This is a genomic window from Maribacter sp. PR1, from assembly GCF_028464145.1.
Classification (GTDB): domain Bacteria; phylum Bacteroidota; class Bacteroidia; order Flavobacteriales; family Flavobacteriaceae; genus Maribacter.
This window is the reverse complement of the sequence record NZ_JAQPCG010000010.1, coordinates 57672-115342: the sequence shown is the minus strand read 5'-3', so window position 1 is coordinate 115342 and position 57671 is coordinate 57672. Positions and strand designations below refer to the sequence as shown.

The 57671-nt window shown below is 40.0% G+C and carries 39 protein-coding genes and 2 riboswitches (2 of these 41 cut by a window edge); of the genes, 7 read left to right on the top strand and 32 right to left on the bottom strand.

Features of this window, described 5'->3' with window-relative positions; translation table 11 throughout:
• The 10 genes from metH to PP182_RS18765 all read right to left on the bottom strand — a co-directional run.
• Nucleotides 1–1701 carry the 5' portion of a methionine synthase gene (gene metH / locus PP182_RS18810; RefSeq protein ID WP_272652815.1) on the bottom strand. 996 nt of this gene lie to the left of the window's left edge, so 1701 of the gene's 2697 nt are visible here — the first part of the coding sequence; its start codon is at nucleotides 1699–1701; its stop codon lies off the left edge, out of view.
• A gap of 2 nt (nucleotides 1702–1703) precedes the next feature.
• Entirely contained in the window at nucleotides 1704–2708 is a 1005-nt protein-coding gene (locus tag PP182_RS18805; protein WP_272652814.1) for a homocysteine S-methyltransferase family protein, read from the bottom strand.
• 101 nt (nucleotides 2709–2809) lie between these two features.
• A riboswitch (SAM riboswitch) is annotated at nucleotides 2810–2950 on the bottom strand.
• A 143-nt stretch (nucleotides 2951–3093) separates the two neighbouring features.
• Complete coding sequence (locus PP182_RS18800) at nucleotides 3094–4155, bottom strand: NAD(P)/FAD-dependent oxidoreductase (protein WP_272652813.1); 1062 nt, start codon at nucleotides 4153–4155, stop codon at nucleotides 3094–3096.
• On the bottom strand, nucleotides 4152–4952 hold the full coding sequence (gene cobA, locus PP182_RS18795; RefSeq protein ID WP_272652866.1) for a uroporphyrinogen-III C-methyltransferase: 801 nt from the start codon (nucleotides 4950–4952) through the stop codon (nucleotides 4152–4154). Before cobA ends, PP182_RS18800 begins: the two co-directional genes overlap by 4 nt.
• A gap of 5 nt (nucleotides 4953–4957) precedes the next feature.
• Entirely contained in the window at nucleotides 4958–7048 is a 2091-nt protein-coding gene (locus tag PP182_RS18790) for a HEPN domain-containing protein (RefSeq protein ID WP_272652812.1), read from the bottom strand.
• A 115-nt stretch (nucleotides 7049–7163) separates the two neighbouring features.
• Entirely contained in the window at nucleotides 7164–8411 is a 1248-nt protein-coding gene (locus PP182_RS18785) for a sulfate adenylyltransferase subunit 1 (RefSeq protein ID WP_272652811.1), read from the bottom strand.
• Between the two features lie 11 nt (nucleotides 8412–8422).
• Complete coding sequence (gene cysD, locus PP182_RS18780; protein ID WP_272652810.1) at nucleotides 8423–9361, bottom strand: sulfate adenylyltransferase subunit CysD; 939 nt, start codon at nucleotides 9359–9361, stop codon at nucleotides 8423–8425.
• A gap of 9 nt (nucleotides 9362–9370) precedes the next feature.
• On the bottom strand, nucleotides 9371–9994 hold the full coding sequence (locus PP182_RS18775; protein ID WP_272652809.1) for a phosphoadenosine phosphosulfate reductase domain-containing protein: 624 nt from the start codon (nucleotides 9992–9994) through the stop codon (nucleotides 9371–9373).
• A gap of 10 nt (nucleotides 9995–10004) precedes the next feature.
• Nucleotides 10005–10268 carry a DUF2061 domain-containing protein gene (locus tag PP182_RS18770; protein WP_272652808.1) on the bottom strand — a complete coding sequence of 88 codons (264 nt, stop codon included), beginning with the start codon at nucleotides 10266–10268 and terminating at the stop codon, nucleotides 10005–10007.
• Between the two features lie 183 nt (nucleotides 10269–10451).
• Nucleotides 10452–10880, bottom strand: a complete 429-nt coding sequence (locus PP182_RS18765) for an RrF2 family transcriptional regulator (RefSeq protein WP_272652807.1) — start codon at nucleotides 10878–10880, stop codon at nucleotides 10452–10454.
• 264 nt (nucleotides 10881–11144) lie between these two features.
• Between PP182_RS18765 and PP182_RS18760 the strand changes: the two genes are divergently transcribed.
• The 5 genes from PP182_RS18760 (at nucleotide 11145) to PP182_RS18740 (ending at nucleotide 19085) form a co-directional block, all read left to right on the top strand.
• Nucleotides 11145–11612, top strand: a complete 468-nt coding sequence (locus tag PP182_RS18760) for a (2Fe-2S)-binding protein (protein ID WP_272652806.1) — start codon at nucleotides 11145–11147, stop codon at nucleotides 11610–11612.
• Nucleotides 11613–11642: 30 nt separating this feature from the next.
• Entirely contained in the window at nucleotides 11643–13874 is a 2232-nt protein-coding gene (locus PP182_RS18755) for a xanthine dehydrogenase family protein molybdopterin-binding subunit (protein WP_272652805.1), read from the top strand.
• A gap of 188 nt (nucleotides 13875–14062) precedes the next feature.
• Nucleotides 14063–14530, top strand: a complete 468-nt coding sequence (locus tag PP182_RS18750; RefSeq protein ID WP_272652804.1) for a (2Fe-2S)-binding protein — start codon at nucleotides 14063–14065, stop codon at nucleotides 14528–14530.
• 5 nt (nucleotides 14531–14535) lie between these two features.
• Nucleotides 14536–16806 carry a xanthine dehydrogenase family protein molybdopterin-binding subunit gene (locus PP182_RS18745; RefSeq protein ID WP_272652803.1) on the top strand — a complete coding sequence of 757 codons (2271 nt, stop codon included), beginning with the start codon at nucleotides 14536–14538 and terminating at the stop codon, nucleotides 16804–16806.
• 29 nt (nucleotides 16807–16835) lie between these two features.
• On the top strand, nucleotides 16836–19085 hold the full coding sequence (locus PP182_RS18740; RefSeq protein WP_272652802.1) for a xanthine dehydrogenase family protein molybdopterin-binding subunit: 2250 nt from the start codon (nucleotides 16836–16838) through the stop codon (nucleotides 19083–19085).
• Between the two features lie 15 nt (nucleotides 19086–19100).
• On the opposite strand, the gene PP182_RS18735 is transcribed toward PP182_RS18740, so the two are convergent.
• The 14 genes from PP182_RS18735 to PP182_RS18670 all read right to left on the bottom strand — a co-directional run bounded on the left by PP182_RS18735 (nucleotide 19101) and on the right by PP182_RS18670 (nucleotide 34523).
• Nucleotides 19101–19613, bottom strand: a complete 513-nt coding sequence (locus PP182_RS18735) for a GNAT family N-acetyltransferase (RefSeq protein ID WP_272652801.1) — start codon at nucleotides 19611–19613, stop codon at nucleotides 19101–19103.
• A 92-nt stretch (nucleotides 19614–19705) separates the two neighbouring features.
• On the bottom strand, nucleotides 19706–20152 hold the full coding sequence (locus PP182_RS18730; RefSeq protein ID WP_272652800.1) for a hypothetical protein: 447 nt from the start codon (nucleotides 20150–20152) through the stop codon (nucleotides 19706–19708).
• Between the two features lie 81 nt (nucleotides 20153–20233).
• Nucleotides 20234–20398 (bottom strand): hypothetical protein, encoded by a 165-nt coding sequence (locus PP182_RS18725; protein ID WP_272652799.1) that lies wholly within the window; start codon nucleotides 20396–20398, stop codon nucleotides 20234–20236.
• A 76-nt stretch (nucleotides 20399–20474) separates the two neighbouring features.
• A complete protein-coding gene (locus PP182_RS18720) occupies nucleotides 20475–20897 on the bottom strand; it encodes a VOC family protein (protein ID WP_272652798.1) in 423 nt (140 codons plus the stop codon).
• Nucleotides 20898–20966: 69 nt separating this feature from the next.
• Nucleotides 20967–22463: a S41 family peptidase gene (locus PP182_RS18715; protein ID WP_272652797.1), complete on the bottom strand. Its 1497-nt coding sequence runs from the start codon at nucleotides 22461–22463 to the stop codon at nucleotides 20967–20969.
• A 124-nt stretch (nucleotides 22464–22587) separates the two neighbouring features.
• Entirely contained in the window at nucleotides 22588–24405 is a 1818-nt protein-coding gene (locus PP182_RS18710; protein ID WP_272652796.1) for a beta-lactamase family protein, read from the bottom strand.
• A 95-nt stretch (nucleotides 24406–24500) separates the two neighbouring features.
• Nucleotides 24501–24680, bottom strand: a complete 180-nt coding sequence (locus tag PP182_RS18705) for a hypothetical protein (RefSeq protein WP_272652795.1) — start codon at nucleotides 24678–24680, stop codon at nucleotides 24501–24503.
• A gap of 89 nt (nucleotides 24681–24769) precedes the next feature.
• The gene (locus PP182_RS18700) at nucleotides 24770–25888 is read right to left on the bottom strand and encodes a DUF6920 family protein (protein ID WP_272652794.1); all 1119 of its coding nucleotides are present in this window, start codon (nucleotides 25886–25888) and stop codon (nucleotides 24770–24772) included.
• Between the two features lie 364 nt (nucleotides 25889–26252).
• Nucleotides 26253–27740, bottom strand: coding sequence for an ArnT family glycosyltransferase (locus PP182_RS18695; RefSeq protein ID WP_272652793.1), 1488 nt, complete (start codon nucleotides 27738–27740; stop codon nucleotides 26253–26255).
• A 41-nt stretch (nucleotides 27741–27781) separates the two neighbouring features.
• Nucleotides 27782–28405 carry a class I SAM-dependent methyltransferase gene (locus PP182_RS18690; protein ID WP_272652792.1) on the bottom strand — a complete coding sequence of 208 codons (624 nt, stop codon included), beginning with the start codon at nucleotides 28403–28405 and terminating at the stop codon, nucleotides 27782–27784.
• Nucleotides 28406–28535: 130 nt separating this feature from the next.
• Complete coding sequence (locus PP182_RS18685; RefSeq protein WP_272652791.1) at nucleotides 28536–30380, bottom strand: hypothetical protein; 1845 nt, start codon at nucleotides 30378–30380, stop codon at nucleotides 28536–28538.
• Between the two features lie 272 nt (nucleotides 30381–30652).
• Nucleotides 30653–31222, bottom strand: coding sequence for a cupin domain-containing protein (locus tag PP182_RS18680; protein ID WP_272652790.1), 570 nt, complete (start codon nucleotides 31220–31222; stop codon nucleotides 30653–30655).
• A gap of 78 nt (nucleotides 31223–31300) precedes the next feature.
• On the bottom strand, nucleotides 31301–33070 hold the full coding sequence (locus PP182_RS18675) for a serine hydrolase (RefSeq protein WP_272652789.1): 1770 nt from the start codon (nucleotides 33068–33070) through the stop codon (nucleotides 31301–31303).
• Nucleotides 33071–33248: 178 nt separating this feature from the next.
• Entirely contained in the window at nucleotides 33249–34523 is a 1275-nt protein-coding gene (locus tag PP182_RS18670; protein WP_272652788.1) for a hypothetical protein, read from the bottom strand.
• Nucleotides 34524–34643: 120 nt separating this feature from the next.
• Between PP182_RS18670 and PP182_RS18665 the strand changes: the two genes are divergently transcribed.
• Entirely contained in the window at nucleotides 34644–35849 is a 1206-nt protein-coding gene (locus PP182_RS18665; protein WP_272652787.1) for a hypothetical protein, read from the top strand.
• A gap of 322 nt (nucleotides 35850–36171) precedes the next feature.
• On the opposite strand, the gene PP182_RS18660 is transcribed toward PP182_RS18665, so the two are convergent.
• The 7 genes from PP182_RS18660 to PP182_RS18630 form a co-directional block, all read right to left on the bottom strand.
• Entirely contained in the window at nucleotides 36172–37956 is a 1785-nt protein-coding gene (locus tag PP182_RS18660) for a hypothetical protein (RefSeq protein WP_272652786.1), read from the bottom strand.
• Nucleotides 37957–38453: 497 nt separating this feature from the next.
• Complete coding sequence (locus PP182_RS18655; protein WP_272652785.1) at nucleotides 38454–39005, bottom strand: hypothetical protein; 552 nt, start codon at nucleotides 39003–39005, stop codon at nucleotides 38454–38456.
• Between the two features lie 320 nt (nucleotides 39006–39325).
• The gene (locus PP182_RS18650) at nucleotides 39326–43894 is read right to left on the bottom strand and encodes an ATP-binding protein (RefSeq protein ID WP_272652784.1); all 4569 of its coding nucleotides are present in this window, start codon (nucleotides 43892–43894) and stop codon (nucleotides 39326–39328) included.
• A gap of 442 nt (nucleotides 43895–44336) precedes the next feature.
• Nucleotides 44337–45503 (bottom strand): trans-sulfuration enzyme family protein, encoded by a 1167-nt coding sequence (locus PP182_RS18645; RefSeq protein ID WP_272652865.1) that lies wholly within the window; start codon nucleotides 45501–45503, stop codon nucleotides 44337–44339.
• Nucleotides 45504–45736: 233 nt separating this feature from the next.
• The gene (gene thrA / locus PP182_RS18640) at nucleotides 45737–49123 is read right to left on the bottom strand and encodes a bifunctional aspartate kinase/homoserine dehydrogenase I (RefSeq protein ID WP_272652783.1); all 3387 of its coding nucleotides are present in this window, start codon (nucleotides 49121–49123) and stop codon (nucleotides 45737–45739) included.
• Between the two features lie 63 nt (nucleotides 49124–49186).
• A complete protein-coding gene (locus PP182_RS18635) occupies nucleotides 49187–50464 on the bottom strand; it encodes an O-acetylhomoserine aminocarboxypropyltransferase/cysteine synthase family protein (RefSeq protein ID WP_272652782.1) in 1278 nt (425 codons plus the stop codon).
• 143 nt (nucleotides 50465–50607) lie between these two features.
• A riboswitch (SAM riboswitch) is annotated at nucleotides 50608–50724 on the bottom strand.
• A gap of 128 nt (nucleotides 50725–50852) precedes the next feature.
• Nucleotides 50853–52472 carry a sulfatase family protein gene (locus PP182_RS18630; RefSeq protein ID WP_272652781.1) on the bottom strand — a complete coding sequence of 540 codons (1620 nt, stop codon included), beginning with the start codon at nucleotides 52470–52472 and terminating at the stop codon, nucleotides 50853–50855.
• 932 nt (nucleotides 52473–53404) lie between these two features.
• Here PP182_RS18630 and PP182_RS18625 point away from each other — a divergent pair.
• Entirely contained in the window at nucleotides 53405–56650 is a 3246-nt protein-coding gene (locus PP182_RS18625) for a ligand-binding sensor domain-containing protein (RefSeq protein WP_272652780.1), read from the top strand.
• A gap of 56 nt (nucleotides 56651–56706) precedes the next feature.
• Here PP182_RS18625 and PP182_RS18620 read toward each other — a convergent pair whose 3' ends face one another.
• Nucleotides 56707–57671, bottom strand: partial view of a CocE/NonD family hydrolase gene (locus tag PP182_RS18620; protein ID WP_272652779.1) — the end only. It continues 979 nt past the right edge of the window; 965 of the gene's 1944 nt are visible here — the last part of the coding sequence; its start codon lies off the right edge, out of view — the gene reads right to left on this strand; its stop codon occupies nucleotides 56707–56709.

The window sequence follows — 57671 nt, the reverse complement described above, 5'->3', positions numbered from 1 at the left end:
TAAAAACTTATCCCTAAAATCATCATAGTCCTCCTTAATGGATTTTTTATATGCAGCGGAAGTTCCTTTTTGCAATAAATCGCCAACAACGGTAACCGCTCTGGATGCATCGTTTACATGGACTACAGCTTCCTTATATTGTGGGTCTATTTTAACCGCGGTATGCGCTTTACTGGTTGTCGCCCCTCCAATTAATAAAGGAATACTAAAATTATTGCGCTGCATCTCCTTGGCCAGATGTACCATTTCATCTAAGGAAGGTGTAATCAGCCCGCTTAGACCAATAATGTCCACTCTTTGGGAAATAGCCTCGGAAATGATTTTCTCCGGCGGTACCATAACCCCCAGGTCAATTATTTCATAATTGTTACAGGCCAATACAACACTTACAATATTCTTTCCTATATCATGAACATCCCCCTTTACGGTCGCCATTAGAATTTTCCCGGCACCTTCTGAATCCCCTTCTTGTGGGTTTGCCAACTTCTCCTCTTCAATATAAGGTAATAGATAAGCTACTGCCCTTTTCATTACCCGTGCAGATTTCACCACTTGTGGCAAGAACATTTTTCCACTACCGAACAAATCCCCAACCACGTTCATCCCGGTCATTAAATGACCTTCAATTACTTGTATGGGTTTGTCCGATGCTTGCCGGGCCTCTTCTACATCTTCTACAATAAATTGATCGATACCTTTGACCAGAGCTCTGGTAATACGTTCCTGTAATGGCTCCTCTCGCCAAGAATTATCCACCTTGCTTTCCTTTGCTTTACCAACTACGGATTCTGCAAATTCCAATAGACGCTCCGTTGCATCGTCTCGACGATTTAACATCACATCCTCCACATGCTCCAAAAGGTCTTTGGGGATATCATCATAAACCTCTAACATATTTGGGTTAACGATACCCATATTCATTCCTGCCTTAATAGCATGGAATAAGAACACAGAATGCATGGCCTCTCGGACTGGATTATTACCACGAAATGAAAAAGACACATTACTTACACCACCACTGACGCTACAATATGGTAAATTTTCCCTTACCCACTTTGTTGCTTTTATAAAGTCAAGCGCATTGAGTTTATGTTCCTCCATTCCCGTAGCGACAGGGAAAATATTAAGATCAAAAATGATATCCTCCGGCGGAAAACCTACCTTGTCCACTAAAATATCATAGGAACGCTGTGCAATTTCTATACGCCGGTCGTAATTGTCTGCCTGACCAACTTCATCAAAAGCCATAACGATTACGGCTGCCCCATATCGCTTTATCAATTTGGCATGATGAATAAATTCTTCCTCCCCTTCTTTGAGGCTTATGGAATTAACCACACATTTACCCTGAACTACCTGTAGGCCGGCTTCTATAATTTCCCATTTGGAACTATCGATCATAATGGGAACCCTTGAGATATCAGGTTCGGCAATTACTAGATTAAGGAATTTCACCATGGCTTCCTTACCATCTATTAACCCATCATCCATATTAATATCGATGATTTGAGCTCCTCCCTCTACCTGATCTCTTGCAATATCCAGAGCTTCCTCAAATTTCTCTTCTTTTATAAGCCTTAAGAATTTCCTTGACCCCGCGACGTTGGTTCGTTCTCCAACATTTATAAAATTACTCTCCGGCGTCACTACCAAAGGTTCCAGACCGCTAAGTTTAAGGTATTTTGATTGTTTGCTTTCCATATCTATACCTGCTCTACCATTAATGGCCTTGGCTTGTAATCCTTAACCAAATCAGCAATTGCTTTAATATGGGCGGGAGTGGTTCCACAACAACCTCCAATAATATTAATCAACCCTTTATCCAGATACTCCTTAATTTGACTCGCCATTTGTTCAGGACTTTGGTCGTATTCCCCAAAAGCATTGGGAAGTCCGGCATTGGGATGTGCGGAAATTCCAAATTCACTTTTTTGGGAAAGTACTTCCAAGTGGGGAACTAAATCCTTCGCGCCTAAGGCACAATTAAAACCTACGGATAACAGTGGAATATGTGAAACCGAAATCAAAAATGCCTCAGCTGTTTGACCAGTCAAAGTTCTACCTGAAGCATCGGTGATGGTACCACTAACCATCACGGGAATATCAATATTTCGTTCTTCCTTCGCTTCTTCTATGGCAAACAACGCCGCCTTGCAGTTTAAGGTATCCGTTATGGTTTCAATCAACAATAAATCTACTCCTCCATCCATCAGTGCTTCTACCTGCTGCTTGTAGGCTACACGTAATTCGTCAAAGCTAATGGCCCTGAATCCAGAATCGTTCACATCTGGGGACATACTTGCGGTTTTGTTGGTTGGTCCCATACTACCCGCCACGAATCTTGGTTTCTCAGGGGTTTTTAAAGTGAATTCTTCCGCAACCTTTTTAGCGATAATGGCCGATTCGTAGTTTAAATCGTAAACAAATTTCTCCATTTCGTAATCTGCCATGGCTATGGTAGTACTGGAAAATGTGTTGGTCTCAATAATATCGGCTCCTGCTTCCAAATATTTTCGATGGACATCCGCCAAGGCTTCGGGTTGGGTCAATGCCAACATATCGTTATTTCCCTTAACATCGATATGCCAGTTTTTAAAACGCTCTCCTCGGAAATCGGCCTCCGTAAATTTATATTGTTGCAACATCGTACCCATGGCACCATCCAACACTAAAATTCTTTTCTGAAGCTCTTGTTTTATATTACTCATTTCATTTACATAAATACACCTACGGGCAGTTGCCAGAATTAAACGTCATTTTAAAACATAATAAGAAAATCAAGTAGGAAGAATGAAGACCAAAGCCTTTTTTGTTATCTGCCATGATACTTGATAAACAATCAACCAAGCAATGGTAGAATTTAGCACCTTCTTAGACCTTAATAACAAAGGTAGACCAAGGGTTGCCAAGGCTTCTATGGGTCTATTCCCTCCACCTTTCTTGATAACTTTTCAGTGTTTAAATGAACGTGGGCAAAGTAACGGCTCTACCTGATTAAAAGCAAATATTCATGTTATTTTTTGATTCATTTAAATAACAGAAAAACCCTTCAATTATTACACTTGAAGGGTTACTTTTTCATAGAAACAGAAGTTAGGCTATACTTTGAACCACTTCTTTTTTTGCTTCTTTCTTGGAACCATCAAAGCCTTGCACCCCGCCAACGGTTGTATATTTCATTACATATCGCTTCCCTGGATTTATAATTTGGTAGGCAAACTGACACATAACCGCAGCTTCATGAAATCCTGAAAGGATAAGTTTCAACTTTCCTTCATAGGTGTTTACATCACCAATAGCAAAAACACCAGGAATATTGGTTTGATAATCCTTTGCATTGTTCACTTTAATGGCATTTTTTTCAATCTCCAATCCCCAATTGCCAATAGGTCCTAGTTTAGGAGATAAGCCAAATAATGGAATAAAATTATCCACTTCTAGATAAGTTTCACCCTTATCCTCGTTATTGTGCTTTATAACCACTGCCTCTAATTTTTCATCGCCGTAAAGTTTCTTTACCTCAGCTTCCGTAAACAATTTAATCTTACCCAACTTGGCAAGTGCCGATGCTTTTTCCACAGAATCCAAGGCACCTCGGAATTCATTTCGGCGATGCACTAACGAAACTTCCGCTGCTACATCGGCCAAGAAAATAGCCCAATCCAAAGCCGAATCACCACCTCCGGCAATGACCACTTTCTTGTTCCGGTATACTTCCGGATCCTTTACCATATAGGCGACCCCCTTATCTTCAAAATCTACGATATTTGAAATAGGTGGCTTCCTAGGTTCAAAAGAGCCCAAACCACCTGCAATTACTACTACTGGAGCATGGTGTAGTGTGCCTTTGTTCGTAGTAACGATAAAAGAACCGTCTTCCTGTTTATCCAAGGTTTCCGCTCGTTCTCCCAAAGTAAATCCAGCCTCAAAAGGTTTTATTTGTTCCATAAGATTATCCACCAAGGTGCCCGCCAAAATTTCCGGAAAGGCAGGAATATCATAAATGGGCTTTTTAGGGTAAATTTCCGAACACTGCCCCCCTGGTTGGGCCAAGGCATCAATTAAATGGCATTTCAATTTTAATAATCCCGCTTCAAAAACCGTAAATAAACCTGTTGGCCCAGCGCCAATGATAACTATATCTGTTTTAATCATACTTCCTGACTTAATTGCATTTGTGCTTCAACTATCTGATTCATTCTTGTCCTGTGGTTCACCACTTCCCCAATTATAATAATCGCCGGATTGGACAGTTTGTTTTTTTCTACTTCCTTTTCAATGTTAGATATGGTGCCTACACCAATTTTTTCATCACTCCTTGTTCCATTTTGGATGATGGCAATTGGCGTATTACCTTTTTCCTCTTGTTTAAAAAGTGACACAATTTGAGATAATTTGGACATTCCCATGAGGATGACCACAGTGGCGTTACTTTTAGCCGCCAGAGCAACATCATTGGACAATTTGTGATGTTTCGTTGTTCCCGTAATTACCCAAAAACTCTCCGAAGCCCCTCTTTTGGTGACCGGAATATTTTGATATGCCGGAACACTAAGACTTGATGATATACCAGGAACCATAGCCGTTTCCAGTCCATGGCAAGCGGCAAATTCCATTTCCTCTGCGCCGCGACCAAAAACGAATGGATCACCTCCTTTTAATCGTACCACGTGACCATGGGATTGTGCTCTTGAAATAATAAGATCGTTTATTTGATTCTGTTGATACGTATAGCAGCCCTTACGTTTTCCAACAAAAATTTTTTCCGCATTCGATGCATATTTCAACAATTCATCGTTGACCAGTGCATCGTATAGAACCACATCCGCAACTTCCAAAGCCTTAATCGCTTTGAGTGTAATCAGTTCTGGGTCACCAGGACCGGCTCCAATCACCGTTAATCGACCGCGGCTTTGGCTTCCTATGTTATATTTTTTATGTTGAACTCTCATCTTCACTACACCTCAGCTAACTCTTGTTCCCTGTACTTCTCTACGGAAACTAAGAAGGCCTTTGCATCCTTTAAATATCTTGCCGCAAATTCCTTAGTAGGTTCGTTTTTGTTTATGCTTAAGACCCTATTCCCAAAACCTCCATCGACCTCAATTCTACCATCGGCTACAAATTTTTCATCGAAATCCTTTATAATGCTCGCGTGTGTATTTACTTTGGTTTTTTCGGATGTCAACATCGCCTTGGCCGAATTTACCATTGAGGCATAAGCATGATAAATGCTTGCTGCCCATTTTCCTTCTTCGAATTTTTCTTGGGCATTTTGAATTTTTTCCTCGCTCTCAAAAAGTAAGGTTGCTATCAAATCAATGACTACACCTGCACATTCTCCGACACCTATTGCCTTCTCATATCTTTCAGAATTCCCCCAATCAACAAAGTCATCTGCAGTTAAATCATCCACACTAGATAAATGGGTCAAGAAATCGTAGAAATACATTTGTCCCTTTTCAGCATAATAATCGGGAAATGATCTTCCATTGCCGTTTGCATCAAAATCATTTAAGATTAAACGTAAAGCCTCGGGTCCTCGCTTACTTGGCACCTTTACTACCTTATCCGCAAACCGTCCATTTCCATTTCCATCATTTCCGCCTCCCAATAATACCTGTAAAGCAGGAGCCACCAATTTATCCTTGGTTCTAACGGACATTCCCTGAAAACCTATATTGGCCATATTATGTTGACCACAAGCATTCATACATCCACTGATTTTAATAACCACATCCGGATTATCAATATATTGAGGATATTCGGCCTTAATTACTCGTTCCAGTTCTTCGGCGATACCGGTGCTACTCGCTATACCTAGGTTACAGGTATCAGTACCAGGACAAGCTGTAATATCCAAAGCCTTATTATAACCCGCCTCGGCAAATCCCATTTTTTTTAGTTCCCTATAGAAAAATGGTATGGCCTCCTCTTTTACAAAGGGAATTAATATATTTTGCCGTAAGGACAATCGAATTTCCCCTGCAGCATATTTTTGAACCAAATCTGCTAGTGACCGCGCCTTATCCGTATAAAAATCACCTAATAAGACCTTAATACCTATCGCAACAAAACCTGACTGTTTTTGAGGCACAATGTTGGTAGATTTCCATTTTTCAAATTCGTTTTTATTCTCAATTTCTACCTCTGGCGCATCTACTTCGGAAAGTTTTATTTTAGGATAGGCCAAGGCATCAATTGGGAATATTTTATGTGGAATTGCCTTCCGCTCTTCCTCCAATAGTTTTTTAAAACCATCCAAGCCAACATCCTTCAACAAGAACTTCATTCTGGCTTTTGCCCTGCTTTTTCGTTCTCCATAGCGGTCAAAAACTCGAACCACTGTTTCCATCAAGGGGATAATCTTTTCCGAAGGCAAAAATTCATATAACACATCCGCATGTCTAGGCTGGGATCCCAATCCTCCACCGAGCATTACTTTAAAACCTTTGACACCATCCTCAATTTTAGCGATAAACCCAAGGTCATGCATATAGGAAAGTCCAGTGTCCTTATCTGATGCTGAAAAGGAAACCTTAAACTTTCTACCCATTTCCTGACTCACCGGGTTTCTTAGAAAGTATTGAAAAAGAGCATGGGCATAAGGCGAAACATCAAAAGGTTCTTCCACATCAATCCCGGCTGTTTCACTGGCCGTCACATTTCTTACCGTATTACCGCAGGCCTCCCGTAAGGTAATATCATCTTTTTCCAGTTCAGCCCAAAGTTCCGGTGTCCTATTTAAATCCACATAATGGATTTGAATATCCTGCCTCGTGGTAATATGTAGTCTTCCTCTAGAATATTCGTCCGAAACATCACAAATACGATGCAGTTGTTTAGAAGTAACCTTTCCATAGGGTAACTTGATTCGAATCATTTGAACCCCCTGTTGACGCTGTCCGTAAACTCCCCTGGCCAACCGCAGACTTCGGAATTTCTCCTCATCCAACTTTCCGCCGTGAAATTCGTGAATTTTACGTTCCAACTCTAGGATATCCTTTTCTACAATCGGATTTTCTATTTCTGTTCTAAAACTCTGCATCTATTATTCGTATTTAATTTGAATAGACTTTTCTATTTTATTCTATTTATCCTATAGATTTCATATATTAAATAGCAAAGTATTCCACCGTTCTACATTTAGCCTACTCTATATTTTAACTTATAAATCCAGCACCCACCGTGCTATTGGATTGTGTATCGATCAATATAAAAGAACCGTTGGTTCTATGATTCTTGAACTTGTCATAAAAAATAGGCTTATTCAATCTGAAGCTTACCTCGGCAATATCATTCATACCTAAGTTCTCAGCTTCCTTGTCCACTCCCGAATAGTCCGGGGCTATTTTATGATGAACTTGATTCACTTTCGCCAATACCTTGTTAACACCATGCTGCACAACATATTTATTACCAGCTGACAATGGTTTTGAGTCCATCCAAGAAATGGTAGCGGTAAATTGCTTTTCGATTGTGGGTAGGTCATTTGCTTTAACCAACATATCCCCCCTGCTCAGATTAATTTCGTCTTCTAAGGTGATGGTAACAGAAGACCTCCTTGAAGCTGTTTTGTATTTTTTATCGTACACATAAATTTCCTTGATTTTGGAACGGGTCTGGGAAGGCAGGGCAATTACCTCATCCCCTACACTAAGTTCGCCACCATATACCTTACCGGCAAAACCTCGAAAATCATGATGTTCTTCTGTTTTTGGCCGTATCACATATTGTACCGGAAAACGAGGTGTACCTACATTGGAAACCGCAGCAAGATCTAGTCCTTCCAAATGTTCCAATAAGGTTTCACCTTTATACCATGGTGTATTTTCGGATTTATTTACCACATTATCTCCCTTCAGTGCACTAACCGGAACAAACGTAATTTTCTGATCTGCATAATCCCGTTTATCCATTAACTTTTCAAAATCCGCTTTAATTTCATTATATCGTTCTTCGGAAAAATCAACCAAGTCCATTTTATTTATAGCCACGACTACCTCTTTAATTCGCAATAAATTATTGATGAAAAAGTGTCGATTGGTCTGTTCTATAACACCTTTACGGGCATCAATCAGTATAATGGCCGCTTGGGAAGTCGAGGCTCCCGTAACCATATTACGCGTATACTCCACATGACCTGGAGTATCTGCTATGATATAGCTTTTCTTTGCCGTAGAAAAGTAAATGTGCGCCACATCAATGGTGATTCCCTGCTCTCGCTCCGCAACTAAACCATCCGTAGCCAAGGAAAAATCCAAATAATCGTATCCTTTCTGTTTACTTGTTTTCTCAATGGCCTCCAACTTATCCGAAGTCAAGGATTTTGTATCGTAAAGTATTCTTCCAATCAAGGTACTCTTACCATCATCCACACTACCTGCTGTTGCTATTTTTAGTACTTCCATTTTTCTGTTTATTAAAAGTATCCTTGTTGTTTTCTTTTTTCCATAGCCGCTTCGGACCGCTTATCATCAATTCTTGCTCCACGTTCAGAAATGGACGAATCCCTAATTTCCGCTACTACTTTATCAATACTAGTTGCATCGGAAAGTACGGCAGCTGTACAGGACATATCCCCTACAGTTCTAAATCGGACCAGACGTTCCTCAACAACCTCTTCTTCCTCCCTAAAAACGATTCCGTCCTCGGCCGACCATATCATTCCATCTCTCAAGAACGTTTTACGTTTATGGGCAAAGTATATGGAGGGAATCTCAATTTCCTCTTCCTTGATGTAGGACCAAACGTCAAGCTCTGTCCAATTGGAAATAGGAAATACACGAACATTCTGTCCCAATTCAATCTGTCCGTTCAACATATCGAACAACTCAGGGCGCTGGTTACGCTCATCCCACTGTCCAAAGTCATCCCGTACGGAAAAGATACGCTCTTTGGCACGGGCTTTTTCCTCATCCCTGCGCGCTCCACCAATACAGGCATCAAACTTAAATTCCTCTATGGCATCCAATAGCGTAGTTGTTTGTAAACTATTCCTACTGGAATACCTTCCCGACTCCTCCTTTACTTTTCCTTGGTCTATGGAATCCTGTACGTTGCGCACAATCAATTCCAATCCTAATTCTTTTACCAACCTATCCCTAAATGCTATAGTTTCCGGAAAATTATGCCCGGTATCTATGTGCATTAGCGGAAAAGGAATCTTTGCAGGCCAAAAAGCCTTCTGAGCTAACCTAACCAAGGTAATAGAATCCTTTCCTCCTGAAAATAGCAATACTGGCTTTTCAAACTGTGCAGCAACCTCCCGGATAATATAAATCGCCTCATTTTCCAAGGCATTGATGTGGGCAGTGCTTTCACCCAGTTTTGTTGGTACTTCTAATTCTTTTAATTCCATGCGTAATTTTTATGTATGTAATCCGCACTCCCGGTTAGCCAAAACCTTGGTGGGATCAAAATAGTTGTACTCATTGGGAAGTTCAAACTTCCTTAAATAGGTATCTAATTGGGTATCACTGTAATGATAGAAAGGACTTACTTTTAAGACTCCATCCTTGCTTAAACTTAAAATATCCAAACTGTCACGCAATGCCGTCTGACCTTTACGAAGGTTCGTAAACCACACATCGGGCTTAAACTCATTCATTGCTCTGGAAAAAGGCTCTAATTTTACCTGCTTGGTAAATTCCTCATGACGGGGATCATCGATTTGAGGAATTCCCATTACCGCATCCCTATGGGCGGAGGTCTGTTTTGGAACATATAGTTTAATGTTCAACTTTAACCTTTCTATAAGCTCCTCCGCATGCTTGTACGTTTTTGGGGTGTTATATCCCGTATCACACCAAATTACCGGAATGTCTTGGCTTACTTGGGAAACCGCATGCAAAATAGCCACTTCATAAGGCCTAAAGTTCGTCGTTACTACGGGGGTATTTCCATGCTTAACGGCCCACGAAATAATTTCCGCTGGTGGAATCCCCTTAAATTGGGAATTTAATTGCTGTACTTGTGACGCTGATAATGCCATATTTAAAAATTTATCTTCCCCATTTTATTAAATTCCAAAACCTTTCATGAAAAAAATAGAGTATCATTTTCGTTACAAAATCGATGGAGGCTATGGAGGCTGCTATTGAAATCTTTCCTGTAAGCAAATAGGATATTAACAAGGTATCCAGCGTACCGATAACCCTCCAACTGAATGCTTTTGCCACACTTCTAATTGGTCTTTCAGACTTCCTGTCCTCCGAATAACTAGCCTTTTTGGTTTTCTTATCTAAAATAAGTTGATCTGCTATCATCCTTTATTCCTATATTTAATACCCTACTTATTTAGTAGAGTTTTCAAAAATAGAATATAATTTTATTCTTAGACTAACGAAACACCAAAAAAATAGAATTACCCTATAGATTTAGTAGATTATTAACAAATAGAGGGTCAAAATGAGAATTTATCAACAGCGGAATCCCAAAGACAGGTTTCTTTATTTCTTTAATTCTTTATCACAAAGAATATCCTGAAGGGTATTATTACGGTAAACTTCCAAAGCACTATCCCTAACCTGTAACATGAGTTTATGTACGGAACAACTTTTCTCGTCGGGACAGTCTTCACAGCTTTCGTAGAAATTGAGACTTACGCAGGGAACCATGGCAATGGGACCTTCCAAAACACGCATGACATCGGTCATGTATATTTCGTTTGGTTCTTTTAGAAGATAGTATCCCCCACCCTTTCCTTTTTTGGAGCTCAAAAAACCGGATTTACGCAAACTCAATAATATACTTTCCAAAAACTTTTGGGAAATATTTTCATGTTCGGCAATCTCCGAAATCTGAACAGGCTTCCTGTCCTTCTGATATCCAAGATATGCCAGTGCCTTTAACCCATATTTTGTCTTTTTAGAAAGCATACTGCTAAGATAATTAAAAATAAGGGGTTCCTAAACGAAACTCTTTCCTGTAATTTGATTGTAAAAATCAAAAAAACCTTTGCATTTAACCGTCCAATTTAAAAACTGGATTGGCTAAATATCCCTATACAAAACCACATTAAGGATTTACAACTTTTGAACGGATAACGTTAAATTGATAAATAATGTTAATATTTCTAAACGCTATTCCATTACATCCCTTTATTTCTTAACTTGAAGCATCCGATTCTAAACAAACTAATTATGTCAAAATTCAGCTTAAAAATAAATGGAAATACCCAAGTGGTAGATGTGGACGATAACACACCTATGCTTTGGGTGCTTAGAGACCACCTCAAACTTGTTGGTACTAAATATGGTTGTGGTATTGCACAATGCGGAGCCTGTACGGTCCACCTTGGAGACAATGCCGTTCGTTCTTGCCAAATACCGGTATCTTCCGTAGGTGATCAAGAAATAACGACCATTGAAGGCCTTTCGGAAAATGGGGAGCATCCCGTACAACAAGCTTGGCTAGAAGTGGATGTACCTCAATGTGGCTATTGCCAAGCCGGTCAAATCATGAGTGCCAGCGCACTTTTAAAACGCAATCCTTCCCCTTCAGATGCCGAAATAGAAGCTGCAATGAATGGCAATATTTGTAGATGTGGCACATACACTCGTATAAAAAAGGCTATAAAAACAGCTGCTACTGCAACTGAAAACGCATAAAACTTACCAAGCACCTTAAAATTCAAAGAAATGACACTTGTAAAAACAAAAATAGGAAGACGCTCTTTTATTAGAACTTCGGCACTCGCCGGAGGTGGAATGATGGTTGGTTTTAGCTGGCTCGCTTCCTGTAAAATGACACCTGAGGAAGTAAACAGCCTTCCCAAGGAATGGTTCGACATTAATGGATTCTTAAAAATCGGAGATAATGGGATGGTCACTATTATGTCACCAAATCCGGAAATAGGGCAGAACGTAAAAACTGCCATGCCCATGATCGTAGCGGATGAATTAGATGTGGATTGGAAAAATGTCATCGTTGAACAGGCGCCGCTAAATTTAGATGTATTCCAACGCCAGCTGGCTGGTGGTAGCCAATCCATTAGAGCGGGTTGGGAAGGATTGAGAATGGCAGGTGCAACTGCGAGAAAAATGCTGAAACAAGCTGCGGCTAAAGCATGGGAAGTCCCAGAAGAAGAAATTACTACATCAAACGGAATGCTGTACCACGAAGCCAGCAACAAGTCCGCCGGTTATGGAGAATTGGCATCCGCTGCGGTCGGTGTTTCGTCACCAGACGACCCACCAGAAAATATTGAAGTTCCCGAAGAGGTAGAATTGAAAGGTATCAAGGATTTTACCATTATAGGTACCGATAGACTCAACGTGGATGGTCCAAAAATTGTGACCGGTAAGCCCCTATTTGGCATAGATGTCCAAGAGGAGGGAATGCTAACCGCCATGATAGTTCATCCACCCGCATTCGGACTTTCCTATAAATCTATGGATGCGGAATCCGTTAAGTCCATGCCTGGAATAAAAGATGTTTTCCCTGTAGATGTCTACCCAGAAGGAGTTGAAAAACAATGGTCGGATGGTGGCGGAATTGCTCAATTAGTGGCTATTGTTGGCGAAAGCACATGGCAATGTATGCAAGCTAAAAAAGCTTTGAAAGTGGAATGGGAAGGTCCATCGGATTTAGAAAGTACCTCCTCCTATGAAGATGATTTGGCCAAACTTTTAGATGCACCGGTCGAAGCACCTGCGCGAAGTGATGGTGATTTCAACCAAGCTTTTAAGAGTGCCGCTAAAGTTATTGAGCGTACTTACAGTGCACCGTTCCTAGCACATAATACGATGGAACCGATGAACTTTTATGCCCATGTAACCGCAGATAAGGCCGAAGTAAAAGGACCTATTCAGACACCGGAATTTTTGGAAAAGACACTATCCTCTGTATTGGATATGTCCATTGATAACATTGATGTTGGAATGACCCGTATGGGAGGTGGCTTTGGTCGTAGGCTATATGGACATTTTGGTGTTGAGGCCGCCGTTATTTCTAAAAAAGCACAAGCTCCAATTAAATTGGTGTATTCCCGGGAGGACGATATGACACAAGGCACTTATCGGCCAGCCTATAAAGTGAAGTTCAAAGCTGGTTTGGATAAGGATAACAATCTCATAGCCTGGTCTGTAAAAGGAGCTGGAACAAATGATGACTTGGTTTTTGAAAATAGGTTCCCTGCCGGTGCGGTAGATAATTATTTGGCTGAAAAAACAAGTTTACAAACCAAAATTACTACAGGAGCATGGAGAGCGCCGAGGTCTAACTTTATGGCCGGTGCAGAACAGTCCTTTATGGACGAGGTAGCCGAATTGGCCGGTAAAGATCCTATAGATTTCCGTTTGGAATTATTCGATAGAGCCATAAACGACCCTGTAGGGAATCCAGAGCAAAACGATTATGATCCAGAACGTTATGCGGGAGTACTGAAATTGGTCAAGGAAAAAGCAAAATGGGATGGTTCCGGAAATGGTAAAGCAAGGGGAGTTTCTGCATACTATTGCCATAACTCCTATGTAGCCCAGGTTTTAGATTTGAGCATGGAAGGAAACAAACCCATGGTGGACAAAGTGGTCTGTGCCGTTGACTGTGGAATCGTTATAAATCCGATCAGTGCCAAAAATCAAATAGAAGGTGGAATCATAGACGGGATAGGACATGCCACGTACTCGCAAATGACCTTTGAAGATGGAGTTCCCCAACAACAGAACTTTGATTCCTATCATTTGATACGAAACATTGAGGCACCCAAACAGATAGAATCCTATTTTGTAGATAACGGAATTGACCCGACAGGGTTGGGGGAGCCTTCCTTACCCCCTGTAATCGGGGCATTGGCAAACGCTATGTACAAGGCCACCGGAAAACGTGTTTACAATCAACCGTTTATTCTTGAAAAAGAAATTGTGGGATAATATTGTCCCGTAGCTATAATTAAAAAAAGTGTTACCGAGTATTTTTCGGTAACACTTTTTTATTTCCCTGTCCCATACCATGGGCTTTAAAGTTAATAAACATCAATTATTTTATACTTCTCCATTTTACTTTTCTTTTGCATAGCAATATTTTGTAATTTCAACAAGGACAACAACTTATAAAAATTATGGCAGCATTCTCTTTAAAAATCAATGGGTCCCAACATGAAATCGATGTTGATCCCACGACACCAATGCTTTGGGTCCTTAGGGACCATTTACAAATGGTTGGAACAAAATACGGTTGCGGAATAGCTCAATGCGGTGCCTGCACGGTACACTTGGGCGACAACGCCGTCCGATCGTGTCAATTACCGGTATCATCAGTGGGTGATCAAGAAATTACCACCATCGAGGGGCTATCAGAAAACGGGGACCATCCGGTTCAAGAAGCTTGGTTAGAGGTAGACGTTCCACAATGCGGCTATTGCCAGGCGGGACAAATTATGACGGCCTCCGCTTTGCTGAAGAAAAACCCGAATCCATCGGATGAGGACATTGAAAAAGCCATGAACGGAAATATTTGCCGTTGCGGGACCTATACCCGAATTAAAAAAGCCGTAAAAATGGCAGCCAATACTAACCAAAACTCGTAGAACAGATGACCCATATCAAAACAAAACTAGGAAGACGTGCATTTATAAAAAACACCAGTCTTGCAGGAGGTGGTCTGGTTCTTGGATTTAGCTGGCTGAATTCCTGTAAACCAAAAGGGGCGGAAGCCGTAGCCATGGAACTGGAAATGCCCAAGGAATGGTATGAAATCAATGGATATTTAAAAATTGGGGATAACGGGGTGGTTACCATCATGTCCCCCAATCCCGAAATTGGTCAGAACGTTAGGACTTCCATGCCCATGATCGTGGCCGACGAACTGGAGGTGGATTGGAAAAATGTGGTCGTTGAGCAAGCTCCATTAAATACAAATCTGTACAGTTGGCAGGTAGCTGGTGGCAGTAGATCAATTAGCAGCTCTTGGCAAAACCTTCGTATGGCAGGGGCAACTGCACGGCAAATGCTCAAAGAGGCGGCTGCCAGGACCTGGCAAGTACCCGTCGGGGAAATTACCGCAATTGCCGGTGTTCTTTCGCACGAGGCAAGTGGCAATTCCGCTGGATATGGCGAAATGGCGTCGGCGGCGGCCAGTTTGGAAGTACCCGAAGAAATAGAATTAAAGGAAATTGCGGATTTTTCAATTATTGGAACATCACGTAAAAATGTGGATGGCAAAAAAATAATAACAGGCCAACCCTTATTTGGATTGGACGTACAGCGAGAAGACATGTTGATCGCATCCTTAGTACATCCGCCCGCTTTTGGCATGAAACTAAAATCCTTTGATGCCGAGTCCGTCAAAAAAATGCCAGGAATTCACGACGTTTTTTCCATTAAACTATATGATGAAGATTACAAAAAGAATACCTTCCATTTTACAGCCTTTAACGAGTTGGTCGCTGTGGTAGGGGAAAGCACCTGGCAGGTATTTCAAGCCAAGAAAGCCCTGAACGTCGAATGGGAAAACACATCAGATATTACGGAAACCGTAACCATGTTCGGTAATGAGATGGAAGTTACCTTCCCCGCAGGTATGGAAGATTCCGAAACCCACACCACTAAACTAAAGGATCTAATCAGTACTAAAGGAAAGGTTGCACGTAAAGATGGCGACCCTGAAACCGCCTTCAAAAATGCCGCAAAAATAATCGAGCGAAGTTATAGTTGTCCCTTCTTGGCGCACAATACCATGGAACCCATGAACTTCTTTGCCCATGTTACGGAAGACCATGCCGAATTATTAGGTCCTACACAAACACCGGAATGGATGGAACCCGCCGTTGCCGAAGTTTTGGGATTACCATTGGAGAGCATTGATATTCAGATGACACGACAAGGAGGTGGTTTTGGGAGAAGGTTGTACGGCCATTTTATGGTGGAGACCGCTTTGATATCTAAAAAGATGAAAGCTCCTGTAAAACTGGTCTATAGCCGAGAAGATGATATGACTCAAGGGATTTATCGCCCCGCCTATTATGCCACTTACCGGGCAGCCCTGGATGCAGATAATAATTTGACAGCATTTCATGTAAAGGGAGGGGGAATTCCGGAAAGCCCCATTTTTGCCAATCGATTCCCTGCTGGAGCCATTGACAATTATTTAGCCGAGGACTTTACCATGAACTCCAATATTACAACTGGTGCATTTAGAGCCCCACGCTCCAATTTTATCGCTGGGGCGGAACAGTCCTTTTTGGATGAATTGGCCGAGGAAATGGGCAAGGACCCAATTGATTTCAGATTGGAACTATTGAAACGTGCCCAAGAGAACCCAGTCGGGGAAAAGGAAACCAACGATTATGATGCCGTCCGATATGCAGGTGTGCTGGAATTAGTAAAGGAAAAAGCGAATTGGGGCCAAGCCGAAGCTGGCGTACACAGAGGGGTATCTGCATACTTCTGCCACCAGAGTTATGTAGCCCAAGTATTGGATATGGTCATGGAAAATAACAAACCCATTGTACAAAAAGTTACTGCTGCCATTGATTGTGGTATTGTTGTAAATCCGGATGCGGCATCTAACCTATCCGAAGGAGGAGCTATTGACGGAATTGGCCATGCCATGTATAGTGGCCTTACCTTTAAGGATGGCGCCCCAGAACAGAACAACTTTGACCGATATAGATTGATTCGGCATAGCGAAGCGCCAAAATCCATTGAAACACATTTTGTGCAAAATGACATAGACCCTACAGGTATGGGCGAACCGCCATTTCCCCCTATTATGGGTGCTTTGGCGAATGCGCTGTATAAGGCTACAGGAAGAAGACATTATCATCAACCCTTCATAACGGACAAACCACCGTTGGTCGGTTAATAGTCAAACGAACCTTAATGCCCTAATAAATGACTACCGCTAAAACCAAAATTGGACGCCGATCTTTTATAAAAAGAAGTTCTTTGGCCGGTGGTGGAATAATGCTAAGTTTTAACTGGCTGGCTTCCTGCAAAATGTCACCGGAAGAAGTGAGCCAGCTACCCGAGGAGTGGTTCAAAATCAACGGATATTTAAAGATTGCCGATAATGGACAGGTGACCATTTTGTCACCGAACCCAGAAGGGGGACAAAATATAAAGACCTCCATGCCCATGATTGTGGCCGATGAGCTCGATGTAGATTGGAAGAATGTTATCGTTGAACAAGCACCGTTGGACACGAATGCCTTTTCCTTTCAATTTCTCGGTGGAAGTCAATCCATACGAAGGGGGTGGGAAGGCCTAAGAATGGCCGGTGCTTCTGCCAAAGCCATGCTCATTGCCGCTGCGGCCAAGGAGTGGCGAGTACCTTCAGATGAAATCAGTACCTCGGCAGGTATCTTGCAGCATAAAGCCAGCGACAGGAGTGCTACCTATGGCGAAATGGCATCAGCTGCAGCAACAATGAAAGTACCGGAAGAAATTCAATTAAAGGACATTAAGGATTTTACTATCATTGGTACTTCCCAAAAAAATGTGGATGGCCATAAGATAGTCACCGGTCAACCGTTGTTTGGAGTGGATACCTTTAGAGAAGGAATGTTGACCGCCATGATTGTACATCCCCCTGCTTTCGGATTAAAATTAAAATCCATCGATGACAGCGAAGCCAAAAAAATGCCCGGTATCAAGGATGTCTTTACCATTAAGGTATTTAACGACGGTTATGAGAAGGCCTTTTTTGATACGAGAACCTTTAACGAAGTGGCTGTTATTGTTGGAAATTCCACTTGGGAAGTGATGCAAGCCAAAAAAGCATTGAAAATTGAATGTGAACCCATAGAAAGTAGCACGGAAAGTCGGGACCGATTTGGCAGAAAATGGGAGGAACACACTCCTTCAGGACTGGAAAGTACCACAAACCATTATGCACAAATGGAGGCTTTGGCTTCCAATACTGCAACGGTAAAACGTAAGGACGGAAATCCAGAAGCTGCTTTTAAAAATGCGGAAAGGGTTATCGAAGCAACCTATACGGCTCCTTTTTTAGCCCATAACTGTATGGAACCCATGAACTTTTTTGCCGATGTAACCGATGAAAAAGCGGAACTTATTGGACCCTTGCAGAAACCGGAACTTACAGAGCAGACATTATCTGCGCGTTTAGGAATGCCCATAGAAAATATCGATATTCAAATGACCCGCCTGGGTGGGGGCTATGGACGTAGGTCCTATGCCCATTGGCTGGTTGAGGCGGCATTGATTTCCCAAAAGATGAAGGCCCCCGTAAAATTGGTCTATTCGCGGGAAGATGATATGACGGACGGTATTTATCGACCCTCCTACAGGGCAACTTATAGGGCAGGTGTGGACAAGGACAACAAACTGGTTGCCTTCCATGTAAGGACTGGTGGTATTCCTCAGAGTCCCTTGCATCAAAACCGCTTTCCTGCTGGAACTGTAGAAAATTATTTGGCCGAGGATTGGACCATAGATAGCAACCTCACCGTTGGATCCTTTAGGGCACCTAGTTCTAACTTTATAGCCTGTGCGGAGCAATCCTTTTTGGACGAAGTTGCCGAAGCTGTTGGCAAAGACCCCATCGATTTCCGGTTGGAGTTATTGGAACGCGCAAAAAACAACCCTGTCGGAGAAGAGAACGACTATGATCCCGAACGTTATGCCGGGGTCCTAAAACTGGTCAAGGAGAAATCCGGATGGGAGAATAAGGAAGACGGAGTGTCCCGAGGGGTAGCTGCTTATTTTTGTCATAATTCCTATGCCGCTCAGGTGTTGGACTTAAAATGGGAAAACAATAAACCCATTATAGATAAAGTGACCTGTGCTGTAGATTGTGGAATTGTTGTTAATCCAGATGCTGCCACCAACCTTGCCGAGGGTGGTATCGTGGACGGAATTGGAAACGCACTTTACGGAGAAATCACTTTTAGGGATGGGGTTCCAGACCAAAACAATTTTGATACCTATCGCATGATCCGTATGCGCGAAGCTCCCAAAAAAATTGATGTTCATTTTGTAGAAAGCGATGTGAGTCCTACAGGTTTAGGGGAACCCACTTTCCCTCCTATTTTTGCGGCTATCGCAAATGCGATGTACAAAGCCACCGGAAAACGTCATTACAGACAACCCTTTTTAAAGGACAGGGAACTTTTAGGGTAAACACAATTGTTCCTTTTATTGGGGTTGATTTGAAAACAGTAAAAACGGAACACCCTTTTCATTAGCATTAACCGTACCCACTGGAGCAAGGTTTAATTTCCTTAATAATTTCTTGGATCGCTCGTTACTTTCCGTAGTAACCGCAAGGATTTTGGTAAAGCCCAAGGTATTCTTTCCATATTGCATCATTTCCGAGGCTGCTTCCAACATATAACCTAATCCTTTATATTCTGGTAACACGGCAAAGCCGATATCAGGAGCATCCAAGTAATCCCGTTTTAAAAACCCACAAACACCTATGGGCGTGTTAGTTTCCTTTATGGACACTTTATAGAGTCCGAATCCATTTTCAAGGTAAGATTTCATTAAACTTCCTTCAATATAACCAACGGCATCCTTTTTGTTTTTTATCCCTCGGTCCCCAATATGCTTTAGCCAGGATGAACTGTTTAACAGGGTGTAAAAGAAATCGGCATCAGCATTTTTGGCCTCTGAGATAACAAGTCTATTGGTTTCGCCTATTTTCATCGATTTTAACTACTAAAACGCTCAAAGGTAGCCTTTTCCAAATCTTGTCTATGGTCTGGGAGAAGCTATATCAAATTATTGAAGAGAAAATCTCAATAGCGCTCAAACACAATGGCGTCTGTCCTATCGTTATAAAAGATAAAAAGTTCATCGCCCTTGACTTCATATTCTTGGGCGGCACTTATGTTATATAAAGAAGTCCATTCCGGTTCATTGGCAAGTGTAGAAGCAATAAACCCTATGGACATTTCACCATTTTCTTTTGCACGATAACTACCGGTGTAAGAATTGCTTACGGATAATCCAGAAAGTATTCCCTCTCCCCCATCATCTGGCTCGCCAAATGTTGCCGTGATTTCACCCCCGTTAACTTCCGGCCAGGTGGGACTGTTTTGTTTGGTTATCCTGAGATCACCTGCCGTAATATAGTACGTTACTTTCCAGCTCCCTACCAAATCATAGGAGACATCGTCATCATTTTTGGAACAGCTTAAAAAGACTAACAGCGATAATATAAAAAATTTAAAAAGTGGTTTCATCCCTATAAAAATAGTTTGTTATACAAAAGACGTTTTAAAAGAAAAAAGGTTGCTTTTCAGTAGCAAATCTCTTCATAGTGTTTAGTTCTTTTTTCTTTCTTGATACGTACCCGAAATGAAAAACGTTAATCCCAACACCAAGAAAACCGTACTCGCACCGTCCTGGTTAAAACCTTCGTCATGGTACAAATGGAATAAGTACATACCCAACCAAGTAAACAAAAAAATGGCGCCTAATCTTTTCATTTTTTTTGGCTTCGTCATATTTGTATTCTTTTGGGTTGATACTAATTTATTAATTGCAATATTGAACCTACCATAATTATTTATAAAAGTCGGTCTCATTAACCTTTATAGAAGTAAGTTCCACCGTATGCCCGTCCGGGTCTTGGGTATAAATGGAATCAAAATAATGGTGGTCCTGAATGGAAAATTCTAGGTTTAATTCCTTATACCGTTTTATTGCCTTTTTAAAATTTTCCTGATTAACGTTGAAAGCGAAGTGGTCAATTTTCACATTTCTTGAACCCAAATCTAGTTTAGGGTCATCAGAATTTGCCGGAAACAGAGCTATACCCGCTTTGCCCGCCAACAAAAAAATGGGGAAATCCCCCCATTTGGACAGCTTATATTTCTTAAGCCCCAAGATTTTTTGGTACCATTGGGCAGAGGCCTCCATATCCTTGACGCGAATAGCCACATGGTCTAAAAAATCAATTTGTATTTCAGAATTTTTTTTTGACACAGGTCACTTATTTTTATTTCGTATAAAATTTACTTTCTCCCAAATTACCCAAAATGTGTTAAACTATATTTATTTATCCGTTATCACCTCTTTCAATTGGCTCAATTGATAATCGTCCGTAAAGAAGGCTTGGTCTAAGTTCCTTTCGATGACGATATCGGGTTCCGTTCCAATTCCGTCCAAAATTTTCCCGTTCTTTTGATAGGAAACCATGGTACTTATTTTTCCACGTACCCCGGAATTCGGTAGTTCAAAGCGTTCGCTGTTGCCACTTGAGCCATCCGTGGTCACGCCTACTACTTTAATATTCGGCAAGTCTTTAAGTACCGAAACAAAGAGCGAGGCCGCACTAAAGGTTCGCTCATTGGCCATAATATAAATCGGTTTCTGGTAGTGGTATTTATTTTGGGACAATTTTTGTCCATTAAGAATGTAATAATGGTAGTCGCTATATTTTGTATCATCCAAATCGTACATGGGTACAAAAGAGGCCATAAAAGCATCTACCTTATTTTGTTCCCTTTTAGTAAGTTCGTCTCTCGAAAATAAATAGCGTAGGTTCAATCGCTCTTTTAGTTCCACATTCAGTGGTAGCTCTCCTCGTTGTCGTGTGGCATTGACCACATAAACAGAATCGGGGTGTACAAAATAACCGGCCAATTCCTGTACCAAATCACGAGTTCCCCCGCCATTGTTTCTTACATCGACAATTAAGGCCTTACTATTTTTGGCCTCTTCCATAAATTCACGAAGCAATTGAAAAAATGGGGGGCTATCCTCTCTGCTGAACATATCCACAATTTGTATGTACCCTATATTTTCATCCAACGAAAAATAGGATTTTAAAATATCCGGGTCATTCCGCTTGGCCTCGTTCAAAAAGAAATTTTTATAACCAAAACGTTCGTCCCACAGATAGGCCTTTTCGTCATCGGAAACTAAGGTAACGTTCACTTCCTTCTCATCACCATTTTTAGTGGTAAGGGTTATAGAAATAGGGTTGGGCAGCTCCAAGTCCAAAATGGCGAAGACCGTTTCAATATCTCTTAAATCCCGGACAGCCCTGAGCGTATAGGACTTTTCTGGTGCCATAGCGTCCTCCGGACGGATTTTAGGAAGTATTTCAGCTATGGGAATGTCATTGATTGCTTTTAGATACGGGAAATCCTTGTTCCAGTACCCGAATTGCTTTTTACTACGATTATATTGTACCACGACAATCTTGTCTTCTAGAGGGGCAAACGTAAACGGAAAATAAAGGCTTTCCGGTAAATCATAGCCCTTCACATTAGCGTGCCTATCGCCTATTTTCCCGATAGTTCTGGTCAGGAATAATCCAAATTCACTTTGGGTAATCGGGTTGTTATCGACCCGCTCCAGCAGACTCTTAAAATCCTTTTGATAATCATATCCGTTAAGACCTTGGTAGGAGGATTTATTTTGAAGGAGTTCGTCCAAGATTTTTAAATCCTCTTGGACCTCTTCTTTATTTAAAAATACTTCTTCATTTTGTGGAAAACAGGTTGTTGCTAGTAACGATACTAGAAGAAAAATATAAATTTTCAAGGGTAAAGGTTTTTTGATGATGATGAATGGTAAGTTACGAGTTTTATATGGCACTGTCTTTTAATCATTTAAAGAAATACGTCGGTGAAATTAAATACTTAAATAAAACACGCGTACATAAGTGCTATTGCCTCTCTTCCAACTTATCCAATTGATCCTTGGCGTTTTGGTTTTGAGGGTTTAGACTCAGTGATTTTTTATAATTTTCAATCGCCAAATCGGTCTGCCCCATTTTCATACACGCCTCCGCATAACTATCGTACACATTGAAGCTGTCTGGATATAGGATGGTATTGACCTTAAAAATATCTCGGGCCACTTCGTTCTTGTCTTTCTCCAAAAATCGATATCCTAACCGATTTAAATTATCCTCACTAACCGCAGGGTCATTTTTGTCCTTTTTCATCAAGGCTTGGTACGCCCCTAATGCCCTTTCAAAATCACCTTCCATAAGCATAAGTAATGGAAGTTTTGAATCTTCAGCGAGCTTGCCATAAACTGCCCGTGGCTCCATGGTACCCGAATCGATGATATGAATATCACTATTTTCCGTTTCGGGGTTTTCCTTGAATTGAAAAAGAACATCAAAATCGCGCACCACATAGGAACTGTCCGAAACCTTGATCAGTTCCGTTAGGTCTTCTTCGGCACCGTTTCTATACATCAGTTGGTCGTTTTCCTCCACCACTTCGATAAAATCATATCCCCGAACCAGATATTTACCTGTAATATCGGTCATCCCTTCTGGATCCGTCGGTAATTTTTGATACTTCGGGAAATAATCGTCCCATTCGTAGGTCAAGGCCACGGACCGAATAAGTTCTGAAATAAAATTGGGATGATTGGAATTGATCATAATCACCACGCCATAGCCTTTATCCTTATGGGCTATCAATTCACTGGAAAAACCTTCGTTCCAGCCACCATGTCCAAAATACACTTCGTCCTTCTTTGTATTAAGAAAAATGCCTAGCCCTACATTATCTTCCACGAAGGGCGTCAACATTTTTGTCGTCATCTCCTGGGACAATCCCAAGGTACTTTCTCCTTTCAACGTCTTTTGAATGTTTATGGCAAACTTGGCCAGATCTTCCGAAGTCGTCCATAGCCCTGCCGGCGCCATTTCGGGATAGGTATGTCGTTTTCCCTTCGTCATACTTCCATCCGGTAAATAGCCCGTTGCCGCCAAGTCTAACCGCGGTGGTGTCAAAGGCTGATCAAAACTACTGTGTTGCATATCCAAGGGCTGCAACACCTGCTCCTTTATAATTTCGGGAAAGGACTTGCCTTCCACATCGATCATTAATTGTTGTACCACATTGTACCCACCACCGGAGTATCTAAAACTTTCCTCCGGAACCTTGTCTACGATAACCGCGGGTGAATTCGCAGGCGGTTCACCGTTTAAAGCCTGTATCAAAGTAGGAACAGGGAGGTCGGGACTGTAGCCCAAAAACCCATGTACGGTAGTCCCAGCAGAATGGTTGAGCAGGTTTTTAAGGGTAACCTTCTTCTCCGTTGTAAATTCGCTCTCCGGCAATTGCCAAGACTGTAATTGGGTATTGATATCCGCATCCAAATCTATTTTTCCCTGCTCCACCAAACGTAAGGCCGCATAGGCCGAAACCGGTTTACTGATGGAGGCCGCTTGGAACAAGGTGTTTTCGGTCACGGGGGCCGGGCTTTCCTTATCCATAACACCATAGGTTTTCACCCATGCAATCTCGCCCTCGTGGATTACCGTAATACTTACCCCGGGCACCCCATAATGTTCCATACGTTCCTCAAGGGTAAAGGTATTATCGCCTTCTATATAAACGGGTAGCGTAAGATTGCTTTCTACAGCCGTGATTTTGTCATTGGCCGGCTCCGGCGTTTTGTCTTTCTCTGCGCAGGATAGCACTAGAGTCAAGGCTACTAAGGCGATGAATTTTGATTTCATTTTTTGATTGATTTTAGCCATATGCATCGCGATTGATGAATGGTTGTCCCGTTATATACTTTACCTTAAATGTACCGCTTTAGGCCGAAACTAAGCTATTTGTCTTCGTTAGATTGATTTTTCTTCTTTACGGTAGTCCCTAAGGCGACACCAATGGCCACCCCAACAGCGAGCCATAAGCCTATATTTCCAGTGGCCACGCCCACCGCTGTTCCAATGGCAATACCAATGGCGATCCCCTTGCCCATGTTTTTCTTGTTCATTTGTTTTCCCATGTCTCGTTTATTTATTTCAAGGGGCATAAACGATAGTGTAGCCCCAAGTTACAGGTCTTGGTCCGTAAAGGCATAAAGGCGTGAAGAAACTAATCATGGCCCTTACCATCCCTTGGAAATTTGTTTAGGTTGTAATCAATTTCTTTAATCGTTAGTTTAAGCCATGTCCATTTTCCATCGTCCAATTGCCAATCCGCCTGTAATTCAACCGGAATTTTAATCCCATTAATTTCTTCGGTTTTTAACGCGGATACCGTCCATAATGTTGGGGCTTCGTCTTTTTCGTCTTTGTATCTATTGGCCGTAAATTTTAAAAAATTCCCTGTGTCGTCGAAATGAAAAATCCCATGGCCTTTGGTACCATTGACCTCCATAGTAGCTTTTGCGGAATTCTCATCCACTGGCTCCCAGGTAATGTAGTTACTTAAGGAAGCCGTTGGAAACCAAACCATTTCTGCCAAAAATCGCTGTAAAGTGGCTTGGTTGACCTTTTCGCTTTTATTAGCATTGGCAACGGTAATCAGCGACAGCAGTTTAATGGTCATTGCTCCTTGGCCATTTACGAATTTATCCCGCCCAACGACGCTCAAGGCCGAGTTCATTTCCGTATTTATGTTCCAAACAAAAGCCGGCGGATGTACGGTAAAGTATTGTTCCGCGCTTCCATCATTCCAGGTCTTTTGGTCCCGTTTCAATTTTAGTTGTAATTCCTGTACTACATGTACGTTGGAAATTGGTTTCTTACCTACTACCCCACTATGTATCAGCCATTTTTGGACGATAGCCGGTAACCCATCGATAGACGCTTCAGTTACCACTTTCCCGCCAAGCCGTGAAGCTTCAAATAGGGCAATTTGCTCTTGGGTCACTTTCTTTTGAAAACCAATGGTTGCAAAAGCAATAACAACTGCTGCAAGAATGATCAGGTTTGCTATGGTTCCAAATTTAGCATCGGACCAATAGTTAAATATCAAAAATTGAGAAATAATAACCGCCAAAAACCCGCTAATCCACCAATAATATGATTGAAGAATCAATAGAAAAACGGTAATTCCAAAAAGGAAAGCGGTCAATAGCCAAATAGCTCCCGAAGTTTTAGAAATAGGTGAGCTGATTGCATTGAATTCCGAAAACCCAAACGCTTTAAGAAATCCAAATAAATGGATTATGCCATGTATTCCCATGAGTACTATCAGCGCTATTCGCATTGTTACTGTTTGATTCGGAATTGCGGTTTATGCAAAACCAAAAATTAAATTAAAGTTAGTGATTTTCGCCAATAGACCTGTTTAAGCAAAGGAGTATTAGCGAGGAAGCGTAAAAAGGTAATTCGGAATATTTGGTGTTTCAATCCATGAGGCTTCCCTTGATTTTGGATCAAGTTCCTGTATTAGGATTAATATATTCATAGCAAGGCTCCACTGCGTTTGTTCTACTTATTTTCAACGGGTTTGTTAGAATTGAATACCGTCACGGTAGAGCGGTATTGTATATAAAAAGAAGCGTATCAATAGGCGCCAACTTTTCGGTTTTGAACGTACCAGTTATTTTAAATGCACTTACTATACATTTTTAGTCAAAGATATGTTCTTCGTAATCTTGCCACCATTTTTGAATATCCACCTTGGGTTTTCGACAGATAAAGAGGGGTATGCCATTCTCTTCCCCAATAGCATATTTATGCGTTATCATTTTGACGAGCTCAACTTCTTCGAATACATATTCGACGGACGGCTTTTCGTTACCCAGACTTATCCAAACCTCAGCCTCTTTATTTCCATACCCCCAGGTCCAAAAACTACCATGTCGGCTTATCGGGTTTGGAAGATTGTATTTCTTGCCCAATATTTTAAGGGCCCCAGCCTCTCCATAGTTCTCGGCCCATAAAACACACTTGTTCTTTTCTTCGGTACTCAGGGATCGATAAACACTATCTACTAATTTCACTTGTTCTTCCCACCCGAACATATCGGCATAATCACCGGTTAGTTCTATTCTTCCATTTTCTTCTTTTAAATCGGCATATTCGACATAGGTCTCCATGGGAAGAATGGGTGTTAGTTTAGGAATAAAATAGATGGAAGGAGCCAAGGTAACTATAGCTATAACATAGATCCAAATTGGTTTTTTAATCAGTAAGGATTCAATCTTGACCGCCCCAGCTGCAAAAAGAACGGGATAGAGGGCAAATACATAATACGCCTTGGAATTAAGCAGCCACAGGGTACCAAAAATAACGACCGATGCTATTCCTACGGTCCTGTAATTTTTTAGGTTTTTATCTAGGAGTAAAGCGAATAGTCCAAAAAGGCTGATAATCAGTGTAAAGGGATACTCTAATTGCGATAGACCAAATTCCATGGGGTCTATATCGTCCAATTGACTGGCGTTAAGCGCCTGTAAATGCTGCAGAATGGGGAAATTATTTTGCGCCTGCCAAATTATATTAGGTAAGAATATCAGTATTGAAATCGATACCGAAATGTAAAGCCACTTATTTTTAAATAGGTTTCCTTTTTGATGGAAAAACAGACCCATACATAATCCAAAGGCCCAAACCAATATGATGTACTTGTTCATTAATCCTAAACCCAAAGTAATGCCCAAAAGAATCAGGAACTTTTTGTTCTGCGTGTTTGTAAACTTAATAACAAGGTAAAACCCAAATGTCCAGAATAATTGGTCGAACGCAACGGGCTGGAACAAGGTATGATTGCGGTAAAAAGGTAGAAAAGCCAAAATGCATATTCCTGCCAAGAAAACAGCCTTTGATTTACCACCAAGTTCCTTTGCCATTAAGCAACATAGGATTAAAATGCCAACACCGGCCAGTGTTGGAAAAAGCCGTACTCCTAAAAGGGAATAATCAAAAAGCCAATATGAAATTCTACCTATAAAACCTATAAACGGTGGAAACTCCATAAAGCCCCAATCCAAATGTTCACTGACCGAAAGGTGAAGTAATTCATCCCGATGAAAGCCATAATTCCTGTTGCCAAACCCTTGAATGCTTAGTTTGATAATCGCTAAAATTAGAATAATCGGGAAATACTTTTTCATGGATGGATGATGTCAAACGCAAAGTAACTGTTTATAAGCTATTATGGGGCGTTTTTCTTACATACGATCATCCAATGTTTTTCATTTGGACTTTCTAGAGGTTCATTAATCTCTTTCGCCTCCATCATGTTATACTTGCCAAACTCTTCGTTAACGGACGCTTCATCATAAAAATAAAGGTTTAGGCCGTTGGGTGAGTGAAAGGTGTTTTTTTCGAGCTCTTGGCCTACCCCAAAGCGTTTATCCTTTATGGACAAGGCCACAAAAACCATGATGCCATTAGGCTTTAAATGTTCATAACAATCAGCAATTAGTTTTTTTCTGCCGGCTGTACTTAACAGATGAATAAGGGAGTAACAGTAGATGGATGGATATTTTTTTTCATCAAAGGGCATATTCGCAACAGCACCCTGGTGTATGGTTACGTCACTTCCAAAGTACTTGCGAGCCCGTTCAATGGCGGTCTTGGAAATTTCAATACCGGTGACCTCAAATCCATTGTCGTAAAATACCTTTGCATTTCTCCCATAGCCGAAACCTGGAATTAATACGCTATTGATATGATGTTTTTGAAATAATTTAAGGACTGTGCCTGCATTGTCGGTAGGGTGCTCCCCCCACATTCTTGTATTACTTTTAAAGGCAGTTTCCCAAAATTCGGTCATAGTTCTTACGTCTCTTCCTTTTGAGATCAAATATCCAGCATTTTATGAACCAAATTATGGTTCCAAAAAAGCAATATTGCTCTTAATGTATTTGCCATTATTATAACCTAAGAATTAATCAAAAAATATATTATTTACTTAAAGCCTTTAAAATACGCTCTTCGTTTATAACAATATCCCTAAATAAAACATAAGGAAATTCCGCATAATTAGATTTTTTAAATGCTTCGTATATATTTGAGAGTGTTGAAGCTGATATCAGTGATAGGTTCATTTCAGTATCCATTTCGCAATCGGTTACAAAATCATCACTAAACTCAGGTGCAATAAGTAATATTTTAACAATTCTTAAATTGTTTTTGAGAGCCAGATTCTGATAAGACTTTAACTGTCTTGAAACCGTACTAAATTTATTATAACCCCTTTCCTTACTTGTCTTACATTCAACAATAATAATTTCATCGTTACCCAGATTCAAAAGGATATCCATCATATCCTTTCTAGTATTCAGATTGTTTTTAAAAGTATCGTCAACATTAAAACCCATACCCTTAAAAATAACTTTAGTTAAATCTTCAAATTTTTGACCCAACTCGCTTTCTCTAACTGTTATTCCATTCTCTTTTAGCTTATTGAGGTTTCTAAAGGCCACATGTTCGAAGTTTTCCAAATATAAATTCTCTACATCCTTATAATGATCAAGAATGTTCAGAATATCATCACCACGTTGTTTTATTCCATTTTCCTTGATAAATTTTGTTAAATCAGGTTTAACTATTAAATCAAGTATATCTCTAGGCTTAATATTATAGTCAAGTAAAAATTCTGCCTTTAGCACGAATTCATCTTGAAATTCAAATTGTGATTTTATTTCTTTATTCAGTTTTGGGAGGGAATTATTCAACTCCATTAAAAGTTTATCAAAACCATCAAGAGAAATACCAACGGTTTCATCGCGTTCAACATTTTCAAAGTGTTTAATAAGACTCTCAATTTTATCATCCAATGTACTTCCTTTCAGATTGGATATATTTAAACCTTTTTCACATAATTCATTTAGAGTTTTTTTCTTTTCCGTCAAAGTACTTTCCAGTCTATAGATATCATTTAATAGTAAATTCGTAAAAGAAATACCTTCTTTTATAATCTCTTCAATTTTCTGTGAGTATGACAATTTTCGGTCTATGTTGTGGTCTCTTGCTATATAATTTATTGTAGGTTCCCTTAATAATTTTAAGGTCCTTCTATAAAACTTCTCTGCTACCTCCTTTTTCCTTATTTTACGTAGCATTCTAACCATCTCATCTGCAACATATACTGTGTTATCTTTATTAGAATAGAATATTACACCTATGTTCTTAAGGCTTTTAATTACTTCTTGAATATCAGCCTTTTTAATTGGTACAATTGAATAGTTTATCAATTTTACTTCTTCTTGTGAAAGCCCAAGTTCTTTTGAAAGTGTTAGGATTATTGACAATTCATCAGAGGTAATTTTTGCATCCCGATTATTCTCAATATCATTTTGATAAGCAGTATACAAACAAGATTTATAAATTTTATAGTCTCGTTTTCTAGAGTCAGTTAAATCTGATTTATCATTTTCAAAATCTGCATTGAGGTTTTTTATTCTAGCTTTTAAATTTTTTATTTCTGTATCGTACAATCTTGAGAACCAATCCTGTTTCATGATACAATTTCCGTCACGTATTACAATATCAATTAGAATATCAAGTTGTGAAGAAATTTCCTGAAATTCACAAGCGATATGTTTTTGAAACTCATCGGATGTTAATGCAAAGATTCGAGAAATATTTTGACTATCAACCGATTTCAATCCCTTATCTGAGGAACTTAAAATTTTATTTATCTCTTTGAGGTTTTTAGGGTCTTTAGAAATTATCCCGTCGATTATTTTAATAAATGAATTTTTTTCAATCGATCCAAGTTTATCTAAAATTCTTTCTAATTTCATTAAGTCAATTATTATTTATTTGATTTTTAACCACTTGTAATAACGTATGGGATTCTTACTTTATAAATCTCAAATAAGCCTAAACAATTTATAGTTTTAAGTCAGGGGATTCTCAAATATAAGATTTTTCCTATGGGAATAAAATACGGTTTACCGTAAGCGTTATTATTTGGAGGGTACCAGTGCAGCGTTCCCTGTTTGGAGATGAAGGCACCTTATGGGAACTTTAGATAAAGTCACTTCGACTACGCTCAGTGAACCTAATTCTAATTTTAGTCTTTGTAGATTACGCCATACTTTTTATTGGTGGTTATCCAATCCTCGGCGGTAAAGCCAAGATCTTGGTTGATCTCGGTAGTTCCAATTTTTCGAAAATAATCTTCCATCCCAGCGGGAGAATAGCCAAAAAATAGGACCACATCGGCATCACTTGTATTCAGGAATCCGTGCCAAGTTCCTTTGGGTACATAAATCAGGTCTCCCATTTCGCCCAATTGGGTGTGGTCCCCCAACCTAATTTCAACTTGGCCTTGCTGTACCATTAAAAACTCATCCTCGTTCGCATGTTTGTGTACCGGAATTCCGTCCCCAGGAGTAATTAATTCGGAAAGTAAGGACATCTCCGGGGTATATTCTTCCGTCTTCGCTACCTTAATAATGACTTTGGCCTTTCGCGTATTTCCAATGTAACGCACTTCGCCCTCGTCCGCTTTTATAATCAATCCCGTGGCCTTATTTGGGCCCATAGTGCGGGCCAAGCTTTCATGCATTCCTGTGAGACATAGCATAGAAAAAAGGCCCAGTTTCTTAAGTATGTCCCTGCGGTTTTCAGTGCTTTCCATATCGTTTTATAACGGTTGGCAATTCTAAATCAACTTAACTTACTAGGTAAAAGGTACTATTTTTTCAGATTCCAATCCTTATTCCGATAGTTTGGAACCTGTGGTCTCCTGCCCTCCTTGTTTCAAGGTCAAACTCTCTATTTCTCCATTCTCACCGGAGTTAAAGGTCAATTGAGCCTCCACCACTTTGAGATAGAACACATTGTTCGATTTTGGGAAAATATCAAACATGGGTTGCCCGGTAGCCTGAGCTTTCATTTGATTTCCCTCTTTTGAAATCGTAATAATGAACTGTGGGGACAGGGCATATTTACCAATATAAGTTTCTAAAATTTCATCGGGCACCTCAATCTCCTTGACCAAGTCGGTCGTATCCACGCCCAGTTCTTTCAACATATCAATTCCATTTTGATTTGCAGGATTCATCTCCACGGATTTTTTATAATTTTTTATGGCCTCTTCCTTATTTCCCAACTTCATCAAGGCCTCGGCGTAACTATCATATACATTGGCCGAATTGGGATAGGTATTCTTATTTAACTCAAAAATCTTGGCCGCTTCCTGGATTTTATCCATCTCCAAGAGTTGATACCCTACTTGGTTCATCTCGTTCTCCCGTAGGTCAAAACTATCGGAATCCTTGTTTTTGTTGAAATGGTCCAAGCCTGCCTCGATACCCTCGGATTTTATGATGCTTAAAACATCATAGGCCAAAGATTTCTTGGGCAAATCATAGCTTTTCCCATAAACTATACCCCAGATGGCCCTGGTCATATCATTTAAAGGTGCGCCACCGGTATTATTCAAAAGTACCACCAAGGATTTATCTGCAGTTGACCTCGCAATGTTCGTATTAAAACCATTGATACCACCTCCATGTGAAATAATGGCTATACTATCCTTGGTATTCCCGAGGGGCGATTTTCCAACACTCCAGCCGTATGCGTAATGATAATTTCCACCTACAGGGATGTGTGGTTTAAAGTAAAGTTCCATGTACTCCTTAGATAGCAAGGTATTTGTATATAAGGCCTGATCCCAGGTGTAAAGATCTTCCACAGTAGCGTATAACGAACCTGCGGCGTAAGGGATGGACATGTCCAAATAATTGGAATTGATGAAAGCGTTTCCGTTTTTTTCATAGCCCGTGGCCCTATTTTTTAGAATATCCTCATGATGATCAAAACCGGTGTCATTCATTCCCAAAGGTGTTAATATGTTATCATGTAACATTTCTTCATAGGACTTACCCGAAAGTTTTTCAATAAGAACCCCCAAAAGAAAATAGCCTGAATTGCTGTAGCTATATTGTGACCCCGGTGCAAAATCCAATTCCTTATCCTGAAACTTTTTTACGAATTCCTCCGGAGTGTAGGGGTTCCTACTTTCCTCCTCAAAAAAACCTGGAAACGAGGTATAGTTTGGAATACCGGAACTATGCGTCAATAAATGATGGGTGGTTATTTTAGCTCCCTTCTCCTTAGGGTAATCTGGCAGATACGTGGATATAGGGGCCTGTAAATCCAATTTACCCTCGGCGGCAAGCTGTAATATGAGCATTGCCGTAAATTGTTTTGTAATAGAACCTAAACGATGTTTGGTATTTGGTGCATTGGGAATGTCCCACTCCATATTGGCCCATCCATAGCCTTTTTTCAATAATACCTCCCCTTCATGGGCGACCAGTACCGAACCATTGAACTTACCATATTCCAAATATTGGTTGATCAGGTCATCCAACTTTTCAACTTTGGATTGACCATAAGAAGTTTGAAACGAAATGAACATCATTATCATTCCGACGATTGTTGTAAGTGCAATTCTTGGTGTTCTATTCCTGTTTTTCATCATATTTGATTTTAGTATTCATAGATTAAAGACCTGAACTAGTGGACAACCCTACTTTCATACGAAACAAAAGAAACATTATCCTAAGTGCCTATTTTTAAGCTAGTAACAAAAATGGGGGAGTCCTTAAATATAGGCTTTTTCCTAAGTCAATATTACATTTCTAACTAAAAAGAAATTACTGTAGTACTTGGTGCAGTCCGTGCGAATTGCTCAAGGAGACCTCTTTCATCAATCCAGTACCTTCAAAATGAACGACCACTCCCACAAGCTTATTAGCGGCTATGGGCACTTTAGCGGTATAGGCGGTTTGGCCGTTGACCAAAATTTCCAGTATACCATCTTTGGAATTGCATTGCAAGGTCGCCGCTTCGGTAAAATCCACGCCCAAACTGGAAAGGTCGGTTGTTTTACCGCTGATATAGTCCCCAAAGAGCATCAAATCCAACTGGGCCGCACAACCCTTTTTGGCGAGGGGAATGCCTATGGCGCCACCATCGTACAGTACAAACATCCTGACCCATTGGCAGCCCGTACGGCCTTGGGGAAAAGTGTTCTGCAGCTGAAGCGAAAGTTGAAAATCGTCCGTGTAGAGCTCGCCATAATCGGCCACATGGTACAGGCTGGTGACCACTTCGGTGGTACGTGGGTCCAATCCGTATTTGGCGACTGTTTCCGGGGTAATGGCAAGATAATCGTCTTTTTGAATCTCCCTAGTTTCCAAATAAATGGGCATGGAATCATTTTCCACCATACCCGACCACCCTTGGGTGGGAATAAAGACATCAGCCTCCCGTACCACGGTGTCGCCCACTACCAACTTGGATTTAAAAAATCCTGGGCGGTAATAGATACTGGTGGCAATGCTATCGGTCGCGGAAACGGTCATGCGTTTGTTGTTGTCCCAGCTCTGTTGTATCTCAATGGTAGCTCCATCGGGGGCTGCAGTGGCATCATAGGCGAACACCACGGAGTTGGGCAGGCCCTCGCTCACCGTGCGCCGGCTAAATTGGAAGTCGGTCTTCTCCAACCGTTTCTTTGGCATGGAGGGCTGTTCCGTATCGGATGCATAAAAGGCCAGCAAAAGGGCAATCAACAACACAAACCCAAGCGCCAAGGGAATTTTCCAAGGAAAGGGTGTTTTGGGTTCAATCTGTGGTGCCTCCGTTGACTCCAGGGATTCCTGTGCCTGCACGAACATCCGCCAGTTGTCATAACCCACAAACTCCGAAAGGATGTTCAAGGTACTGGAACTGGGATTCGCCACCCGCTCCGCACGACCCCAAATACGCTTTAAGGTAGTAACGCTTAGCCGTTTTTTGGTTTCGGCGAAGATGCGCTCGCTGAGTTCTTCAAAATCGCCATTGTTCCAATTTTTTCCATCGCCCCACCCCAGTTGGCCCTCGATAGCCGCTACCAAATAATCCACCATATAGAATTTCGATTTGTCCATAAAACTACATCGTGCCTTGCAAACGGGGATTTTTGAATAGGATTAAACAGGATTGAACAGCTTGAACAGGCAAAAAAATAAAACGCCCACTACTTTTAGTCCAATCAAAAATAACTTTTAATGATAAATACCACAAGCATGAACATCACATCAAAAACGAACATGGCCCTCGCAGCGGCATTATGCCTTACCCTTTTTTCCTATGGACAGCGCAAAAGCAAATCCCAAACCAAGACTATTGATTTTCCCATGACGGAAACCCACTGGGCCAAACTCACGGACAACACCGAATTTGTTTCTTATAAAGGCACCCAAGCCGTACGAAGCACTGACGACAGACCCTTTACCATATGGTTACAGGATTTTGAATTTTCGGACGGTACCATAGAGTACGATATGGAACTGAAGGGACAGGGTTTTCCCAGTATCTATTACCGCATCAGCCCCGACACCCTGAATTTTGAGACTTTTTACGTCCGTTATTTTGGTACCCCCGACCCCAAGTTGCGCTTTGCTACACAGTATACGGCGGTGGTGGACAAAGTTAACCTTTGGGACATGACAGACGATTACCAGGCGGCGGTAAACCTTAACGAAACGGGTTGGAACCACATTAAAATGGTAATCCATGGCAAGCAAATGCGGGTGTATGTAAACGATATGAAAAAGCCTGCCCTTTGGGTGCCTGCTATGGAAGGTATTACCGAAAATGGTGCAATAGGTCTGGAAGGCGATGTTATCTACGCCAATGTAAAAATCACCCCTAATGCTACCGAAGATTTGCCCGCAATTGCCGGGTATGACCCAACCTATAACGACCCCCGATACCTCCGCGAGTGGCAGGTGACCGAGCCTGTGGACTACCCTTTTGGCAAAGATCTTTTGGAAGGGATTCCAGTGAATCCCGGGGTACAAATCGATTCCATTTATTTGGATGAAAATGCCACTTGGAAAACCGTATGGGCAGGCAGAAGGGCCATGGTAAACTTGACCCAGGTGTTTGGTGGTCCGAAGAATGGCAACCGACGTTTGGTATGGCTCAAAACCGCCATCAAAGCTGAAAAGGATATCGAAAAATTGTTGCGTTTGGGCTTTAGCGATGAAGTATGGGTGTTCATTAACGGTAAACCGTTGTATCAGGACCGAAACTTTTATGGTTCTCCCGGAATGAAATTTCCCAAGGGACGTACCAGTATTGAAAACTCCGCCTTCACCCTACCCTTGCAGGAGGGGGACAACGAACTTTTAATCGGCCTATCCAATTATTTCTACGGTTGGGGCATCATCGCCCGAATGGAAGATACGGATGGGGTATGGTTTAAGTAGTCAAATAACTGGGCAAAAATTAATTTTGTCACTTCGAGTGAAATGCCAAACGGCATTTTGTATCGAGAAGCAGTTGATACTTCTAATCAATTTGTTTTCGACCGGCTCAAACTGAGCGTGATTATAATAACTGGAAATTTATCCAAAGGCCTATGTGATAAGCTTAAAGTTATCGTCAAAATACACCTTTTGTAATTCGAGCGAAATATATGCAGCAGATTTTTTGGTTTATGTCCCGAAAAAATAACAATAAAAAAGCCCAGTCATGACTGGGCTTTGTATCCTTAGATAGGAAATAATAGCTAATACAAATTTGATTTATTTATTCTTTGGTAACACGGTAAATAACATTTCCTCCACCCCCAGTAACATATATATCTCCAGATGGGCTAACGGTAACGCTATCAAAGAAAAAAGTAGGAGGTGTGCCCTCCAGACCAGGACCACCAAACTCAAGTCCCTCGGCAATTACCGTCTTCTCGCCAGTTATTATATCAATGCGCGAAAGACGAGACGCGCCCGTTTCTGCGACAAGCAACCCTCCATCCAAATCAAGAGCCAGGCCTTCTGGATTGACTAAATCCATTGCAACGGCAACAGGTGTCATTGGGGTTTTGCCTTCAAAATCTATCTGCCATACAACACCTGTGCCCCAGTCAGCAACCCAAAGGGTTTCCCCATCGGTGGTCAAACCGCCAGGAGCAAAAACGGTTGCATTATCAATAGGAAGTATCATGGCATTATCACTTGCCCACACCACACCACCAAGGCCAACATCCGAAACGGCAATATCCTCTTGTACCCTTACCGCATCTACAGGGGCAACCATAGGATAATTTTCTACTATTTGTTCTGTTTGGGGATTATAAACCTGTACCCTTGCATCAAACCATGAAGTAACAATTAGGTTGGTGCCATCTGCAGAAAGATTCATAGACACTACCAAGGCTGGCTGAGGAGGATTTGGCGGTATCAAATAGCCTTTAAAATTATTTTCTTGGTCCCCATTGGTAGCGTTGAGCTGTCTAACATAATAATGATCCGCCACATATAATTTATCGACATTGTCGGCTCCGTCTAAAAAAGCTAAACCTTGCGGAGAAATGATTCCACCTGGGCTAATAGTACGTAGTTCTCCATTGGGAAGCAATTCGCCCACCCAGCCTTGGTCATTATTGGTCATGTATAGGCTTCCATCCGTATCATAGACCATATTGTCGAGACCAGGATCTAGAGTAGTGAACATTGTTGAGGCTCCGGTCATGGGATCTAACTTAAATACCTCTCCGGTTTGATCTAGTACAGTAAGCATCCCCTCTGGATCAAATTTTACAGCTGCAGGATTTACAAATCCTGTGGCAAGTACCTGAGCTGACCCATCGGAAAAAGGGTCCGATGTTGGATCACTTGTTCTATCCACATCTACGCTTATCACAAGCCCACCCGCAAACGAGGGACCGTACAAGCGCCCGTCAGGACCGAAGTCAAATGAATTAAAGAACCCCAGTGGAAATGGATTCGCCTCTGTGGCTACGATAATAGGTCGTGGAAGTTCCACAAGATTTGGGTCTAGTTCATATAAGCCATCCCCTAAAAAACATAATCCTACAAATAGACGCCCATCATCCGAGAACGCAATAGGATTAACCCCTGGGGCTACAAATTGTTTGGTAATCGTACCGTCTGGTTCCCTACGACCTACTTCACCTACCAGAATATCGGTCCAATAAAGCGATCCGTCGGGTCCAAAAACAAGGTCATCTGCCCCAATGACCTGCATTTCCGGTCCAAATCGCTCACTTATAGTTCCGTTTTCCTTATCCATCACAGCAATCTCCAAACCAAGAACACTACCTATATAAAGATTACCATCTGGCCCAATATCTACACCGTTGGCTCCTTTAAGTGCTGCACCCTTGGTTAGTTCGCTTACTGTATAGGTTATTGGAGGGTCTACGGTTTCCTCAGGAATTTCCTCAGGAATCTCAGTTTCTTCTTCAGGAACCTCTATCGTATCATCATCGCTACAGGAAAAAGTAAGGAATAGCATGGCCAAAATGAAGGTTTTTAAAATTAACTTTACTGGTTTTTCATTAATTGTTTTCATTGGTTCTTAGTTATTAGATTTATACTGATCAAAATTCATTTTAAGAAATACCTTAACGTTTCAACTGTGTTGGACTAAGGATGGGGAAAACCCGAGTGGTATAAAATTCAGCTATTCTGCTAAAAAATTGTTGGACTTAGATTGCATGAACTGGACTTAGGTTGCGCCCAATGGACTTAGAGTCCATAGTATGCAAAGAGTCAACGAATTGTATTGGCTTTGGCAGTCTTTCTTTTGTACTTAAGTTTTAATAAGAGTGCTGCCTATTATCGCACCTTTTTCTGTCAGGGCAATGAAACCCTTTTGAAGTTCTTAGGCTAAGAATTCCTTAGCTTCAATATCATCACTTATGATTAGTCAACTAATTACATATCATTTTATGCTAATTCATGAACTGCGGGGCTATATCTTCAGATCAGCCTCCCTATATCTGAAGGAACTCCCCAATAAAAAAACCAGCGCTCTAACGCTGGTTTTTAATCAAGCAAAAAAAATAATCAATAAGTAATAGTGCCTTCGGCATTATGTTTGGCGATCCCTCCACCGAACACACCATTGTCTAGATCCATTCTTCCCGTAGCACCCTCAAAACGACCTGTGCCGCCTACTATATCAAAACCACCAGTATAGGTTCCTGCAGAAAAGGTTTGATCCCCACCAGCTCCAGTTTCAGGTGAAAATGTAATTACCGTCACTGACTTGGTGTAGATTAAATCTCCGTTCGCAGCCACTACAGTATCGTCACTGGTCTGGATACCCCCCGTGAAATCCGCATTAAATTCAAAAGAGGTGGTAATGGTCTGACCGGTATATTTACCTACATGTGACATGTTGCCCGAGAAATCGGATCCAGAACCATCTGCTCTATCAACACCTACATAATTGTTTTTAATTGGTCTTGGTTTTTTAGCTTTGGCAGTAATAGCGGTTAAACCGGTTGTTTCATACTCACTTATGGATTCCGTTGAGCAGGAAACCGCCATTAAAATTGTTGTTAGCAGTGCCAATCTTAAGATGGACATCATACCCTTTTTACAGGTTGTTTTCATACGTTTAAATTTTAGTTGGGTTATACAATTAATTCAATTTGAACTTTTATCAAATGTTGTTCGAACTGATGAATTAAAGGTGCAGTATTTTCTTAAAAATCTCTTGGACAGAGCTTGCGTAAATAGGACTAAGAGTGTATAATTAGGCTAGAGGTTACATGATTACGCATTTCTAGTGTAGTAGTAATGGTCGTGGTTTCATCTTTTGGTTCCCTGTAATTTTCTTGCTGTGTGAAAATGGTTTTATTCAATAGAATTGATTCAGAATTTGATGCAGAAAACTTTAACTCCAAATCTATTATTTACCTGTCAAGATTTCATTAATCCTTTAATACAGAATTTTGATTTCGCCACTTTTGTGGTGTTAACCCAAATTCCTTTTTGAATACTCGACTAAAATAGGCTGGATCATTAAAACCACAATCAATTGCAATCGCTGCAATTTTAAATCTTGAGTCTATCATCAACTCTTTTGCCTTTATCAATCTAACATAACGAATAAAATGAGTAGCCGAAAGCCCCGTTAAGGCAGATAATTTGCGATGTACTTGTGAGTTGCTTAATGCCAATAACCTACAGAGTTTTTCAACATTAAAATCAGCTTCAGACAAGTGCATTTCAATTTCATTCTTAGCTTTTATCACGAAAGCATTTTCTAAATTAATATCATGGAGAATACTTGGCTTATGGTCATCACCTTGATCGGTAATTAATTTCAATTTGGGGCTTGCTGTATTTGAAATGGTCAAATCATTTTCTTGTTCAGATTTTATCCCTGCAGAAAGATGGTGCTCTAATGAAGATCGGTAGTACTTTTGTAATTGTAGCCTTAATGAAAGAAGATTAGCAATACGGGTCAACAACTCTTTCTTATGAAAGGGTTTTGTCAGATAATCATCAGCTCCTTTGTCCAATCCTTCCAACCTGCTATCCATATCCGCTTTCGCTGTTAGCATAATAATTGGAATATGGCTCGTTCGCTCATCGGCTTTTAATAACTTACAAACCTCAAAACCATCTTTAAAGGGCATCATCACATCAAGTAAGATAAGGTCTGGCGTCATTTCATAGGCCAACTCTTCACATTCTTGTCCGTTTTGGGCTATCGCAATGTTATAAACGTTTTTTAAGCAAGAAGCAATGTAAATGCGCACATCTTCATTATCATCCGCGATAAGAACAAGAGGTTTGTGTGGATTATTTTCATGCGATATTGATTCCTTTGCCGTCAACAAATGATTAGAGGCCTGATTATTTGAACTAATGAAATCTCCATTTAACCTTTCGTTGTTCAAAACAACTTGTTTTGTCGATTCTTTCAATTCTGAAACGTTGCTTATAGGCAAGCCTATTGTAAATTCACTCCCTTTTTTCAACTTACTTTTCACCGAAATGCTACCTCCCAAAAGCTTTACCAATTCTCGGGTCAGTGCTAGACCTATACCCGTACCTTCCCCTTTTCGGGTATGGGAACCATCTGCTTGATAGAAACGTTCAAAAATATGGGGAAGGTCGGCTTCTGAGATTCCAACTCCCGTGTTCTTGACGCTAAGAATAAATAAATTTTCTTCGACCTTATTTGATATGTAAATATGCCCTCCGTTTGGCGTAAATTTAATAGCGTTGGATATTAGATTGGAGACGATTTGCTGAAATCTAATTTCGTCATAGTCCATAACCAATTCATCAACTTCACTAAGGTTGTGAATCTTAATACCTTTATCTGCAGCAAGCGAGTGGAAACTTTCTGCAATATAGTTTAAGAAGGAAACAATATCTGCCTGTTGATAGTGCAAGTTTAATTTACCCCCTTCCAATTTGCTGAGGTCCAAAATTTGATTGATCAGCAAGAGCAAATTGCGCCCGTTGCGGATAATCATATCCAATCCTTGTTGAAGATGGGCTTTTGGATTATCCAATACCTGATGTGCCATACCCAATATTACCGTTAACGGGGTACGAAATTCGTGTGTGATGTTGGTATACAGACGGGTTTTAACTGCATCTAATTCTTTTAGGCGTAAAGCTTCCGCTTTTTGTAATTTTCGATTTAGCTTAAAACGATAAAATGCAAAAAGGAGTGAGCTGATTAAAAGGACATAACTTAAATAGGCCCACCACTTGCCCCACCAAGGGGCCGCTATGGTAATTGCCATACTTGCCCCTTCTTCATTCCAGATACCATCAGCATTTGATCCTTTAACCCTTAACAAGTAAGTACCTGGCGAGAGGTTTGTGTACTTTACTTTACGCTCCTTTGAGGCAGGCGTCCATTCTTTATCATAATTTTCTAATTTCCATGAATATAGATTGTCCTCTGAACGAAGATAGTGCAGTGCTACAAACTCAAAACCAAGATCTTTTTGATTATAATTAAGCCTAATTTCATCGGTAAAAGCTACCGAATTTTTAAAAATTTTACCATCTGGCGCATTATAGCTACTATCGTTAATTGTCATTGCCGTGATTACAACAGATGGAGGAATGCTATCTTTTTTTACCAATTCTTTTGGGCTAATTCTGTTGAGACCATTACCCTCTCGACTACCTAGCCAGATATTACCGTCATGGGTTTTTAAACCTGTCATATATGTTTCAGGATATTTCTGAAAGCCGTCTTGGCTGGTATAGTTTTTAAAGGATTTTTTCTTTGTGTCAAAAACTGAAAGTCCTCTTGCTGTTGGTAGCCATAACTGACCAAAATCATCACGTGTCAGTTCACTGCCGACCAGAATATCATTATGTAAAAGTCCTTTTGATTCTCCAAAAAACTCAACATCATTTATTTCCGGCCCCACTAATGCTAAACCTCCCCCACTGTAGGTAGTAATCCATAATTTTCCATTAGTTGCCTTGGCATAAGAATTAGTAGATGGAATGTTGAAATTGGTATTACGATAAAATATATCTTTTTGATGATCGTAGCGGTTTAATCCACCATCCGTACCTACCCACATGCGACCTAAATCATCTTCTGTTATAAATCGAATCTCATTACTGCTTATTGAGAGTGAATCTTCACGATCAGATGCATAGTGTTTAAAGTTTTTTTCCTTTTTTTGATATTTAAAAAGTCCAAAAGAATTATCCTCAAAATCACCAAGCCAAACAACACCTCTCGCATCAAGAAATAAAATAGGAATCCAATCGCTAAACAAACCATGTTCTTCTTTGTGGGCAAACTCATATTTTTCTCTTATCTCACCCGTACTCTTATCCAAAAGGTAAACCCCGCGATTATCAACGGATACCCATAGATAGCCATCTACATCTTCCTGTATAGCATTAATTTCAATTCTTTCGTTTTTAGGGTCAATACCCGTAATAAAATCTACTTTCTCAAATTTTTGTTGTGTTTCTTGATATCGATAAAGGCCTTGCCCAAAAGTGCCTGCCCATAGGTTTCCTTGTGAATCTTCATAAAATTTATTAAGACTTAAGGGTGCAGCATCATTACTTATGCCAATCTGTTGAAAACTACCATTTGGTTTTTTCCTGGCGATACCAGATCGCGTTCCTATCCATAACCTTTTCTTACTATCTTCAAATAATCTTATGATGGTATTAGAGGGAATACTTGATGGGTTTTTAGGCTCATTTTTCAATAGCGCTAGTTGTCTGGTCTTGGGGGATTCTTTGTAAAATCCTGGACGATAAAATAGCCAAGAAAGCCCCGAGTTATCTCTAAAAGACCCTAGTTCTAAGGTAGGTGTATTTGGATTATTTTGGTCATTGAATTTTGAATCATAATATGTAAAAGATTTTGTACTGAACTCATAATCCATAAAGTGAATAGGGTCTGGATTAACACTAAAAAAATTTGATACTAAGGCAAACACTATCCCCTCTTTATTTTGTTCGCCAGGAACGATGAAGTCTATGTTTTTATAGCCCTTTTGAAAATTTAGGGGGCCTTGACCAAATACAAAATGGTTGTAACTGTTGTTTTTGGAATCTATGACGGTTATTTCATTATTCACATGTATTACCCAATAACTACCATTTAAATCAGCAAAAGCAAACTGTACATCAGCATTGGGTAAAAAATTATTGCTTTCTTCATTATTCGTATACTGCTGTATGCTTTGTCGTGTAACCGGATCAAAAACATACAGACCGTGTTTCCCTATCAATAAAATATCATCACTATTCAATGTATTTAGTGCCATAAGTGTATCATTGATTTCCGTGCCCGGTATTTTATCGCCATGTGCGACAACCAATTCAAAATTATCGCTTTTTGGCGTCCATACTTTAAGGTTACCGGAACGTTCTATATACCATATATTTCCGTCTTTTCTGGACTGCAAAAGATTCTGAAAGCCGAGGATGGTATTTCCAAATGTTTTTTCATACGGATAAACCTTTGAAATTTCTGTCTTTGAATTGACCCGTCCAAGTACTAAGGAGTCTTTTAAGTGGTTTATGAACCAAATATTATTTTGGGCATCCTCAAACAATACTTCCACATATACGGTATGAATCTCAGGCGAGTCTTTAAACTGTGGCTTAAAACTGTGACCTCTTTCAGTACTAGGGTCAAAATAAAAAATCTCGCCATTGTTAAAATGCCCCATCCAAAATTTACCCTCTTTTGTTTTTATAATACCTTTATTAAGGTTCCCCAATTGAATAGTACTAGAATCAATCTCGCTTTTAACATCTTTATAGACCTTAAAATCATAGCCATTGTATTTAACCAAGCCATTTTGGGTCGTAAGCCAAATGAAGCCTTGGTCATCTTGTAACATGCCTCCTACATATTCTTCTGGTAGACCTTCGGCTACCCCATATTTTTCATAGACTCTTTTTTTTTCTTGCGCAACCACAGATTGAAAGAGCACTGCAATTAGTAGCAAATGAAGTATTGAAAAGTCCTTTTTGGTCATTCTCACCCTGTTATATTAAATCTATAATTAGGTATTAGAGGTGCTGTCTTATGGCACGATGAAACCTTTACCTGGTCAATTGCTAGCACATATTCACTTGTACACTGATAGTTTTTTTACATGAAGTTGGAAACAAACCCAAAAACATAACTAGTGCAAAGCAATACAATTTGGTTTTGAAATACATTAGCCTAAAAAGTTGACGGGTTTACCACGTGCGGCAAAGAATACAAACTAGGCAATAACGCAAAAATTGAAAACTAAAAAATAGCCATTTTCGTAAGACAAATCTTCACCACAATCGAATTGCTACTTAGAGGGAATTAAGTATTATTTAAACTTATGACAATAATACTAGATGCAAAAATATATTTCGAAAATAGGCAGATTATTATTCATTAATTATTAAAATTAAAAAAGAAGAAAACCAAAATTCATAACTCTATCCGAGAGCTTGCTGTATATCGCCAATAATATCATCAATATGTTCCAAGCCCACCGAGATACGGACCATGCCTTCACTGATACCACTTGCGGCCCTTTCCTCGACGGAGAGCTTGCTATGCGTCGTAGACGCAGGATGGGTTACGATACTCCTGGAATCCCCTAAATTGGCGGAAAGGGACAATAGTTTGATAGCATCAAAGAATTTACGCCCAGCTTCCAAGCCACCTTTAACTTCAAAAGCTACAACGCAACCCCCAGCCTTCATTTGCTTTTTGGCTACTTCGTATTTGGGGTGTGATTTTAAAAAGGGATATTTTACCCAATTGACTTTTTCATGACCTTCCAGATACTCTGCCAATTTTAAGGCATTCTCACAATGGCGGTCTACCCTTATGGCCAAAGTTTCCAAACTCTTGCTCAGTACCCACGCATTGAAGGGGGACAAGGCAGGGCCTGTAATTCTTGAGAATCGATATACCTTGTCCATCAATTCACTACTGCCCACCGTAATTCCTGCCAAAACACGACCTTGACCGTCCATCAACTTAGTGCCGGAATGGATGACCAAATCGGCCCCAAATTTGATAGGCTGTTGCAAATACGGTGAGGCAAAACAATTATCGATGACCAATAATACATTATGCTTTTTTGCTATCTGACCCAGCACTTCCAAGTCCAACACATCTACCCCTGGGTTGGTCGGAGTTTCGGCATAGATCAGTTTGGTATTGGGCTGAACGAGGGCATCAATGGAATCTAAATTATGGATATCGAAATAACTGTGTGAAATGTTCCATTTGGGAAAAAAGTTATTGAACAAGGAATGGGTCGAACCAAAAATGCTTTGCGCGGAAACCACATGGTCACCACTATCCAATAAAGCAGCCAAAGTGGAAAATACCGCTGCCATCCCCGAAGCAAAGGCAAAGCCTTGCTCCGCTCCTTCCATCTGGCAGACCTTCTCGACAAATTCGTTCGTATTGGGGTTGGAATATCTAGAATAGATATTACGCTCCTTTTCCTCTGCAAAAGATGCCCGCATATCCTCCGCATCTTCAAAGACAAAACTAGAAGTCAGATACAGGGGAACGGAATGTTCCAGATTCTCCGTTCGTTTTAACTGTGTTCGTATGGCGTTCGTTTCGAATTTTTTGCTGCTCATTGCTTGTTCGTTCCTCGTTTTTCGTTCTTTGTTGTTGGTTGTTGGCAAAAGAAAAAATCACTTTTAACCTTTATCAAAAATCGTTACCAAATGTCTCCTCGAGCGCAGTCGAGAGGTCTTATTAATTAAATATTTAAATTAGGTCTCGTATCTCGTCTGCGCTCGATATGACAGCTCGACCTGACAAATTAAAATCATGGATACAAAAATCATCAAATCCTAACTTCTAAAAATCAGCTTTTCTCCGCAATCCGTAATATATCTCCAAATACTCCTCTTGCAGTAACCGCAGCTCCAGCTCCGGCACCCTGTATCACTAACGGATTCTCTCCATAGGATTCCGTGTAGATCTCTATAATAGAATCTGATCCCTTTACCTGACCCAGCGCACTCTCCTTGGGAACGGATACCAGCTTTACATCCAAAATGCCTTTTTCCTTTTGCAAATCTCCATGCAAATCTCCCACATAACGCAATACATGGTTCGCTTTTTGGTTCTTTTTTATCTCATTGAATTTATCGTCCAAGACCTCCATATGTTCCATAAAGAAATCCACATCCCCTTTTTCCAAGGTCGAAGGAATCAGGTTTTCAATGTTGATGTCCGAAAATTCATTGCTTAAATCCAACTCCCTAGCCAATATCAATAACTTACGTCCCACATCGTTTCCAGAAAGGTCCTCCCGTGGATCCGGTTCTGTAAAACCTTGCAATTTAGCATCCTTTAAAATGGATGAAAAAGAGGTGTCTACCTCCGAAAAGGTATTAAAAATATAACTCAAGGAACCTGAAAAGACCCCTTTGATACGGGTTATATTCTCGCCGGACAAGTGCAACAACTTAATGGTATCTATCAGCGGTAAACCGGCGCCCACATTCGTCTCATATAAATATTGCTTTTGATGTTTATCCAGCTCCTCACGTAGCAATTGATAATAATCGAACCCAAGGGTGTTGGCTATTTTATTCGAGGAAACCACATCAAAACCGTTTTCCACAAAATCGAAATAATGGGCCACAAAATCTTGACTTGCCGTATTATCGATGACAATCAGGTTTTCCAAATGGTTACTCTTCGCAAACTCAATAACATCCTGTACCTCATAGGATTTTCCCTTGCTCTTTATATTGGTCTTCCACTTTCCGGTTACTCCTTTGGCATTTAGCAAGACTTTTCTAGAGTTGGCAATAGCAAAAACCTTTAAATCGATACCCTTACGATCTTCAATGCTTTTTCCGGACTTTAGAATTTGGTCAATTAGGGTGCCACCGACATTTCCATGACCAAATACCGCCAGATTTACCTTTTTACTAACCCCGAAAATCTGACCGTGCATTACGTTCACCGCCTTGGTCAGATCTGATTTTTTGACCACCAAACTCACATTTTTACCGGAAACTGTATTGTTGAACAATAGCGGTACAATCTGATTTTTGATCAACGCATTGAAAGGTTTATGAAAAGTACTTAAGTCCTGACCCACCACCGAAATCACGGAAACATCGGATACGACTTTAATCATATTGATATCCTGGGCCTGGAAATCGCTCGAAAATTCATTCTCCAATGCCTTTTTAGCACGGTCCGCCTTGTCCCGCTTCACCACCAAACCAATTCCCCTTTCCGAAGAACCTTGGGAAATAATGCTTACACTAATATTGATGGCTTCCAGGGTTTTGAAAATACGGGCATCTATCCCCACTTTTCCGAGAAGTCCCCTACCCTCCAAATTTATTAAGGCCACATCCTCGATTAGCGATATGGAACGTATTCCTTCCTTACTGGATTTGGCACTGATCAGCGTACCTTCATTATCATCATTATAGGTATTGAGAATCCTTAAGGGAATATTCTTTTCTATTAATGGGATTATGGTCTTGGCGTGCAGGATGGTCGCCCCAAAATTGGCCATTTCATTGGCTTCCGCATAACTTAAATGGGAAATGCGCCGAGCTTCCTTCACATAATCTGGATTGGCCGTAAAAATACCATCTACATGGGTATAATTTTGTAGTTCTTCGGCATCCAAGAAATTAGCAAGTAGAGCCGCACTATAGTTACTACCATTTCTACCCAGCGTTGTGGTTTCCCCATCTTCCGTAGCTGCGATAAATCCGGTAATAACCGGAACAGTATCATGTGGCAATTCCGAAAACTTCAACAATACCTTTTCTTTAGAAACATGCTCCAGCACTTTGGCATCGCCAAAATTGGCGTCGGTGGTAATCAATTCCCTAGAATCCAAAAATCGGGCATTAATTCCTTTTCCAATCAGTAGTTTGGTCACCAATTTGGCAGAAATCAACTCACCGTGTGCCAGTACCTCATCTTTGATCTTGGCACTATAATCTCCTAACAATGAAACACCCTCGAATAACTTTGCCAAGTTTTTAAATTCCTTGGATAGATTTACATTCCCATAAGTATGTTGCTGATAGCTTTCCAAGGCTTCAAAACCCTCCTTATAGGGTTTTCCTGCGGCCGCCTTTTCCAACAAGCTTTCCAATTGGTCCGTAGCCTTTTCCCTAGCGGACAAAACCACCGCTATATTTTCTCCAGAAGCTACTTTAGATGCTACAACATCCAAAACACGTTCCAGGCCTTCTCCATTACTCAAAGATTTACCCCCGAATTTGAGGACCTTTACCTTTCCTGATTTTCCGTTGGTATTAAATATGGAATGGAGCAATTTTTCCATTTGCTCGAATTCGATCAAGAAAGCGTCGTGTCCGTGAAGCGACTGTACTTCTCCGTAAGTCACATTGCTATTGGCCTGTGCCAATTGCTTAAAAGTATCCTTATTTTCCTTCGCCGTAAAAAACAGGTCGGAGTCCACTCCAACAATATGAATATTGGTATCGCTATTTTGTAGTTTGATGAAGTTTTCTTCCCCATTTCGGGTGACATCAATGGTTTTCAGCAAGTGGTTCATTAACTTATAGGCCGATAACTGAAAGCGCTCCTGTAGCTTTTCACCATGATGCATTAACCAACTTTCCACGTTGAATACTTGAAGTTCTTCGTTGGTACTCCGTTTAAAACGTTCCTTAAAAGACTCCGGTGTTCTATAGCATAACATGGCATGCATGCGCGCATCATGAACCGGTTGTTTGGAATTCACCAAAAACTGCTCTTGAATCTGGCAATTGGCAATAAGCCAGTCCGTCGATTTCCAATCGGATGCCACGGGTACCAAGTGTTGGGTCAGATCTGGATTAATAGCCGCCATTTCCCAGGCAATTCCGCCACCCAAAGAGCCACCGATGATGGCAAATAGGTTTTGGATTTTCAATTTTTCCAGACCCAAGAGAAATATACGGGCCATATCCCCCGCCACAAAATCCTTATAATTTTCTATGATGAACTTATCGTGTCCATTACCTGGAATATTGAAACACAATACCGTATACCTCTGCGTATCGATGCATTTTCCATCACCTATCAAAGAGGCCCACCAACCACCATCACCAGTGACATTGGAATTACCCGTAAGGGCATGATTGACCAAAATTACAGGCGCGGAATGGAGCTTGGCGCCGAACAATTCATAAGAAAGCTCAATATCCTGAGTAACCCCGGAGATGGTCTTATAATCCTTTATATGTAAATGATGTAGCATAAGATGCCAAAATTATTTAATTATCAGCTTTTTAGAAGGAATCCTCGTAATTCTTTTTAACCTCTATTTCGCCGCCGCAAAAGCCTGTTCCAAATCTGCCTTTAAATCACTGATGTCCTCCAAGCCTACGGAAAGACGTATTAAATCTTGACCAACCCCAGCTCCCAATTGTTGTTCCTCTGTCAACTGCTGATGTGTGGTACTAGCAGGATGAATAATTAACGACTTGGTATCTCCAATATTCGCCAAAAGAGAGAATATTTTAGTAGCATCCGTTACTTTTTTGGCAGCTTCAAAACCACCTTTAATTCCGAAGGTCACCAAACCACTTTGTCCCTTTGGCAAGTATTCCTGAGCCAAATCAAAATATTCGTCCCCTTTAAGACCTGGATATTTTACCCAAGCGACCTCATCCCTACTTTGCAGCCATTCTGCAAGTTCCAATGCGTTAGCACTGTGCTGTTTGATTCGCACGGGTAGGGTTTCCAATCCTTGTATAATTTGAAAGGCATTGAACGGGCTTAAAGCACCACCAAAATCTCTAAGGCCTTCTAAAATCAACTTGAACGTAAAGGCTGCGGCTCCTAAAGCTTCACTGTATACCAATCCATGGTAACCGGCGGAAGGTTCCGTAAACTCCGGGAATTTTCCATTGGTCCAATCAAAAGTACCTGCGTCGACGATCGCACCTCCCAAGGACGTACCCTGACCTCCAATATATTTGGTCAAGGAATGGATGACCAAGTTGGCCCCATGTTCAATTGGATTCAACAATGCTGGTGTTGCCACCGTATTGTCCACAATAAACGGAACACCTGCTGCTTTTGCCTCTTTGGATATCGCTTTTAAATCCAATACATCCAATTTTGGATTACCTAGGGATTCCACAAAAAAGGCCCTTGTATTATCCTGTACGGCACTTTTGAAGCTTTCCGGTTTGGATGCATTCACAAAGGTCGTCTTAATTCCAAACCTCGGTAGTGTTACGTTTAGAAGGTTAAAAGTTCCTCCATAAAGGCTGCTAGATGCCACAATATGGTCTCCTGATTTCAATAGGGTTAACAGTCCTGTAGAAATTGCAGCCGTTCCCGATGAAAATACCACAGCTCCTATACCTCCCTCAACAGCAGCCAAACGGTCCTGCAGAATTTGATTGGTAGGATTGTTTAATCGGGTATAGATAAAACCTAATTCCGCCAATGAAAAAAGGTTAGCGGCATGCTCCGTATCATTAAACACGTACGATGATGTCTGATAAATGGGTACAGCTCGTGTTCCACCTGTTTGTGTAGTGTCATGCCCTGCATGTAAGGCGTTTGTTGCTAATTTTTGATCACTCATGATTTTTGTTTTTTAATAGTTAAGTCCCAATCTAATTTGGGACGGGAAAAAATGAATAAAAAAGCCAAACCCCAGCCCGCCGACAATGCAGCTAGGTAAAATCAAAAAAGTTATAAGAAAGTGAAATCGAGAAAATTCGATGACTGTTATCCTTCCCCAAAGGGTAGAATGTAGCACCTTCTTGGTCCCGATAAGTTATCGGGGAACAAGGGTTGCTAAGGCTTCAAAGGGTCCAATCCCTCCACCTTTCTTGATAACTATTCAATATGTGTTTGAACTTATGGATGCAAATATAAGGTCTGAACAATTGAAAAACCTAACCTTTTGTGAAAAATTATTTCAATCTAATAATTTCGTAGGTGTTTGTTATAATTAGCACTTAGTGGTCCTATAATTTACCACTACTCTCATATAGGTCAATATATTTTTGATCTTGCTCCGGAGAGTCTTTATAATACTTTCTTAGTTCAATTAATTCCTTCTTTAATTTCTTGACAGTAGCTGCATAAGCCGGGTCGTTGTACACATTGTTCATTTCGTTGGGGTCTTTTAACCTATCATACAGTTCCCACTCGTCTACATCATAATAAAAATGTACCAGTTTATACGCTTTATTTACCAGACCGTAATGGCGCTTTACCATATGTACGGATGGATATTCATAGTATTGATAGTACACCGCATCCCGTGTCCATTCCTTTTTATTGCCCTTCAAAAGTGGTATTAAACTTTCACCCTGCATATCATCTGGCGGTTGTATGCCTGCAGCTTCTAACATGGTCTGTGCAAAGTCTAAATTTTGTACCATTTCATTTTCTATGGACCCAGCTTGTACCACTTTGGGCCATCTGACCAGTAATGGCGTTTTAAACGATTCATCATAAATAAAACGTTTATCAAACCAACCATGCTCACCCAAATAAAAACCTTGGTCTGAGGTATATATAACGATTGTATTTTCAGCCAGTCCGCTTTCATCTAAGTAATTCAACAATCTACCCACATTATCATCAACGGAAGAAATACTACCCAGATAGTCTTGCATATAGCGCTGATACTTCCACTTCATTTTTTCCCTATCGGTCATTTTGGGCCAATTTTCATAGAAAAAGTTGTTAATTGAATCCAAAACAGGGTCATATTGTGCCTTTTGTTCTGCCGTAGCCCTATTATAAGGACCATAAAAACTATTAGGATATTCCTCTACAACCGGTAGTACCTTACCTTTCATTTTTTCTAAGGTTTCAGGTCTAATTTTGCTGTCATGGCTATACATCATATGCTGAAGCAAATTCATTTCAGCGGTTTTGGCTGCAGTGCCCCTATTCTTATAATCATCAAAAAGTGTAGCAGGTTCAGGGAAGGTTTTTTGTGTAAATTCCTTAAACTTATCCGGTCTTGGCCACCATGGCCTATGGGGTGCCTTATGCAGATACATCATCATAAAAGGCTCATCCGAGGTTCCTTCTCTCTTTAACCAGTCCAAGGAGACATCGGTAATTATATCGGTAACATACCCTTGCTTTCTTATGGTATCACCACTGGTCACAATAAAGTCCGGATTAATATAATTCCCCTGACCCGGTAAAATCATAAATTCATCAACCCCTTTAGGATTATTACCAAAATGAAGTTTCCCGAACATGGCCGTTTTATATCCGTTTTTCTTAAATAGCTGTGGAAAAGTTACCTGAGTGGTATCAAAAGGAAAGTGATTATCTATTTTCCCATTGATATGTGTGTGCTTGCCGGTTAAAATAGTAGCCCTAGATGGCGCACATATGGAATTGGTTACGCTGGCATTTGTAAACAACATCCCCTCCTTTGCCAGGCGATCTATGTTAGGCGTTTCAATAAGTTTATTATCGTACGCGCTTATGGCTTGGTAGGCATGATCATCTGACATTATAAAAATAATGTTAGGTCGTTTGATTTTATTTTCTTGGGTTTGTCCTTCAAGTGGCGAAAGAAATAAAAGCACTACTGCGATAAGTGATATGTATTTCATTTTAAGGATTGTTAATTAGTGAGTTGATTTGTACTAAAAGTAAGGAAATTATACTTTTTATATAGTAACCCATTTGATGATTATCCTTAGGCATTACAATTCAGGAGATAACAAATAAGTTAACCCATGGTAAAATTGCGTGACGTTTAGCTATATAATTTTTTCCGTATTTTAAGTACCCAATTAGGCAAATACAAACCGAATAGAAAATCCTCTCGGATTTTCGTAAGTAGGCTAGAACTAGCAATATATTTTATGGTGTTGACAAATCGTTTTTATTGCCCAATTAATATTAAAGTTACTTTTCCATATTGTTCTTGAGAGTCGTTTGCATCAATTTCATAAGTGTAATTTCCATTTTCAAGAAGTATTTCTCCAACTTAAACTATTGGCTTTAGAGTGTACCTTTCTCCATCAATTTCTAATTCTACAAATGCATACCTATAAGCAGTTTCAAAGGTTTTGTAGCCTGTTATTTCCTAAGAATTAATGTTTTCGAAATTAGTATTTCCAGTTCCAGTGTTTGCAATAATATTTTGAAAATTATATTGACTAACATTTGATAACCGAATATTCAATTCAGACGTTTTGCTATCGTCGTCACCCGGCCAACTCATTGAAATTGAAATAATTAAAATAAGTATTTTTTATCTCTTTTTATTAAATAGATCTGAAAATATCAAAAGGGTTGTGTCGAGTTTACGCCAACGATAGCTGTACGCTTAGTGTCTTTGGCAGCGCGTTGTGTATGGTTTTTTTTGTATTATTCTAGTTCTATTTAATAATCTGGTTTTAGACTTATTAGGATTTATAAATATATAATTTCATACATTTATTTTCTAAGTCTTGCGGTTGTTTAAATTCTAATTAAAGTAATTTATCATATAAATTTACGTTTTAATTTAAGCATACCCCCTGTACATATGGCAATTATGTCCAAGTATATTTTTAACACCGTTATTTTATTCACTCTTATTCTTTCCATTTGCAAAGTTCAATCGCAAAAGAAAGAACCTCTTACTTTTCATAAAATAAAAAATGGGATATCACAAAGTACGGCGACTGTTCTTTTAGAAGACAGTTTTGGTTTTATTTGGATTGGAACCCGAAATGGTCTAAACAGATACGATGGAAAAGATTTTGAAATATTCGATAAAAGTTTAGATAATTTTGAAGGTCTTACTGATGAATATATAGTCTCTTTATATGAGGATGATGAAAATCTATTAATTGGGACTAACCATGGCTTAAGTCTATATGACCGTGGTTTAAATATCGTGAGACCTTATAAGTTTAAGAATGGAGGAAATGAGATGGATTCCAAAAGGTTTGAATCAATAACTAGAATAAATGGAATATTATGGTTGGGTACGGAAACGGACGGCCTGTATAGCTATAACACAGAAACAGGAGAATTAAAACATTTCTTGATCACACGCGAACTTTTAAATTTTAAAAATCCTAAGGCCGACAAAATTATCAATGTAATGCCTTTGGATGATAAACGAATACTTGTTATATCTTCTTACTATTTTTTTATAATAAGTAAGGATATGAAAATCCTAACCAAGACTCCAGAAACAGACGAAATTACCACTGCCATACAGTTGGACAATAACAACTTTTCATTGGGTACCAGTAACGGATTATTAATTGAATTGAACGTAAGTGCTGCGTCCGACCTACTTACCAAAAAAAAGAATATAAGCCCTGGATTCAGCATTCGTTCTTTAGCAGAAAATGGCAATGATGAATTGTGGATAGGCACAGAAAATAATGGTCTATTCATCTATTCAAAGGCCTTGAATAGTATAAGACACATAGAACACAGTGTAACTCGTCCAAATTCCCTTTCGGGTAATTCTATTTGGTCACTATTAAGTACCCGCAATGGTGTTATGTGGGTAGCACCTTATAAAAGTGGCCTTAATTTTTATGATCCAGAATTAATCAAATTCAAACACATTAATACGGACCCATTTAATCCCCAGTCCTTAAGCAATAATTTAGTGAATTGTTTTACTGAGGACACTAAGGGAAATCTATGGATTGGGACTGATGGTGGTGGATTAAATTATTGGGACAGGACACTAGATACATTTGAACATTATTCATTAAAAGACAAAAATTTTGGTAGTAACGTAGTTCTTTCAATACTCCAAAATAAAAAAGATGAACTATGGGCGGGTACATGGGCAAATGGTATAACCATTTTTAATACTGAGAGTAAGAAATTCAAAGAGCTGAACACTCAAAATTCATTTTTAATATCGAATAACATTAGCGGCCTTTTGAAGGACAAGAAGGACAGAATCTGGATCATAAATTTTTTTGGCGGTGTACAAATATATAATCCACAAACAAAAAGTCATGAGACTATTAACCTAGTATCCGAAATCGATGGCACCGAAATTAATTCAATGTATCACATATTTGAAGATAACAAAGGCCATATATGGATCGGCACACTAAATTCAGGTTTATTTAAATTGACTGAAAGTGACAGCGGATGGAAAATTGTTCAATACAATAATGTAAATACTAAAAGGTCATTAAGCAATAATTTTGTCAATACGATTGTCCAGGATAGCAGCAGTATTATTTGGGTGGGTACTCAAGCAAGACTTAATAAATATTTGCCCGAAAGTGATTCTTTCCAAGCCATCACAAAATCGGATGGGCTAAGAAATGATGCCATTAAAGGAATCATAGCCGATAAAAACAACCACTTGTGGTTAAGTACGGAATTTGGTATTACTAGGTATAATACGATTAGTGGTAAAACAATTGATTATGGTGTTGGGGACGGTGTACAGTCGAACGAATTTAACGCAAATTCATTTTTGACTACCAGTAGTGGAGAGTATGTGTTCGGCGGCATAAGAGGTTTTAACATATTTACTGCCAGCAAAGTCGAAAAACGAAAGGACAAACCACCATTATTCATTTCAGAATTGAAAGTATTCAATAAACACGTTTTGCCTAATGATGATTCTGGTATTTTAAAAAAAGCAGTTAGTCAGGTAGATTCACTAATGTTCAATTATAAGCAATCTGTAATTAATATTAATTTTAAAGCCCTAACATTTCGTCACCCGGAGAGGGTGCATTATGCTTATTTTTTGGATGGTTTTGAAACGAAATGGAATTATGTAGGTAATAACCCAAGTGCAACCTATACAAACTTAGATCCTGGCGAGTATACACTAAGAATGAAATCTACCAATTCTGATGGAGTTTGGGTTGATAATGAGTTAGATATTCATATTGAAATTTTACCGCCATTTTGGGGAACGTGGTGGTTCCGGACATTGGTGGCAGCCTTGGTCTTGCTATCCTTTTACAGCGCCTATAACATAAAATTGAGAAATATTAAGAAAAACCAAAGAAGGTTAGAAAGTAAAATTGCTGAACGCACTAAAGAATTGCAACATCAAAAAGATAAACTTGTAGAAGCTGCAAATGAGCTGGAATCAAAAAATGAAGAAATTCAACGGTTTACGTTTGCGGTTTCCCACGATTTGAAAAGCCCTCTTAGTAATATCCAAGGAATTGCAAGTCTAATACCAATGGAAATTGAGATGAAAGATTTTCCAAATATTGAAGAGTATTTAGGGTTTATTGATGTTTCATGTAATAATATGAACGAATTGATTTCTGATATCACTGAAATTGCAAGACTTGGTAAAATTGAAAATAAAAATGAGGTATTGAACACCAATAAACTTTTGAAATTGGAAAGGAATCTCATAAGTGCTAAACTACGTACCGGAAACATACAACTCAATATTGCCGATAATTTACCTGACATATATGGCGATCGAAAAAGAATAATTCAAGTTTTTGGTAATCTTTTGGATAATGCAATTAAATATATGGGCGAACAGCCCAATCCTATAATTACTATATCGGTAGAAGAAAATGGTGACACCAACAGTTTTTTGGTACGTGACAATGGCTCGGGAATGGATAAACATTCCTTAAAAAAGGTATTTTCTGCATTTGAACGTTTTCACTCCGATGTCAAGGGAACTGGCCTTGGCCTCTACATGATAAAACAAATTGCTGTTTCCCATGGCGGAACCATAATTGCCGAGTCAGAAGGCAAGGGAAAAGGAACAACTTTTAAACTTATTCTGCCAACGGCTAAAATTGCTGCACAAAAAGCTAATAAATAACATCTTTTTTTGTAAAAAATTTTTGATAGGAAAACAAACTGCTTTAAAAAGCCAGTTTACTCCAACACCGTAAACTCAATTTTGGAATCTGAAAAGACGGTGTGTGTTTGGGTCTTAAAGTCCTCTGCGTCCGCTTCAAAGATATTTTCCACATAGGTCTGTGGATTTAAATCGATTAAAGGAAACCACGTACTCTGCACCTGAATCTGTAATTTATGGCCTTTTTTAATGGTATGGAAAACATCCTGTAATTTGATGTTTACGGCCGTCTTTTGATTGGGAACAAAAGGTTCTGGATCCGAGAAACTATTCCGAAACCTTCCTCGTAAGACTTCACTACGTACCATTAAATGGTAGTTACTCATTTTAAGGTGACCCTGCATGTCCTCATGAGTCTCTTCGTCCGCAGGGTGTACATCGATAACTTTTACGACCCAATCCGCCGCGGTTCCCGTGGTAGCTACATTTAAATTGGCCATTATATCCCCGGCCAAGGTCAAATCCTCCTGCAAAACGTCGGTTTCAAAGACCAAAACATCAGAACGTCTTGCGGCAAACCTTTGGTCGTCTGTCATATATTTTCTTGGTGTAAATACCGATTTTATATCCTCAGAATACGGTACGGGCTTCTTAACATCACTAATGAACTGTATTCCAGTTTCAGAAACCATTTCCTTAGTCAACTCCTGATTTTCGGATAGATACATATCCCGTTTCTGAACACCTTTGGGTGGCCAAGCATCAAACTGTTTCCACTCTTTCCTACCAGAATCGAACACATAGGCTTCCGGCAAACCGCTCTCCATATCCCCTTCTCCCTTAAGAAAATGATTAAAAAACTTGGTCTCAATATTTTCCTGAAAAAATTCCGAAATTCCATCCCCGAAATAATAATTCCCGACAATATTCTTGCCTCTACTTCTTGCCCATCCGCCGTGGTCCCAAGGTCCAAAGACCAAAGTGTTATAATTATCCTTATTGTATTTTTCAATGGTTTTATACGTTTCCAAGGGACCGTAAA

Bases quoted from the DNA above. Each gene is read 5' to 3' on its own strand.
- PP182_RS18805 (WP_272652814.1), bottom strand. From the start codon at position 2,708: ATGAGTAATATAAAACAAGAGCTTCAGAAAAGAATTTTAGTGTTGGAT.
- thrA (WP_272652783.1), bottom strand. From the start codon at position 49,123: ATGCTACATCATTTACATATAAAGGATTATAAGACCATCTCCGGGGTT.
- PP182_RS18710 (WP_272652796.1), bottom strand. From the start codon at position 24,405: ATGAAATCAAAATTCATCGCCTTAGTAGCCTTGACTCTAGTGCTATCC.
- PP182_RS18800 (WP_272652813.1), bottom strand. From the start codon at position 4,155: ATGATTAAAACAGATATAGTTATCATTGGCGCTGGGCCAACAGGTTTA.
- PP182_RS18765 (WP_272652807.1), bottom strand. From the start codon at position 10,880: ATGCTTTCTAAAAAGACAAAATATGGGTTAAAGGCACTGGCATATCTT.
- PP182_RS18790 (WP_272652812.1), bottom strand. From the start codon at position 7,048: ATGCAGAGTTTTAGAACAGAAATAGAAAATCCGATTGTAGAAAAGGAT.
- PP182_RS18760 (WP_272652806.1), top strand. From the start codon at position 11,145: ATGTCAAAATTCAGCTTAAAAATAAATGGAAATACCCAAGTGGTAGAT.
- PP182_RS18635 (WP_272652782.1), bottom strand. From the start codon at position 50,464: ATGAGTGATCAAAAATTAGCAACAAACGCCTTACATGCAGGGCATGAC.
- PP182_RS18740 (WP_272652802.1), top strand. From the start codon at position 16,836: ATGACTACCGCTAAAACCAAAATTGGACGCCGATCTTTTATAAAAAGA.
- PP182_RS18655 (WP_272652785.1), bottom strand. From the start codon at position 39,005: ATGAAAACAACCTGTAAAAAGGGTATGATGTCCATCTTAAGATTGGCA.
- PP182_RS18775 (WP_272652809.1), bottom strand. From the start codon at position 9,994: ATGGCATTATCAGCGTCACAAGTACAGCAATTAAATTCCCAATTTAAG.
- cobA (WP_272652866.1), bottom strand. From the start codon at position 4,952: ATGAGAGTTCAACATAAAAAATATAACATAGGAAGCCAAAGCCGCGGT.
- PP182_RS18685 (WP_272652791.1), bottom strand. From the start codon at position 30,380: ATGAAATTAGAAAGAATTTTAGATAAACTTGGATCGATTGAAAAAAAT.
- PP182_RS18725 (WP_272652799.1), bottom strand. From the start codon at position 20,398: ATGAAAAGATTAGGCGCCATTTTTTTGTTTACTTGGTTGGGTATGTAC.
- PP182_RS18630 (WP_272652781.1), bottom strand. From the start codon at position 52,472: ATGAAATACATATCACTTATCGCAGTAGTGCTTTTATTTCTTTCGCCA.
- PP182_RS18675 (WP_272652789.1), bottom strand. From the start codon at position 33,070: ATGAAAAACAGGAATAGAACACCAAGAATTGCACTTACAACAATCGTC.
- PP182_RS18680 (WP_272652790.1), bottom strand. From the start codon at position 31,222: ATGGAAAGCACTGAAAACCGCAGGGACATACTTAAGAAACTGGGCCTT.
- PP182_RS18695 (WP_272652793.1), bottom strand. From the start codon at position 27,740: ATGAAAAAGTATTTCCCGATTATTCTAATTTTAGCGATTATCAAACTA.
- PP182_RS18690 (WP_272652792.1), bottom strand. From the start codon at position 28,405: ATGACCGAATTTTGGGAAACTGCCTTTAAAAGTAATACAAGAATGTGG.
- PP182_RS18645 (WP_272652865.1), bottom strand. From the start codon at position 45,503: ATGAGCAGCAAAAAATTCGAAACGAACGCCATACGAACACAGTTAAAA.
- PP182_RS18700 (WP_272652794.1), bottom strand. From the start codon at position 25,888: ATGCGAATAGCGCTGATAGTACTCATGGGAATACATGGCATAATCCAT.
- PP182_RS18625 (WP_272652780.1), top strand. From the start codon at position 53,405: ATGTCCAAGTATATTTTTAACACCGTTATTTTATTCACTCTTATTCTT.
- cysD (WP_272652810.1), bottom strand. From the start codon at position 9,361: ATGGAATTAAAAGAATTAGAAGTACCAACAAAACTGGGTGAAAGCACT.
- PP182_RS18785 (WP_272652811.1), bottom strand. From the start codon at position 8,411: ATGGAAGTACTAAAAATAGCAACAGCAGGTAGTGTGGATGATGGTAAG.
- PP182_RS18755 (WP_272652805.1), top strand. From the start codon at position 11,643: ATGACACTTGTAAAAACAAAAATAGGAAGACGCTCTTTTATTAGAACT.
- PP182_RS18730 (WP_272652800.1), bottom strand. From the start codon at position 20,152: ATGAAACCACTTTTTAAATTTTTTATATTATCGCTGTTAGTCTTTTTA.
- PP182_RS18665 (WP_272652787.1), top strand. From the start codon at position 34,644: ATGATAAATACCACAAGCATGAACATCACATCAAAAACGAACATGGCC.
- PP182_RS18705 (WP_272652795.1), bottom strand. From the start codon at position 24,680: ATGGGAAAACAAATGAACAAGAAAAACATGGGCAAGGGGATCGCCATT.
- PP182_RS18650 (WP_272652784.1), bottom strand. From the start codon at position 43,894: ATGACCAAAAAGGACTTTTCAATACTTCATTTGCTACTAATTGCAGTG.
- PP182_RS18735 (WP_272652801.1), bottom strand. From the start codon at position 19,613: ATGAAAATAGGCGAAACCAATAGACTTGTTATCTCAGAGGCCAAAAAT.
- PP182_RS18745 (WP_272652803.1), top strand. From the start codon at position 14,536: ATGACCCATATCAAAACAAAACTAGGAAGACGTGCATTTATAAAAAAC.
- PP182_RS18750 (WP_272652804.1), top strand. From the start codon at position 14,063: ATGGCAGCATTCTCTTTAAAAATCAATGGGTCCCAACATGAAATCGAT.
- PP182_RS18670 (WP_272652788.1), bottom strand. From the start codon at position 34,523: ATGGACAAATCGAAATTCTATATGGTGGATTATTTGGTAGCGGCTATC.
- PP182_RS18660 (WP_272652786.1), bottom strand. From the start codon at position 37,956: ATGAAAACAATTAATGAAAAACCAGTAAAGTTAATTTTAAAAACCTTC.
- PP182_RS18770 (WP_272652808.1), bottom strand. From the start codon at position 10,268: ATGATAGCAGATCAACTTATTTTAGATAAGAAAACCAAAAAGGCTAGT.